This window comes from Martelella alba (assembly GCF_005217455.1).
Taxonomy (GTDB): Bacteria; Pseudomonadota; Gammaproteobacteria; order Enterobacterales; family Enterobacteriaceae; genus Acerihabitans.
This window is the reverse complement of the sequence record NZ_SZPQ01000019.1, coordinates 1-57,671: the sequence shown is the minus strand read 5'-3', so window position 1 is coordinate 57,671 and position 57,671 is coordinate 1. Positions and strand designations below refer to the sequence as shown.

Annotated in this window: 53 protein-coding genes and 7 tRNA genes (1 of these 60 running past the window's edge); 36 read left to right on the top strand and 24 right to left on the bottom strand. The window is 55.8% G+C overall.

Annotated features, from left to right (window positions below; all coding sequences use genetic code 11):
- On the top strand, positions 1-530 hold the 3' end of the coding sequence (gene ubiF, locus FCN80_RS13900) for a 3-demethoxyubiquinol 3-hydroxylase (RefSeq protein WP_136990754.1). The gene continues 652 nt to the left of window position 1, outside the view; the window shows 530 of its 1,182 coding nt (coding positions 653-1,182); its start codon lies off the left edge, out of view; it ends in the stop codon at positions 528-530.
- A gap of 23 nt (positions 531-553) precedes the next feature.
- Here the strand turns inward: ubiF and FCN80_RS13895 are convergent, their stop codons facing one another.
- The 11 genes from FCN80_RS13895 to nagB form a co-directional block, all read right to left on the bottom strand.
- Positions 554-1,123, bottom strand: coding sequence for a PH domain-containing protein (locus tag FCN80_RS13895; protein WP_136990753.1), 570 nt, complete (start codon positions 1,121-1,123; stop codon positions 554-556).
- Positions 1,124-1,616: 493 nt separating this feature from the next.
- Positions 1,617-1,691: transfer RNA gene (locus FCN80_RS13890), tRNA-Gln, on the bottom strand.
- A gap of 6 nt (positions 1,692-1,697) precedes the next feature.
- Positions 1,698-1,774, bottom strand: a tRNA-Met gene (locus FCN80_RS13885).
- Positions 1,775-1,838: 64 nt separating this feature from the next.
- Positions 1,839-1,913: transfer RNA gene (locus FCN80_RS13880), tRNA-Gln, on the bottom strand.
- A gap of 44 nt (positions 1,914-1,957) precedes the next feature.
- Positions 1,958-2,032 (bottom strand) — tRNA-Gln (locus tag FCN80_RS13875).
- A gap of 21 nt (positions 2,033-2,053) precedes the next feature.
- Positions 2,054-2,138 (bottom strand) — tRNA-Leu (locus tag FCN80_RS13870).
- Between the two features lie 3 nt (positions 2,139-2,141).
- Positions 2,142-2,218, bottom strand: a tRNA-Met gene (locus FCN80_RS13865).
- Between the two features lie 263 nt (positions 2,219-2,481).
- Positions 2,482-4,143 carry an asparagine synthase B gene (asnB, locus tag FCN80_RS13860; protein WP_136990752.1) on the bottom strand — a complete coding sequence of 554 codons (1,662 nt, stop codon included), beginning with the start codon at positions 4,141-4,143 and terminating at the stop codon, positions 2,482-2,484.
- Positions 4,144-4,464: 321 nt separating this feature from the next.
- Positions 4,465-5,688 carry a DNA-binding transcriptional regulator NagC gene (nagC, locus tag FCN80_RS13855; protein ID WP_136990751.1) on the bottom strand — a complete coding sequence of 408 codons (1,224 nt, stop codon included), beginning with the start codon at positions 5,686-5,688 and terminating at the stop codon, positions 4,465-4,467.
- Between the two features lie 21 nt (positions 5,689-5,709).
- Positions 5,710-6,858: an N-acetylglucosamine-6-phosphate deacetylase gene (nagA, locus tag FCN80_RS13850; protein ID WP_230492672.1), complete on the bottom strand. Its 1,149-nt coding sequence runs from the start codon at positions 6,856-6,858 to the stop codon at positions 5,710-5,712.
- Positions 6,859-6,875: 17 nt separating this feature from the next.
- On the bottom strand, positions 6,876-7,676 hold the full coding sequence (nagB, locus tag FCN80_RS13845; protein WP_136990749.1) for a glucosamine-6-phosphate deaminase: 801 nt from the start codon (positions 7,674-7,676) through the stop codon (positions 6,876-6,878).
- A gap of 339 nt (positions 7,677-8,015) precedes the next feature.
- Between nagB and nagE the strand changes: the two genes are divergently transcribed.
- Positions 8,016-10,076, top strand: a complete 2,061-nt coding sequence (gene nagE, locus FCN80_RS13840) for an N-acetylglucosamine-specific PTS transporter subunit IIBC (protein ID WP_136990748.1) — start codon at positions 8,016-8,018, stop codon at positions 10,074-10,076.
- Positions 10,077-10,326: 250 nt separating this feature from the next.
- Positions 10,327-11,994, top strand: coding sequence for a glutamine--tRNA ligase (glnS, locus tag FCN80_RS13835; RefSeq protein ID WP_136990747.1), 1,668 nt, complete (start codon positions 10,327-10,329; stop codon positions 11,992-11,994).
- A 65-nt stretch (positions 11,995-12,059) separates the two neighbouring features.
- Here glnS and alsK read toward each other — a convergent pair whose 3' ends face one another.
- From alsK to alsR, 6 genes are all read right to left on the bottom strand, one after another.
- A complete protein-coding gene (gene alsK, locus FCN80_RS13830; protein WP_136990746.1) occupies positions 12,060-12,968 on the bottom strand; it encodes an allose kinase in 909 nt (302 codons plus the stop codon).
- Entirely contained in the window at positions 12,961-13,647 is a 687-nt protein-coding gene (gene alsE / locus FCN80_RS13825) for a D-allulose 6-phosphate 3-epimerase (protein ID WP_136990745.1), read from the bottom strand. Before alsE ends, alsK begins: the two co-directional genes overlap by 8 nt.
- A 9-nt stretch (positions 13,648-13,656) precedes the next feature.
- Positions 13,657-14,604, bottom strand: coding sequence for a D-allose ABC transporter permease (alsC, locus tag FCN80_RS13820; RefSeq protein ID WP_230492671.1), 948 nt, complete (start codon positions 14,602-14,604; stop codon positions 13,657-13,659).
- Positions 14,605-14,615: 11 nt separating this feature from the next.
- The gene (gene alsA, locus FCN80_RS13815) at positions 14,616-16,163 is read right to left on the bottom strand and encodes a D-allose ABC transporter ATP-binding protein AlsA (RefSeq protein WP_230492670.1); all 1,548 of its coding nucleotides are present in this window, start codon (positions 16,161-16,163) and stop codon (positions 14,616-14,618) included.
- Positions 16,164-16,578: 415 nt separating this feature from the next.
- Entirely contained in the window at positions 16,579-17,517 is a 939-nt protein-coding gene (alsB, locus tag FCN80_RS13810) for a D-allose transporter substrate-binding protein (RefSeq protein ID WP_136990742.1), read from the bottom strand.
- A gap of 20 nt (positions 17,518-17,537) precedes the next feature.
- The gene (gene alsR, locus FCN80_RS13805) at positions 17,538-18,425 is read right to left on the bottom strand and encodes a transcriptional repressor AlsR (protein ID WP_136990741.1); all 888 of its coding nucleotides are present in this window, start codon (positions 18,423-18,425) and stop codon (positions 17,538-17,540) included.
- A gap of 468 nt (positions 18,426-18,893) precedes the next feature.
- On the opposite strand from alsR, the gene rpiB reads away from it, so the two are divergent.
- Positions 18,894-19,322 carry a ribose 5-phosphate isomerase B gene (gene rpiB / locus FCN80_RS13800; RefSeq protein ID WP_306767881.1) on the top strand — a complete coding sequence of 143 codons (429 nt, stop codon included), beginning with the start codon at positions 18,894-18,896 and terminating at the stop codon, positions 19,320-19,322.
- A gap of 211 nt (positions 19,323-19,533) precedes the next feature.
- Here rpiB and fur read toward each other — a convergent pair whose 3' ends face one another.
- From fur to FCN80_RS13780, 4 genes are all read right to left on the bottom strand, one after another.
- A complete protein-coding gene (fur, locus tag FCN80_RS13795; RefSeq protein ID WP_136990740.1) occupies positions 19,534-20,004 on the bottom strand; it encodes a ferric iron uptake transcriptional regulator in 471 nt (156 codons plus the stop codon).
- A gap of 313 nt (positions 20,005-20,317) precedes the next feature.
- The gene (gene fldA, locus FCN80_RS13790; RefSeq protein WP_136990739.1) at positions 20,318-20,833 is read right to left on the bottom strand and encodes a flavodoxin FldA; all 516 of its coding nucleotides are present in this window, start codon (positions 20,831-20,833) and stop codon (positions 20,318-20,320) included.
- 167 nt (positions 20,834-21,000) lie between these two features.
- Positions 21,001-21,297, bottom strand: coding sequence for a LexA regulated protein (gene ybfE / locus FCN80_RS13785; protein ID WP_136990738.1), 297 nt, complete (start codon positions 21,295-21,297; stop codon positions 21,001-21,003).
- Positions 21,298-21,498: 201 nt separating this feature from the next.
- Positions 21,499-22,266, bottom strand: a complete 768-nt coding sequence (locus FCN80_RS13780; RefSeq protein WP_136990737.1) for an alpha/beta fold hydrolase — start codon at positions 22,264-22,266, stop codon at positions 21,499-21,501.
- A gap of 203 nt (positions 22,267-22,469) precedes the next feature.
- Here FCN80_RS13780 and seqA point away from each other — a divergent pair, with 203 nt between their 5' ends.
- The 3 genes from seqA to FCN80_RS26830 all read left to right on the top strand — a co-directional run bounded on the left by seqA (position 22,470) and on the right by FCN80_RS26830 (position 26,005).
- Complete coding sequence (gene seqA / locus FCN80_RS13775; protein ID WP_136990736.1) at positions 22,470-23,000, top strand: replication initiation negative regulator SeqA; 531 nt, start codon at positions 22,470-22,472, stop codon at positions 22,998-23,000.
- A gap of 41 nt (positions 23,001-23,041) precedes the next feature.
- Positions 23,042-24,685 carry a phosphoglucomutase (alpha-D-glucose-1,6-bisphosphate-dependent) gene (pgm, locus tag FCN80_RS13770; protein ID WP_136990735.1) on the top strand — a complete coding sequence of 548 codons (1,644 nt, stop codon included), beginning with the start codon at positions 23,042-23,044 and terminating at the stop codon, positions 24,683-24,685.
- Between the two features lie 327 nt (positions 24,686-25,012).
- Positions 25,013-26,005 carry a PadR family transcriptional regulator gene (locus FCN80_RS26830; protein WP_230492669.1) on the top strand — a complete coding sequence of 331 codons (993 nt, stop codon included), beginning with the start codon at positions 25,013-25,015 and terminating at the stop codon, positions 26,003-26,005.
- Positions 26,006-26,122: 117 nt separating this feature from the next.
- On the opposite strand, the gene FCN80_RS13760 is transcribed toward FCN80_RS26830, so the two are convergent.
- Together FCN80_RS13760 and kdpE are read right to left on the bottom strand one after the other, a co-directional pair.
- Entirely contained in the window at positions 26,123-26,551 is a 429-nt protein-coding gene (locus FCN80_RS13760) for an EamA family transporter (RefSeq protein WP_136990734.1), read from the bottom strand.
- Between the two features lie 105 nt (positions 26,552-26,656).
- Entirely contained in the window at positions 26,657-27,346 is a 690-nt protein-coding gene (gene kdpE / locus FCN80_RS13755) for a two-component system response regulator KdpE (protein ID WP_170975393.1), read from the bottom strand.
- 295 nt (positions 27,347-27,641) lie between these two features.
- Between kdpE and FCN80_RS13750 the strand changes: the two genes are divergently transcribed.
- The 6 genes from FCN80_RS13750 to pxpA all read left to right on the top strand — a co-directional run bounded on the left by FCN80_RS13750 (position 27,642) and on the right by pxpA (position 33,311).
- The gene (locus tag FCN80_RS13750; protein WP_136990733.1) at positions 27,642-28,595 is read left to right on the top strand and encodes a YbgA family protein; all 954 of its coding nucleotides are present in this window, start codon (positions 27,642-27,644) and stop codon (positions 28,593-28,595) included.
- 15 nt (positions 28,596-28,610) lie between these two features.
- A complete protein-coding gene (phrB, locus tag FCN80_RS13745; RefSeq protein WP_136990732.1) occupies positions 28,611-30,038 on the top strand; it encodes a deoxyribodipyrimidine photo-lyase in 1,428 nt (475 codons plus the stop codon).
- A 38-nt stretch (positions 30,039-30,076) separates the two neighbouring features.
- Positions 30,077-30,820: a type 2 GTP cyclohydrolase I gene (locus FCN80_RS13740; protein WP_136990731.1), complete on the top strand. Its 744-nt coding sequence runs from the start codon at positions 30,077-30,079 to the stop codon at positions 30,818-30,820.
- 108 nt (positions 30,821-30,928) lie between these two features.
- A complete protein-coding gene (pxpB, locus tag FCN80_RS13735; RefSeq protein ID WP_136990730.1) occupies positions 30,929-31,585 on the top strand; it encodes a 5-oxoprolinase subunit PxpB in 657 nt (218 codons plus the stop codon).
- Positions 31,579-32,538 (top strand): 5-oxoprolinase subunit PxpC, encoded by a 960-nt coding sequence (pxpC, locus tag FCN80_RS13730; RefSeq protein WP_136990729.1) that lies wholly within the window; start codon positions 31,579-31,581, stop codon positions 32,536-32,538. Before pxpB ends, pxpC begins: the two co-directional genes overlap by 7 nt.
- Positions 32,539-32,561: 23 nt before the next feature.
- Complete coding sequence (gene pxpA, locus FCN80_RS13725) at positions 32,562-33,311, top strand: 5-oxoprolinase subunit PxpA (RefSeq protein WP_230492668.1); 750 nt, start codon at positions 32,562-32,564, stop codon at positions 33,309-33,311.
- 75 nt (positions 33,312-33,386) lie between these two features.
- On the opposite strand, the gene FCN80_RS13720 is transcribed toward pxpA, so the two are convergent.
- Positions 33,387-34,667 carry a citrate synthase gene (locus tag FCN80_RS13720; RefSeq protein ID WP_136990728.1) on the bottom strand — a complete coding sequence of 427 codons (1,281 nt, stop codon included), beginning with the start codon at positions 34,665-34,667 and terminating at the stop codon, positions 33,387-33,389.
- A 732-nt stretch (positions 34,668-35,399) separates the two neighbouring features.
- Between FCN80_RS13720 and sdhC the strand changes: the two genes are divergently transcribed.
- The 23 genes from sdhC (at position 35,400) to FCN80_RS27245 (ending at position 57,544) form a co-directional block, all read left to right on the top strand.
- Positions 35,400-35,789 (top strand): succinate dehydrogenase cytochrome b556 subunit, encoded by a 390-nt coding sequence (sdhC, locus tag FCN80_RS13715; RefSeq protein WP_136990727.1) that lies wholly within the window; start codon positions 35,400-35,402, stop codon positions 35,787-35,789.
- Complete coding sequence (gene sdhD, locus FCN80_RS13710) at positions 35,783-36,130, top strand: succinate dehydrogenase membrane anchor subunit (protein WP_136990726.1); 348 nt, start codon at positions 35,783-35,785, stop codon at positions 36,128-36,130. Before sdhC ends, sdhD begins: the two co-directional genes overlap by 7 nt.
- Complete coding sequence (gene sdhA / locus FCN80_RS13705) at positions 36,131-37,897, top strand: succinate dehydrogenase flavoprotein subunit (RefSeq protein WP_136990725.1); 1,767 nt, start codon at positions 36,131-36,133, stop codon at positions 37,895-37,897.
- Between the two features lie 19 nt (positions 37,898-37,916).
- Positions 37,917-38,633, top strand: a complete 717-nt coding sequence (locus tag FCN80_RS13700) for a succinate dehydrogenase iron-sulfur subunit (RefSeq protein WP_136990724.1) — start codon at positions 37,917-37,919, stop codon at positions 38,631-38,633.
- A 282-nt stretch (positions 38,634-38,915) separates the two neighbouring features.
- Entirely contained in the window at positions 38,916-41,732 is a 2,817-nt protein-coding gene (gene sucA / locus FCN80_RS13695) for a 2-oxoglutarate dehydrogenase E1 component (protein WP_230492667.1), read from the top strand.
- A 15-nt stretch (positions 41,733-41,747) separates the two neighbouring features.
- Positions 41,748-42,980, top strand: a complete 1,233-nt coding sequence (gene odhB / locus FCN80_RS13690) for a 2-oxoglutarate dehydrogenase complex dihydrolipoyllysine-residue succinyltransferase (protein WP_136990722.1) — start codon at positions 41,748-41,750, stop codon at positions 42,978-42,980.
- A gap of 114 nt (positions 42,981-43,094) precedes the next feature.
- The gene (gene sucC, locus FCN80_RS13685; RefSeq protein WP_136990721.1) at positions 43,095-44,261 is read left to right on the top strand and encodes an ADP-forming succinate--CoA ligase subunit beta; all 1,167 of its coding nucleotides are present in this window, start codon (positions 43,095-43,097) and stop codon (positions 44,259-44,261) included.
- On the top strand, positions 44,261-45,130 hold the full coding sequence (gene sucD / locus FCN80_RS13680) for a succinate--CoA ligase subunit alpha (protein WP_136990720.1): 870 nt from the start codon (positions 44,261-44,263) through the stop codon (positions 45,128-45,130). Before sucC ends, sucD begins: the two co-directional genes overlap by 1 nt.
- A gap of 856 nt (positions 45,131-45,986) precedes the next feature.
- A complete protein-coding gene (gene cydA, locus FCN80_RS13675) occupies positions 45,987-47,555 on the top strand; it encodes a cytochrome ubiquinol oxidase subunit I (protein ID WP_136990719.1) in 1,569 nt (522 codons plus the stop codon).
- A 16-nt stretch (positions 47,556-47,571) separates the two neighbouring features.
- Positions 47,572-48,711 carry a cytochrome d ubiquinol oxidase subunit II gene (gene cydB, locus FCN80_RS13670; protein ID WP_136990718.1) on the top strand — a complete coding sequence of 380 codons (1,140 nt, stop codon included), beginning with the start codon at positions 47,572-47,574 and terminating at the stop codon, positions 48,709-48,711.
- Between the two features lie 15 nt (positions 48,712-48,726).
- On the top strand, positions 48,727-48,840 hold the full coding sequence (gene cydX / locus FCN80_RS13665) for a cytochrome bd-I oxidase subunit CydX (RefSeq protein WP_136990717.1): 114 nt from the start codon (positions 48,727-48,729) through the stop codon (positions 48,838-48,840).
- The gene (gene ybgE, locus FCN80_RS13660) at positions 48,837-49,133 is read left to right on the top strand and encodes a cyd operon protein YbgE (RefSeq protein WP_170975392.1); all 297 of its coding nucleotides are present in this window, start codon (positions 48,837-48,839) and stop codon (positions 49,131-49,133) included. The genes cydX and ybgE overlap by 4 nt, the downstream gene beginning before the upstream one ends.
- A gap of 312 nt (positions 49,134-49,445) precedes the next feature.
- A complete protein-coding gene (gene ybgC, locus FCN80_RS13655) occupies positions 49,446-49,850 on the top strand; it encodes a tol-pal system-associated acyl-CoA thioesterase (protein ID WP_136990716.1) in 405 nt (134 codons plus the stop codon).
- A 5-nt stretch (positions 49,851-49,855) separates the two neighbouring features.
- Positions 49,856-50,533 (top strand): Tol-Pal system protein TolQ, encoded by a 678-nt coding sequence (tolQ, locus tag FCN80_RS13650; protein WP_230492666.1) that lies wholly within the window; start codon positions 49,856-49,858, stop codon positions 50,531-50,533.
- A gap of 14 nt (positions 50,534-50,547) precedes the next feature.
- A complete protein-coding gene (gene tolR / locus FCN80_RS13645; protein ID WP_136990714.1) occupies positions 50,548-50,970 on the top strand; it encodes a colicin uptake protein TolR in 423 nt (140 codons plus the stop codon).
- Positions 50,971-51,024: 54 nt separating this feature from the next.
- Positions 51,025-52,200: a cell envelope integrity protein TolA gene (tolA, locus tag FCN80_RS13640; protein ID WP_136990713.1), complete on the top strand. Its 1,176-nt coding sequence runs from the start codon at positions 51,025-51,027 to the stop codon at positions 52,198-52,200.
- Between the two features lie 140 nt (positions 52,201-52,340).
- Positions 52,341-53,636, top strand: a complete 1,296-nt coding sequence (gene tolB, locus FCN80_RS13635; RefSeq protein ID WP_136990712.1) for a Tol-Pal system beta propeller repeat protein TolB — start codon at positions 52,341-52,343, stop codon at positions 53,634-53,636.
- Between the two features lie 43 nt (positions 53,637-53,679).
- A complete protein-coding gene (gene pal / locus FCN80_RS13630; RefSeq protein WP_136990711.1) occupies positions 53,680-54,192 on the top strand; it encodes a peptidoglycan-associated lipoprotein Pal in 513 nt (170 codons plus the stop codon).
- A gap of 9 nt (positions 54,193-54,201) precedes the next feature.
- Complete coding sequence (cpoB, locus tag FCN80_RS13625; RefSeq protein WP_136990710.1) at positions 54,202-55,005, top strand: cell division protein CpoB; 804 nt, start codon at positions 54,202-54,204, stop codon at positions 55,003-55,005.
- A gap of 180 nt (positions 55,006-55,185) precedes the next feature.
- Positions 55,186-55,261 (top strand) — tRNA-Lys (locus FCN80_RS13620).
- A 265-nt stretch (positions 55,262-55,526) separates the two neighbouring features.
- Positions 55,527-56,738: an integrase domain-containing protein gene (locus FCN80_RS13615; protein ID WP_136990709.1), complete on the top strand. Its 1,212-nt coding sequence runs from the start codon at positions 55,527-55,529 to the stop codon at positions 56,736-56,738.
- Positions 56,739-56,900: 162 nt separating this feature from the next.
- Positions 56,901-57,065, top strand: coding sequence for an ArdC-like ssDNA-binding domain-containing protein (locus FCN80_RS27445; protein ID WP_373880336.1), 165 nt, complete (start codon positions 56,901-56,903; stop codon positions 57,063-57,065).
- A complete protein-coding gene (locus FCN80_RS27245) occupies positions 57,062-57,544 on the top strand; it encodes a zincin-like metallopeptidase domain-containing protein (RefSeq protein WP_306767880.1) in 483 nt (160 codons plus the stop codon). The genes FCN80_RS27445 and FCN80_RS27245 overlap by 4 nt, the downstream gene beginning before the upstream one ends.
- The last annotated feature ends 127 nt before the right edge of the window (positions 57,545-57,671 follow it).

Genomic DNA, 57,671 nt, shown 5'->3' with positions numbered 1-57,671 from the left:
TGCCCCTATACGGTCAGTGGGCCTCGCTGGTGTGGTACGACCACGCGGCGCGGATCCGGCAATTACAGGCGTTGCCGCTGCCGGCGCTGGAGCGGGAGGCGTTACGCGCTTTCCCGGCCAGGCTGGGAGATGTGCGCCTTTGCGCCGCCGGCGCCTTTGCCCTGACACGCTGTCATGCCGAACGGTATGTCGCCCCCGGTCTGGCGTTGGTAGGCGACGCGGCGCACACGATTAATCCGCTGGCGGGACAAGGGGCCAATCTGGGCTTTCGTGATGCCGAGGCTTTGGCCGATGTGTTGATAAGCGCCCGGGATCACGCCGAGCCCTGGGACGAGACGCGAATTCTCAAGCGCTACCAGCATCGCCGCCATACCGATAATCTGCTGATGCAAAGTGGTATGGACCTTTTTTACGGTGTTTTCAGCAATAGCCTGCCGCCCCTCAGGCTTGCGCGCAACCTCGGGCTGATGATGGCGCAACGCGCCGGCGCGCTGAAAACGCAGGCGCTGAAATATGCGCTCGGGCTATAGATACCGCAATAGGGCGCTTATCGTTACATCGCCAGGATTTTTGCCTTTTGCGTACTGAACTCTTCTTCGCTCAAAATCCCCCGCTCCTTGAGCGAAGCCAGCTTTTCCAACTGGATTATCATATCCACCACCGGTTCCGGGGCCGATTTGCCGATAGGACCCGTTCGCACGGACGATGGACGGAGCGCCTCACGGGCGGCATTTACCCGATTGGCGAAGGGAATGACGGCGCCTTTGATGATATTTTCAATGGTATAATCCTGTTCCAGGGTGTTTAGGGTGATACTGCCGGCCATCATCCGGATCCGGCTGCTCACCGAGAGAATACCGGCCAATTCAATATTGATCTGTTTGAGACCGAATACCGCGCTCCTGTCCAAAAACAAAATGCGCTGGCTGGTTAAGGTGATAAGCCAAATATTGCCGCCCATGGAACCGGCCGCAACGGCCAGCGGCAATTCCTGTTCCCGGAGTATGGCGGGCAGATGATAAAACTCTTTCCTGGTACCTAACGGCATGTCGCCCGCCAATTTGGACAAGCGTTTAAATTCGATTTTCAATTCATCATTGGTTGCGGTTTTATAGTCAATCATTGTTGATTCTCAATCTATGATTTACGTTTTCATTTATATCCATCCTGGATGTGGGGCAGTGTGCACGATAAGCCAACCCCGAAACCGTGATCTGAATTATTACCCACGGATTTGCTGTGAAAAAACGGGCGGCTTGCCACAATATACCCCTCCCGTTATCAGAGTACAAAAACCGAGCGAGAGTTCATTCGAGCGCCGGGAAAGAAGGGCAAAGGCCTGCCGGGGATGCGGCCTGGCGATATGACTGCGTCGGCGACGGTACCGCGGCAAAGTCATCAGGGAGTAATGGAAGGGGACTCGCCATACTTCACGTTGCCTGCGGGTTGGCAACGCTCGCTCACCACCGCCAGGCAACGGGTCGTATTCAGAGCACGGCAAAAAAAAACGGAACGCGCTGCGCTCCGTTTTTCGCCCGCGGATAAGTATGATATCTCGCGGTAGGCGGCCCCAGATTATCGGCTGTACATCACCGATGGGGGCGAGCCCTCAAAGCTGGCTGGGGTACCAGGATTCGAACCTGGGAATGGCGGAATCAGAATCCGCTGCCTTACCGCTTGGCGATACCCCAATAATATGGTGGCTACGACGGGAATCGAACCTGTGACCCCAGCATTATGAGTGCTGTGCTCTAACCAGCTGAGCTACGTAGCCAAATGGTACTTCTTGATTTATGGTTTGCAAACCGCAACATGCGCCACCCATGGCCAATAAGTTCTGGCTGGGATACCAGGATTCGAACCTGGGGATGGCGGAATCAGAATCCGCTGCCTTACCGCTTGGCGATATCCCAAAGGTTAAAGCCGTTGTACGATAGCGCCGGCCGCTGGAAGCGATTGGCTGGGGTACCAGGATTCGAACCTGGGAATGGCGGGATCAAAACCCGCTGCCTTACCGCTTGGCTATACCCCATCCGCTGCGTTAGCCGAAATCTGGTGCGGGAGGCGAGACTTGAACTCGCACACCTTTCGGCGCCAGAACCTAAATCTGGTGCGTCTACCAATTTCGCCACTCCCGCATATGGTGGCTACGACGGGAATCGAACCTGTGACCCCAGCATTATGAGTGCTGTGCTCTAACCAGCTGAGCTACGTAGCCGTCCTTCCGCGTGACCATCATTCGGCGTTGCGGGGCGCATTATGCGTAGTTGCAGAAATTCAGTCAACTCCTTTTTTCGGTAATACGCCTTTGCACATACTGTTTGTCTGGCTTATGACCAACCTGACGATAAAAAACGCATAAGCGCTGATTTTTACGAGAATAACACCTTGGCGCCATAGCCTTTTCCCGCGGGATGCAAGGTGCGCCAAACAGAAAAACCGGGCCGTCAAAGCCCGGTTCGCGCGCGGGGTCGAGAGGTCTTAATAGGCGGATTGATGCACGCCTACGGCGCGCCCCGACGGGTCATCCATCTTCTTGAAGGATTCATCCCATTCGATGGCCTTGGCGGACGAACAGGCCACTGAGGGACCACCGGGGACGCATTCCGCGGCGCTGGGCAACGGAAACAGCTCCTCGAAAATCTGCCGGTAAAAATAGGCTTCCTTGGACGTCGGCGTATTGTAAGGGAAACGGAAGTGCGCATTGGCCAATTGCTGATCGGTGATTTGCGTCGCCGCCACCTCCTTGAGGCTGTCTATCCAGCTATAGCCAACCCCGTCGGAAAACTGTTCTTTCTGACGCCAGGCGATGCTTTCCGGCAGATACGAGGCAAAACACTCGCGCAAGACGTGTTTTTCGATTTTGCCGTGGCCGCACATTTTATCCTGCGGATTGATGCGCATCGCCACATCCAGGAAATGCTTGTCCAGGAAAGGCACCCGGGCTTCCACGCCCCAGGCGGCCATGGCTTTATTGGCCCGGGCGCAGTCATACATATGCAGCGCTTGCAGCTTGCGGACCAACTCCTCATGGAATTCCCGCGCGTTGGGCGCCTTATGGAAATACAGATACCCGCCGAACACTTCATCCGAACCTTCGCCTGACAGCACCATCTTGATGCCCATGGCTTTGATTTTACGCGACATCAGGTACATGGGGGTAGAGGCGCGGATAGTGGTGACATCATAGGTTTCAATGTGATAGATAACGTCGCGAATCGCGTCCAGGCCCTCTTGAACGGTGAAATGGATTTCATGATGCACCGTGCCCAGGTAGTCGGCCACCGCCTTGGCGGCCTTCAGGTCCGGGGAACCTTCCAGTCCGACGGCAAAAGAGTGCAACTGCGGCCACCAGGCTTCGCTGCGGGCTTCATCCTCCACCCGCCGGGCGGCGTATTTCTTGGTGATGGCGGAGATAATCGACGAATCCAGGCCGCCGGACAGCAATACGCCGTAAGGCACATCGGACATCAGATGGCTTTTCACCGATTCTTCCAGCGCATCGCGCAAGGCGGCTTTATCGGTGACATTGTTTTTCACATTTTCGTAGGAAAACCAATCGCGAACATAATATTCGCGAATTTCCCCATCCCGGCTCCAAAGATAGCTTCCCGGAGGAAATTCCTTGATGCTGCGGCAGATTGGCACCAGCGCCTTCATTTCCGATGCGGCGAACAGCGTGCCGTTTTCATCGTAGCCGTAATACAGGGGAATGATGCCCATATGATCGCGGCCGATGAGATAAGCGTCTTTTTCGCAATCATAAAGGATAAAAGCGAACATACCCCGCAGACTGTCGAGAAAGTCGGGCCCCTTTTCCTGGTAGAGCGCCAGAATCACTTCGCAATCGGAACCGGTCTGGAACGCATAGCGTTCGCCCAGTTCATGGCGCAACGCCTGGTGGTTGTAAATTTCGCCGTTGACCGCCAGCACATGGGTGCGGGCGGCGTTATACAGTGGCTGGGCGCCGGTGTTGACGTCCACGATGGACAGCCGTTCGTGGGCCAATATCGCTTTGTCGCCGGCATAAACCCCAGACCAGTCGGGGCCGCGATGCCGCATCAGGCGCGACATCTCCAACGCTTTTTTACGCAGTTCGACCGGATCGGAGTGCAGGTCGAGGGCGCCAAAAATCGAACACATAGCTATTCCTTATTTTGTCTATCGACCCGCTTACGGGTCTCGTCTCGACGACTTCACGCCGCCTCTTGGCCGGCGGCGTTTGCTCGCGTGCCGCTGCAAGCCACCCCAAGCGCGTCGAGTCAGTTTGTTATCATGTTGACATTGATTTAGCATCAAAATGGCACTTCTATTCAAGATCCATCAACAAAAAAAGCGAACGGATTAATAATACGATAATTTTTTGGTATTTATTTTGATGAATCTTTAATAAAGACCGTCGAAAGCCGCCGTGGCTTATGGAACCGTCAATGCCGGTGGCGGGACGTCCGGAAGAAACCGGACTCAGTTTTCTTCCAGCAGGCGCTGTAGCAGGACGCCGTTGAGCATGGCCCGTTTGACCAGCGCAAAGGCGCCAATGGCCGAGCCGTGGTTGAGGAGGGAAATCACTACCGGCAGATTTTGTCGAAAACCGCTCAGCGCCTGGTTGTCGATGCAACGCTGCACCGCCGGCAACAGGATTTTATGCGCCTCGGTAATTTCGCCGGCCAGCACCACTTTTTGCGGATTGAACAGGTTGATGGCGATGGCGATGACTTTGCCCAGATGATGACCGACCTGCTCGATCACTTCGCCGGCCAGCGGATCGCCCCGGTTGGCGGCTTTACAGATGGCGTCGATCCGGCAGTTGTCCAGGGTCAGTCGGCTGGAATAACCCTGGTTGAGCAAATGCCTGACCCGTTGCTCGATGGCGCCGTTGGCGGCGATGGTTTCCAGGCAACCGAAATTGCCGCAATGGCAGCGCTCCCCCAACGGGTCCACCTGAATATGGCCGATTTCGCCCACATTGCCGTTGCTGCCAAGAAAGATCTGGCCGTTGACCAAAATGCCGGCCCCGGTTCCGCGATGCAAACGAACCAAAATGGAGTCATCGCAGTCCTGGGTTGCACCAAAATAGTGCTCCGCCAGCGCCAGACTACGGATATCATGACCGACGAACGCGGTCAGACGGAATTTTTTTTGCAGGTTTTCCACCAGCGGCCACTGATTGACGGTAATGTGCGGCATATACCGGACCACGCCGGAATAAGGATCCACCAGGCCGGGCAGGATGACGGAAATAGCGATCAGCTCGCGCAGTTTGCGCTGACAGTTCTCCAAGAAACAGGCAATGGCGCCGAACAGGGCGGTTTCCAGGGCTTCCTGGGTGCGCTCGGGCAGGGGGATGTATTCCTCGTAGAGGGATTTCCCGGTCAGGTCATAGAGCGTCAAGGTGGTATCGTGCCGGCCGAGTCGCACGCCGATGGCTTGAAACGCCCGGGTTTCGGCGACGATGGAAATGGCCCGCCGCCCGCCGGTGGAGGCTTGTTGATCCACCTCCCGAATCAGGCCCCGCTCCAGTAGCTGCCGGGTGATTTTGGTGATGCTGGCCGGGGCCAGTTGGCTTTGTTCCGCAATCTGGATGCGTGATATGGGACCTGATTGATCGATCAGGCGGTAGACCGCCGCGCTATTAAGTTGCTTGACAAGATCAACATTGCCTATCGGGGCCTGTCCGCCTGGGGTCATCAGTGTTCTACTCGCTCATCGTTAAACGTCGTCGCCATTGACGATGGTTTTGACAATCCGGAAATCGCGGGTGAAGACGGTGAGGTTGGCCGCCTTGCCGATTTGCAGCGAGCCCAACCGATCGGTCGCGCCCAGCGCCCGGGCCGGATAGAGCGTTGCCATTCGCAACGCCTCGTCCAATGGAATTCCTGCATGCTCCACGCAATTGCGCACAGCTTCGATCATCGTCAGGGACGAACCGCTCAAGACCCCGTTTTCGTCCAGACAAAAACCATCGCGATAATAAATGGTTTTGCCGGCGAAAATGAACTTGTCGATTTCAGGATCGCTGCCGGCCGGCGCGGTGGCATCGGTCACCAGCACCAGTTTGTCGCCCTTGATACGTTTGGCATTGCGGACATTGGCGAAGTCCACATGCAGGCCGTCGGCTATAATACCGCAATAAATTTCCGGCGCATCGAAAACCGCACCCACCAGGCCGGGTTCACGGCCGGTCACCGCCGGCATGGCGTTGAAAAGATGGGTGGCGAAGCCGATACCGGCGTTAAAACCGGCCCTGGCCTGGGCGCAGGTGGCGTTGGAATGGCCGGCCGAAACCAAAATGCCCGCCTGGCTCAGCCGGCGGATCACGTCTGAATCGACCTGTTCCGGCGCCAGAGTCATAATGGCGATGACATCGGCGTTGTCGCACAGGAAATCGATCATCGCCGGGTTGGGCGAGCGCATCAGGTCCGGATTATGCGTGCCTTTTTTGACGGGATTGAGGTAAGGGCCTTCCAGGTGCAACCCGAGCGCCTGATTTTTATTTTGCGCGAGAAATGCCCGCATCACTTCCACCGCACGCTGCATGAATTCATCGGTACTGGTGATAAGGGTTGGCAGAAAACTGGTGCAGCCGGACTTTTGATTGGCGCGCTGCATGGTTTCCAGGGTCGCCGCGGACAGGGCGTCAAGGGAATCATTGAATTGCACTCCGCCGCATCCGTTGAGTTGCAAATCAATAAAACCCGGCGCCAGGTTGGCGCCGGCCAGATCGCGACGTTCGATGCCGGCGGGCAACGCGTCTGCCGGACAAATGGCCTGGATGGCGCCGTTGTCGACGATCAACGCATGATCGTCCAGAATTTGGTGGCCGGTATACATCCGGCCGTTGGTTAGTGCGTACATCATTCGCTCCCGGTGTGGAATCACAGTGTTTTCAGGCTTTCCGCTTCCAATTCGCGGAAATATTTCACCGTTTTGACCTTAAGCTCCAATGTGGAGGGCTCGTCGCAGACCATTATCGCTCTGGCGTGCAGTTGCAGACAGCTTATTGTCCACATATGGTTGACATTGCCTTCCACCGCCGCTTGCAGGGCCATGGCCTTTTGATGGCCTATCACCAGTATCATCACTTCTTCGGCGTCCAGCAGGGTACCGACTCCCACCGTCAGCGCGAAGCGCGGCACCTGTTCGATATCATTGTCAAAGAAACGGGAATTCACCCGGCGGGTTTCCTGGGTAAGGGTCTTGATGCGGGTGCGGGACGCCAGAGAGGACGCCGGTTCATTGAAGGCGATGTGTCCGTCGTTGCCGACGCCGCCCATAAACAGATGAATTTTGCCGTAGGAGGCGATTTTTGCTTCATAGCGGCGGCATTCTTCATCGATATCGGCGGCGTTGCCGTTAAGCAGATTAATGTTGCCCGAGGGGATATCAACATGATTGAAAAAATTCTGGTGCATAAAGGTGTGGTAACTTTCCGGATGGGCGGCGGGCAGTCCGACATACTCGTCCATGTTGAAGGTGACCACGTTTTTGAAGCTTACCTGGCCCGCTTTATGCATTTCGATAAGGTATTTATAGGCTTCAAGGGGCGTACTGCCGGTGGGCAGGCCGAGAACGAAAGGGCGGTCGGCGGTGGGTTTGAACGCATTGATGCGATTGACGATATGGCGCGCCGCCCATTTGCCGACGTCGGCTGCGGTTTGTAAAGGAATCAGTCTCATTGGGAACCTCTTGGCGAGTGTGGCGTTTTTCCGGTCCGGCCTAAAGAGTATAATAAGCCCGAAGGTCCCGCAGTAGGGGGGGAGGGGGCAAACTCTCGCGTTACCGGCATAGTTGTATCTCGATTTTTCGTCTTGCAAAATAAGTTTGACATATTTACAAGAATAAGTCACAAATCCTGGTGCTTCAAGGTGATTATAATCACAAATCAGTAGTATTAATTTGCGTTGAAAATTAAAGTTCCTACACTGCGTGTATCGGGGAAACGCAATGCGAAATTCGCAGCAGGCAGGGGTTACAACCCGTGTGGGTTGAACGATAGGGTTAAAAGGGGAATCAAGGTGAATATACTCAGTTATGCACAAAAGATCGGCCGCGCGCTGATGGTGCCGGTGGCGACATTGCCCGCCGCCGCCATTCTCATGGGCGTCGGTTATTGGATAGACCCGGTGGGCTGGGGGAGCGACAGTTCGCTGGCCGCTTTCTTCATTACCGCCGGTTCGGCCATTATCAACAATATGTCTTTGCTGTTCGCGGTGGGCGTGGCGTACGGTATGTCCAAAGATAAGGACGGCGCGGCGGCCTTGTCCGGCCTGGTGGGGTTCCTGGTGGTCACCACGTTGTGCGCGCCGGCGGCCGTGGCGATGATACAGAAGATTCCGGTGGCCAGCGTTCCGGCGGCCTTCGGCAAAATCAACAATCAGTTTGTCGGTATACTGGTGGGCATCATTTCCGCCGAGCTGTATAACCGCTTTAGCCACGTGGAACTGCCCAAGGCCCTGTCGTTCTTCAGCGGGCGGCGCCTGGTGCCGATCCTGGTTTCTTTCGTGATGATCGTCGTGTCATTCATCCTGATGTATGTCTGGCCGGTCATCTTCAACGCGCTGGTTGGGTTCGGCATCTATATCCAGCACATGGGCGCGGTCGGCGCGGGCATCTATGCCTTCTTCAACCGTCTGCTCATCCCCGTCGGTCTGCACCATGCCCTGAACTCGGTATTCTGGTTCGACGTGGCCGGCATCAATGATATTCCTAAATTCCTCGGCGGCGCGCAATCTATCGCCAACGGCACCGGTATCCCCGGCATTACCGGCCGCTACCAGGCCGGTTTCTTCCCGATCATGATGTTCGGTCTGCCCGGCGCCGCCTTGGCCATCTATCATTGCGCCCGTCCGGAAAACAGAAGCAAAGTGGCGGGGATTATGTTGGCCGGCGCTTTCGCCTCGTTCTTTACCGGTATCACCGAACCACTGGAATTCTCCTTTATGTTCGTTGCGCCGGTATTGTATGTGATCCATGCGCTGTTGACCGGGATTTCGGTATTTATCGCCGCCAGCATGCATTGGATGGCCGGCTTCGGCTTTAGCGCCGGGCTGGTGGATATGGTGCTGTCGTCCCGCAATCCGCTGGCCGTACACTGGTATATGCTCATTCCGCAATGGATTGTATTCTTCATCATTTATTACATTGTGTTCCGTTTCACCATTAATCGCTTCAATTTGCTGACCCCGGGGCGTGAACTGGCCGTGGCCGGCGACGAGGCGGACGGTTATGATGTGGATGTGGACGAACAACCGGCGGCGGTCGGCAAAGCCGGCGAAACCGACTTGCTGGCTCGGCGCTTCATCAGCGCAGTGGGCGGCTCCGACAATCTGACCGGTATCGACGCCTGTATTACCCGCCTGCGCCTGAACGTTAAAAACTCGGCGGTGGTGAATGAGGCGCTTGCCAAGAATCTTGGCGCCCAAGGTGTTATCCGTCTGAATAAAGAAAGCGTGCAGATTATCGTCGGCACCCGCGCCGAGATCATTGCCGATGCCATGCGCAAGGTGCTGACTTCCGGTCCGGTGGCGGCGGCCAAATCGTCCTCCCAGTCTGCGCCGGCCGCCCAGGCCGCTGAAATAACGAACGCCCCCCGAACCTCCTCGGCGCCGCGCCCGGTGGCGGTCAGCCTGGTTTCGCCGCTGACCGGCGAAATTGTCCCGCTGGAACAAGTGCCGGATGAGGGATTTGCCAGTAAGGCCGTCGGCGAGGGCGTCGCCGTTCGTCCCACCGACAAACTGGTGGTGGCGCCGGGCAGCGGCACAGTGGTGAAAATGTTTGGCACCCATCATGCGTTCTGTCTGGAAACCGACAACGGCGCCGAAGTTGTGGTGCATATCGGCATTGATACCGTCAACCTGCAAGGCCAAGGGTTCACCTGCCTGGTGGACGAAGGCGCCCGGGTGGCGCAGGGCCAGCCGATTTTGGAGCTGGATCTGGACTTTCTTAACGCCAATGCCCGTTCCCTTATCAGTCCGGTGGTCATCACCAATATGGAACAGTTCGGCGGCATTTCCGCCGCCGCCGGCGGTCTGGTGATCGCGGGTGAAAGTAAGTTGCTGGATATCACGGCAAAATAAGTCTCATACCGTTCCGGCGCGCGCGGCGTGCCGGAACACGCTATCAAAACGTCTTTCCCGCTGTTCCGTTTGTCCCGTCCTGACTCCGCTTATGGTAATATTGTCTTACCGGCAAAATTTCATGCTCAACCACTGAGCGGTTATACAACCGGCTCGGTCCGGGATTCTGCGCAACTAACGGTTGTAACGCGCCTGGGCTTGTTGGAACATTAGAGAAATGAATGTCGCGTTTTCATAGAGGAATACGTATATGAGTGAGGCTGAAGCCCGCCCAACAAATTTTATTCGTCAAATTATCGACGAAGATCTGGCTACGGGTAAACATACGTCGGTTCATACCCGCTTCCCGCCGGAACCCAATGGCTATCTGCACATCGGCCATGCCAAGTCCATTTGCTTGAATTTCGGCATTGCCAAAGACTATCAGGGCAAATGCAACCTGCGGTTCGACGATACCAATCCGGTCAAGGAAGATATCGAATATGTCGATTCCATCAAGCAGGATGTCAAGTGGCTGGGGTTTGAATGGAGCGGTAATATTCACTATTCCTCTGATTATTTCGACCAATTGCACGCCTTCGCCATTGAGCTTATCAATAAGGGCCTGGCGTATGTGGACGAACTGTCGTCGGACGCCATCCGCGAATATCGCGGCAATCTGACCACGCCGGGCAAAAACAGCCCATACCGCGATCGGCCGGTGGAGGAGAACCTCAAACTGTTCGCCATTATGCGCAGCGGCGGCTTCCCGGAGGGTTCCGCCTGCCTGCGGGCCAAAATCGATATGGCCTCGCCGTTCATGGTGATGCGCGACCCGGTGCTCTACCGGATTAAGTTCGCCGAACATCATCAGACTGGCAGCAAATGGTGCATTTATCCGATGTACGATTTTACCCACTGCATCTCGGACGCCCTGGAAGGGATAACCCATTCGCTGTGTACCCTGGAATTCCAGGACAACCGGCGCCTGTACGATTGGGTACTGGATAACATCACCATCGATTGCCATCCGCGGCAATACGAATTTTCCCGGCTAAATCTCGAATACGCCGTCATGTCCAAGCGCAAGCTCAATCAATTGGTGGTCGAGCACATTGTCGAAGGCTGGGATGATCCGCGTATGCCGACCATTTCCGGTTTGCGCCGCCGCGGCTATACCGCCGCCTCTATCCGGGAATTTTGCCGACGCATCGGGGTGACCAAACAGGAAAACAATGTGGAGATGGCGGCGCTGGAGGCGTGTATTCGTGAAGATCTCAACGAATCCGCGCCTCGCGCCATGTCGGTGATCGACCCGGTCAAAGTGGTTATTGAAAATCTGCCGGCGGGTTATGAAGAAGACATTGTCATGCCCAACCATCCCAATAAACCCGAGATGGGCAGTCGTCAGGTGGCCTTTAGCCGGGAAATCTATATCGATCGGGCGGATTTTCGCGAAGAGGCCAATAAACAGTACAAGCGCCTGGTGCTGGGCAAGGAAGTGCGTCTGCGCAATGCGTATGTGATCAAGGCCGAAAGGGTCGATAAAGACGCGCAGGGCGTTATCACCGTCATTTATTGCCGTTACGATGCCGATACCCTGAGCAAAGACCCGGCTGACGGCCGTAAGGTGAAAGGCGTGATCCATTGGGTGTCAGCCACGCGCAATCTGCCCGCCGAGTTCCGCTTGTACGACCGGCTGTTTAGCGACGCCAATCCTGGCGCGGCGGAAGATTTCCACGCCACCCTCAATCCACAATCGCTGGTGGTCAAGCACGGGTTCGCCGAATCGGGACTGGCGGACGCGCGGCCTGAGCGGCCCTATCAATTTGAGCGCGAAGGCTACTTTTGTGCCGACAGCCGGTCTTTCAGCCGGGAGCGTCCTGTATTCAACAAAACGGTGGGCTTGCGCGACACCTGGGCGAAAATCGCGGTTTGACGCAGCGGCCCGTTCGCTCTGTCTGTTGGGGCGGTCGCCGCGGCCGCCCGCGTGGCGGTAATCCGTTAAAGAGGGCGGGTTTTGCCGGCCATACGGGCGGCGCCGATAGCGCCGTTGAAGGACGAGGAGGAGGCTTTGGCGAAAGCCAGGATTTCCGCGGGCAGTGGTTTGCGCAGGTGCCGGCGGGTTTGGGCCACCAGCCGTTCGTAGGGAAATCCGGCCATGTCCATCACGCCGCCGCCCAACAGGATACAGTCGGGGTCGAACAAATTGGCGCTGGTGGCGATGGCTTTGGCCCCCAGTCGGATAAATTCGTCCAGAACGGGTTCCCGCCTGTTTTCCACGAATACGTCGGACAAAGCGTAACCTCTGGGCTCCCGGCCGTACCAGCGCGCCAGGGCCGCGCCGGAGCACAGGGTTTCCAGACAGCCGTCATTGCCGCAGCCGCAGCGGATATCCGGATCCCCTAAGGGAATATGCCCCAATTCGCCGGCCACGCCGTGAGCGCCGACAAACAGTGCGCCATTGAGCCAGACGGCGAAGCCAAAGCCGGTACCCAGATAGCATCCCAGGACCAGCTTATCGGCCAATCGTTGTTCAGTGACATCGTAGTACAATTGCAAATTCACATCGCGCTCGAACGCCACCGGACAGTGAAATTGCTGCATCAGTCTATCCGCCAGATACGAGAATTCGCCGGTATCGCAAGGAAGGTTGGGCACCGAAATGATGGTCTTCCTGTCGCGGGCGACGGCGGCGGGAAAGCCTATCATTAACGCGGTCATCTCGGTCGCGTAACCGGCGAGTCTGTCCTGAATAAACTGGCTCAGGCCGCGGGCCAGACCTTTGGCGATGACCGTGTCGGTACGATTTTTATCAGTCGCCACTAGTTGTCCGTCGTCGCCAAGCAGGCAGATACGGATATGGGTGGCGCCCATATCGACGCCGACCACCACCTTTTGTCGGTTATGCATGGCCGTCAACCTCTTGCTGCGCCTTGGCGATATTGCCTTGCATAATGCGCCAGGCTTGCCGGATATCGTCGTGATGATTGAATAAACCGGATGAACCGACAATAAGCACATCAGCGCCGGCTTCAATCAGCGATGTGAAGGTCCGCTCATTGCAAGAGCCGTCGATTTCAATTTCGTACCTCAGGCCATGTTGTTGCCGGTATGCTTTTAGCTGACGGATTTTCGCCAGCATTTCGCCGATAAACGGTTGCCCGGCAAAACCGGGGTCCACGGTCAGCACGGTGACTTTATCCGCCAGATGGATATAGTATTTCATCATTTCCAGCGAACTCTCCGGATTAAGAATAAAACCGACTTTCAGTCCCAGTTTGCGGATTTTATCGACGATTCTGAACGCCTGACCACTCAGGGTTTCCGGGTGCAGGGTGATCATGCCGGCACCGGCCTCGGCCAGCGTGTCGATGTAATATTCGGGATTGGTCACCATCAAATGGCAGTCCATGGGCTTACTGGCCAGGCGTCTGACCTGGCTGACGAAATAAGGCGACAATGTCAGATTAGGGACGAAATGGCCGTCCATGATATCTACATGCAGATAATCGGCATGCTGATCGATAAATTCGATCTGTTCTTTAAAACGGATAAGATCCATGCACATTAGGGAAGGTGAAATCTTCATGGCGAACACCTATTTACTGATCAGTCGATCCAGGGCCACGGCGGCAATAATTAATCCCCCCATGACCACGAGTTGATAATATGTTTGTACTTGTAGAATATTGAGTCCGTTATTGATGGTGCCGATGATAAGACCGCCAATGACCACGGAGAATATCCGTCCCTTGCCGCCGAAAAAGCTGGTACCGCCGATGATGGCGCTGGCGATGGCGTAGGTCTCAAAGCCGATACCGGCCAACGGTTCCGCCGCGCCTAGCCGGGCGGTGGAGACCACGCCGGCCAAGCCGGCGCATATCCCGGAGATGATGAACACGATCAACATATGAAATTTGACATCGATGCCGGAAAAGAACGCCGAATTTTTATTACCCCCCAAAGCATAGATATTTCGTCCCAAACGGGTATGGGACGTGATAAACCATAGAATCAGCGCGATACAGAGCGCAAAAATCACCGGTACGGGCACTCCCAACGGGCTGGCGGCAAAGAAATTAACGAATCCGAATGAAAAACCGTAGACTGAATTCGCGTTGGAAATAACCAACGTCGCGCCGCGGAAAATCGCGTTGGTGCCCAATGTGATGATAAAAGGATGTAAGCCGGTCCAGTTCACCAGGCAGCCGTTAATCGCCCCCAACAGGCCACCGACCAACACGCCGCCTATCAACGCCGCCGAGAGCGGATCCAGTCCGGCCAGCATCAGTTTAGCGGTGACCATGCCGGATAAGGCCAATACCGCCCCCACCGACAAATCGATACCCGCCACCAAAATGGCGAAAAATTCCCCCATGCCGATGAGCACGGTCACCGAGCTTTGCACCAGAATCTGGGTGATATTATTGGCTTTCAGAAAATACTCGCTGGATAACGAGCCGAAGATGGCAATAATAATGGCCAATATGAAAAAGGTACCATATTGATCCCAAAATTTCTGGAAGTTAAAACTGGATTTATCCATACGGATTTCCCTCAATTTTGTGGTAGCGCCCATTTCATAATGTCCTCTTCGCTAAGACTTTCATTATTCTCAAGAATGCGGGTGAGTTTGCCTTCGCAAAAAATTGCAATGCGATCGCAGACTGACATGATCTCCGGTAATTCGGATGACACCATCAGTATGGTTTTTCCGGCGTCGGCCAAGCCGCGCATAACTTTATAAATCTCCGCTTTTGCCCCGACATCAATACCCCTGGTGGGTTCGTCAAAAATAATGACTTCCGGCTCACAGCACAGCCATTTTGAAATCAAGACCTTTTGCTGATTACCACCGGAAAGTTCAGTGATATTTTGATCCACTGAACTGCACTTCAGGGACAGTAATTGCCGTTGCTGCTCGGCCAGTTTACGTTCTTTATTTTGGTTGAATAGACCTATGGCGCCTTTATAGCCACCGTCTTTCAAACTTTTACTGATAGCGATGTTCTGTGCAATGGAGAAATTGTCGAAAAAGCCATTCTCACGACGACTTTCGGTAATATAGCCCATGCCTTTTTTAAGCGCATCCAGAGGCGATTTAGGGGTAATGTCCGCGCCATGCAACATAATCCTGCCGGAACTGACCGGTTCGACGCCGAAGATGCAATTCATGAATTCGGTGCGGCCCGAACCCACCAAACCGGCGAAGCCCATGATTTCTCCTCTATTGACTGTAAAAGAGATATCACGTACTCGCCGTTTATCCTTGCTGGTGATATGGCTCACCTCGAAAATGGTTTCGCAGTTTTCCCCGCCGATACTTTCCTTCATCGTCCGGAAGCGGTTTTGTAACTCACGGCCCACCATCAACCGAACGATATCGTCATTGGATACGTCGGCGATTTTACCGGTGGCCACGCTACTGCCGTCTTTCATTACCGTATAACGGTCGCAAATACGTCGAATCTCGTTTAATTTGTGCGAGATATAGATGATGGCCGTGCCGTCCTGGCGTAACTGATTCATAATCAAAAAGAGGTAGTCCACCTCTTTATAGGTCAGCGAAGAGGTTGGTTCGTCCATGATAATGACCTTGGCTTCCTGCATCAGGGTTTTGGCTATCTCGAGCATTTGTTTCTGACTGATGGAAAGATTGCGGACTTTTTCGTCAAGCCTGACTTTCAAACCCACCCGTAACAACATAATGGCGGCTTTTGTGCGCATATCCCGCCAATCAACCCGTTTAATGCCAAAACGACGTCTAACCGGCAATCGTCCGATGAAAAGATTCTCCAGAACAGTTAGCTCATCAATAACGCTTAACTCCTGATAAATGATACCAATCCCTAATTTAGCCGCGATTTTATGATCCAATTTGGAATATTCGGTATTATCGATAACTATTTTACCGGCGGTGGGTTCATAAATGCCGGAGAGTATTTTCATTAAGGTTGATTTGCCCGCGCCGTTTTCTCCCAAAAGAGCATGGATTTCATGGGCGCAGATCGCTAGGTCCACTGACTTTAATGCCTGGACGGGACCGAAGCCTTTGGCGATACCTTCCATTTTGATATAGGGAACGTTCATCATATTCTCCAGCATTTATACCCATCATACTTTATGTTGCCACGTTGTCGGCGTTATCCGCGCACCCGATCACAGGGGGCGTTTTGCCCCTGGAGATAAATCAGAGACATCCTGTCTCTCACCAAAGGCCAGCCATGGACGGTTTAGATTCGTTTCCGACGAATTTGTCATTCATTTACTGCGGCGATACGATTCAACGTATTAAGGGTGTGCCACATAAATTATGTTGGTAGATGCCTGTTATATACATTACCGGCAGAGCTTTTCATAATAGTGACTCATCATTTTTCACGTTGCCGCTTGATGGACCGCGATGCCATTCACACTATTCAGATTAAAGTTATCTAAATTCACTCTCCGCAACGTTATTTAGATGATGCTACAAATAGTCCACCTCCAGTGGCGAAAATACTGTCATGGTTGGCGCGACCTATTTGGTAACGAGAATAGAATCGACCGTGACGACACGCGGCTGGGCGTTCAGGGGAATTTGTTTTCCCGATTTTACCGAGTCCACCAGAATAGCCAGGCTATCAGCGCCGATTTTGGCCGGGTCCTGCGCCACGGTGGCGGTCATCATGCCGTCAGCCACCATTTTCCTCGCCTCAGGTACGCCATCGGTGCCCACCACCAGAATCTTACCGGTTTTACCCGCGTTGGCCACCGCTTGGGCGACGCCCATCGCCATGGTGTCGTTGGCGCAGTAAAAAGCCTTCAAATCCGGGTTGCGTTGCAGCACATTGGTCGCCACATCCAGCGCTTTAATCCGATCCCAATCCGCCGGCTGGCTTGAGACCAGTTTGATTTGGCTTGCGGCCTTGAACGCATTGGTGGCGCCCATGCGCCGCGCTTCACCGGACTCATTGCCGGCTTTGCCTTCGATGATGGCCACCTGACCGCCGCTGGCGCCGAGTTTGTTGATGATGAACCGGGCCCCGGTTGCGCCCACCTTGACATTGTCGGTGGTGACAAAGGCTTCGACATTGCCTTTGGCTTTAGCCAGGCTGGCCATGTCGATCTTCTCGTCAATATTCACCAAATGGATGCCTTGCTGGTAGGCTTTTGCCACCGGGATCACCAGATTGACCGCCGACAGCGGCGCGAACGCGATGCCTTTATAGTTTTTATTGGTTAGGTCTTCAAATAATTGCAATTGCGATTGGAAATCCCCCTCGGACGGCGAGGCGAAGATATCCACTGTCACGCCGAGCGTCTTGGCCTTTTGCTCGACGCCCTGCTTCATGGCCACCCAAAAGGGATTGGATAGGGTTTTCAATACCACGGCGTAATCGGCCGCCGCGCGGGCGGCGACGGTTGTCAACATCAAACCGCACATGGCGCCGCCGATGACTTTGATAAACGTATTCATGTTCTATCTCCAAAAGGGAATTATTTGTAATCACGTTTCAGGGATTGAGTAATTGAACTGGTTTTTTCCAGATTTCTATTGGCCAGATCGATATCCTGTCTGGCGACTGAGACGAAAAACGCATCCAGCAATGTCAGTTGTAGAATGCGAGCCGAGGCATTTCTGCCTAACAGCGGCGTTTCCGGCGCCGGCGAACAGATACTGAAATCCGCCAGCCGGGCGATCGGCGAATTACTGCTATGGGTGATGCAAATGATCTTGGCGCCATTGTCCTTGGCGATGGAAACCACCCGTTTAAGATCGGTGGTCCGTCCTGAGTGCGATACCACCAGCGCCGCGTCGCCGGGGGCCAACAGGGACGCCGACATCATCATGAGATGCGCATCCTGGTAGGCATTGCACCGCAAGCCGATTTTCAGAAACTTGTGCTGTACATCGCCGCAAATGGCGTTCGAGCCGCCAACGCCGTAAAGTTCGCGTTGTCTGGCATGGAAAAAGCAGCGAGCCGCCTGCTCGATCACCTCCGGATCGACGATGGCCTGTCCTTCGGCGATGGTGCGCAGGGTCAAGTTGAAGACTTTATTGACCGCGTCGGCCGGACTGTCTTCGGGGGACAACTCCGCGCTGATATCGTGATCGGCATACTCGAAGTATTCCACTATCGCGCTACGCAATTGCCGAAAGCCGCTGAAGCCGAGAATCTTCGAAACCTTGACGATCATCGCCTCCGACATGCCCAGACTCAAGGCCACATCCTTGATGCCGGAAATATCGCTGAGATTGCCGGGCGTCAAAAACCACTCGACGATTCTGCTTTCATTTTCAGTCATCCCTTCCTGCTTGATGCGCAGATAAGGCGCAATCCCGATACCCCGCGGCATATCGCCGTTCAGTTCCGACTCGGTCATCTTCCGTTCTCTGGTTTCTGGGTGGTCCGCCATTATATCAACACAAGACGGGCATTAAAGATGCATGTGACTTCACATTTTTTATAATTTTATAAAGTATTAACTATTCGTAAAATTAGAGATCAACAGGAAATCATTGGCGGACTCGATTCCGCTATGGCGGTGATTTTTAAAATACATTATAAAACAATGAATTAAAAAATTATAAACTTTTAGTTTAGCCAATGAAATCACTGATATTCTACAAAATAGCGATTTTCAGTGATAGAGGAGTAAATGCCAAAAAAAGAGATGTATAAAAAATTATCTAATTGTTTTAATTGAATTAAATTTAAGTTTCTTGGAAGTCTTGCCTATGGGTGGGGAAATTGTTTTTTCATAGAAAAATTTTTTTTGTGAAATTTAATTGTTGCGGTCAAGATTGTGCTTTACACTCGCCCTTATCGGAAGACAGGAGGACTTAATATCATGCGTATCGCTATCGGGTGTGATCACGTGGGATTTTTACTGAAAAAAGATATCATGGACTATCTTATCGCCGCGGGATGTGAGGTGATCGATAAAGGCACCTATTCCACCGAACGGACCGATTATCCGGTGTATGGTAAGGCCGTGGCGCGAGCGGTGCTCAATAAAGAAGCGGATCTGGGGATAGTGATGTGCGGCACGGGAGTCGGAATTTCCATTGCGGCCAACAAGCTACCGGGAATCCGGGCGGTGGTGTGCAGCGAACCTTATTCAGCGAAATTGTCCCGGCAGCATAACGATACGAATATCTTGGCCTTTGGATCGCGTGTGGTGGGTAGCGATTTGGCGAAAATGATTGTTGATAGCTGGTTAACGGCGGAATTTGAAGGCGGGCGGCATCAGCGCCGGATCGATAGCCTTGAAGAATAGCGGGTGAACGGCGCGTTAACTGTAACCGGACAGAAAACGACCCGGCTAAAATCAAACACACAAAAACGTCTATTCTGACCGGATGGCGCTGAGGCGGGAGGGGCCGGTTCAAGCGGGACGTAAGTTAACGTCCTCCCCGCCCTGAAAGACGGAACGTTACGGCGCATCTGTTAGGGAGCGGGGTTTCGGCGCGTCCTCCGTCATAGGACGGCTATTCCTTGACGCTGTCCAGGGTATCGCCGATGTCATGTATGTTTTCGTCATCGCGGCAATCGCCGGTTTCACAATGTCCATACAGATACAAGCTGTGATTGGTCAGCTTGATGTTGTATTTTTTGGCAATATCGCGCTGACGGGACTCGATAAATTCGTCGCGAAACTCAATAACCTTGCCGCAATCCAGACAAATCAAATGATCGTGGTGATGCTGCTGGGTCAGCTCGAACACCGATTTGCCGCCTTCGAAGTTGTGGCGGGTGACGATGCCGGCGTCATCGAACTGATTCAACACCCGGTAGACGGTCGCCAAACCAATCTCTTCGCCCATATCGATCAGCTTTTTGTACAGATCTTCCGCGCTGACGTGATGACATTCCGGGTCTTGCAACACTTCCAGGATCTTGAGTCTGGGAAGCGTCACTTTCAGGCCGGCCTTCTTCAATGCAATATTATTGTCAGTCATGCGGGTTTAGTCCTATCACTTGGTAATCTGGTTGTAGGCTCTGATAGCCTATAACAATGGTCGGCCCGAAAATTCCAACGTCGTCTCATTATAGGACTGCCCTTGAAAAATGAAAACTGCGGACAGTTCATTATGATAGCCCGTTTAGGGTGGGGCAAGCTCTGTGGATGACGGGCAACGCGGTCTTTTCACCGGGCTATTGTACCGCGTTGCCACAGAAAGTTAAAAATTTGTATCTATCGATTCAAGAGGAAGCGCAAATCAGCAAAGCGGCATGGCGCCGTTTTGCTTGGCAAGCGCCCCGCCCGGGCGATCAGGCGAGTTTCAGTTCGCCCTTGATCTGCTTGACCCAGGTCGCCACACGTTCGGCGGTCAGTTCCGGCTGCCTGTCCTCATCAATGGCCAGTCCGATGAAATGGTCATCGTCCGCCAGGCCTTTGGACGCTTCGAAATGATAACCGGCGGTGGGCCAGCGGCCTACCAGGGTCGCGCCGTTGGGTTCGATGATGTCGCGCAGTGTACCCATGGCGTCGCAGAAGTACTCGGCGTAGTCCTCCTGATCGCCGCAACCAAACAAGGCGACCGTTTTGCCGGTGAAATCAATTTCCTCCAGGGTGGGGAAAAAATCGTCCCAGTCGCATTGCGCCTCACCATAATACCAGGTGGGGATGCCCAGCAACAGTTTGTCGAACTGTTGCAGATCTTCCTTGCTGCTTTTGGCAATGTCATGCACTTCGGCGATGTCGGCGCCCAGTTGCTTTTGAATCATCTTGGCAATATTTTCGGTATTGCCGGTGTCACTGCCAAAAAAAATGCCTACACTTGCCATGGAATTGAAAACCTCTTAAATATTAAGGATATGGTTTACCATACATTTAACCGGCTCAGGGGGCAATCATAGCAGACCCTAACAGCGGGATAAACTCGTAACGCGGGAGATTCGTCGCAAATTACCGGCAAGGCGCCGGAAACCGGCAGCCCCCGGCCGCGGCGCGATCAATCACGGGTATCCCGGCGCTGGTGACGCGCCAGTTCGGCCAGCAGGATCTGTTCTATCAGCTCGCTGCGCGAGAGATCACGCTGATAGGCTAATTCGTTGAGGGCGGCCACCGCCTGTTCATTGATTTTCAGTTCGACACGACGCAGGCCGCGGACTTTATCCCGGCGCAACTGGTTGCGTTTATTGACGCGCAGTTGTTCGTCGCGGGACAGCGGGCTGGTCTTCGGGCGTCCCGGACGGCGTTCGTTGATAAACAAATCCAGGGTTGTGCGATCCGTTTGTTCTTTTGCCATAATTCATGAAGGGAATAGCGCATCGGTATGCGGGCAGGTAAGACCGTGCCGGTAAGGGGGTTTCTCCGCAAGGCGGTTTCGTCATCCGACGTCCGCCGGCGTTTCGGCGCCGCCGGTAAATAGGGTTCGTCATAATACTCCACCTCGGCAAAAAACGGCAATCCTTACAGGGTCGTTTGACGTCCGGCGAAGCGCCGCCGTTCAATTTTTACCCAAAAATCGTTTCACCGCCCGGATCACCGCATCGGGTTTTTCCGCGTGTACCCAATGGCCTGCTCCGGCCACCACATAGGCGCGGGCATGGGGAAACTGTCGGCGAATGGCGTCGCCATAGCTTTCATCCAGATAAGGCGATTGTCCGCCGCGGATAAACAGTATCGGCCCCGGCCAGGGCGGGACTTCCCGCCAATGGATAAGCGTCGGATAATTCTCCCACAATACGTCGAGATTAAACCGCCAGCGGCCGTCGACGAAAGATTTAAGCAAGAATGCGAGGGTGCCCTCGTCGGCGATGTCCCCGCGCATCAACCGTGCGGCGTCGCTGCGCCGGACGACGCCCGCGGCGCGGACCCGCCGCAGGGCATGGAATATCGCGTCATGATGGCGGGTGGGGTACGCGACCGGCGCCATATCCACCACAACCAGCGCGGCCAGGCGGTGGGGGATCAGCGTGGTAAGCGCCATGGCCACCTTGCCCCCCATGGAATGGCCGATGACAATACATTTTTCCAGCCCGAGTTCATCAAGCAGTTCGACGATATCGGCGCTCATGGCATCATAACCGGCGTCGTCGTTATGGGGCGAGAGCCCGTGATTGCGCAAATCGACCTGCACGGTGGCGTGCCGTTCGTTCAGGGCGCGCGCCAGTACCCCGAGGTTGTCCAGGCTGCCGAACAGACCGTGCAGTAGAATCACCGGCAAATCCTCTCCCGGGCGCCGGGCCGGTTGCAGACGGTAATGCAATTTCATCGCGATCCTCATGGCGAGAATAAAAGTCATTAGCGTATCATGGTACGCAGGTAACGGCGCCGCAAATCATGTCCTGTTCCGCGGGCGCCGCCGGGTGGAATTCCGACTTTTTCCCCAGGCCGGAATACGGCGCTGTTCCCGGCGACAGTTTAGCTTGTATAATCCTTCGGATTGATTTGAGAGAAGAAAGCTCCCGGACAAAAATGAAAACTATCGAACTCGACGAAGATCTTTACCGTTACATCGCCAGTCATACACAGCACATCGGCGAAAGCGCCTCGGATATCCTGCGCCGTATGCTGAATGTCAAGGCGCCGGCCGAGGCCGGACCGGAGCGGGCCGCGCCCGCCGCCAAGCCCGCGGATACGGTTTCCGCGCCGCCGCGCGATCGGGTCCGCGCCATGCGTGAATTATTGCTTTCGGACGACTATGCTGAACAACGTAAGGCGGTGGATCGTTTCATGCTGGTGCTGTCCACGCTCTATACTCTGTCTCCGTCGGAATTCGCCGAGGCGGCGGAACTTCTGCACGGCCGCACCCGCACTTATTTCGCCGGCGATGAGCGCACGCTTTTGCAAAACGGCAGCCATACCAAACCCAAGCAGGTTCCGGGGACCCCCTATTGGGTCATTACCAATACCAATACCGGGCGCAAACGGGGCATGGTGGAACACATTATGCTGGCGATGCAGTTTCCGGCGGAACTGACGGACAAAGTGTGCGGCACCATTTAATGAATGACATTTGATGAATAACAGCCAAGGGAGAAGCACCGATGGCGAATAGCCCCCGTGCCGGACAACCTGCCCGGCCCAGTGATTTGATTAACGTAGCCCAGCTCGCCGCACAGTATTATGTGTTACGGCCTGAGCCGGGCAATCCCGCCCATGCGGTGAAATTCGGGACTTCAGGGCATCGCGGCAGCGCGGGACGCCACAGTTTCAACGAAGATCATATCCTGGCCATCAGCCAGGCCATTGCTGAAGAACGCCGCAAACAGGGGATTACCGGCCCCTGTTATGTGGGCAAGGATACCCACGCCCTCTCGGAGCCGGCATTTATTTCGGTGCTTGAGGTCCTGAGCGCCAACGGCGTGGATATCATTGTCCAGCAGGATAACGGTTTTACACCGACGCCGGCGATTTCCAACGCCATCCTGACCCATAACCGTCGCGGCGGACCCCAGGCCGACGGTATTGTCATTACCCCCTCGCACAATCCGCCGGAAGACGGCGGCATCAAATACAACCCGCCCAACGGCGGCCCGGCCGATACCGGGTTGACCAAAGTGATCGAGGAGCGCGCCAATGCGTTGCTGGCCGAGGACTTGCGCGGCGTGGTGCGCCAATCCTTTGACGCGGCCTGGCGCGGCGGCCTGGTGCATGAGCAGGATCTGGTCCAGGCCTATGTGGAAGGCCTTGCCGGCGTCGTGGATATGGCGGCTATCCAACGGGCCGGACTCAAGCTGGGCGTCGACCCGCTTGGCGGCTCGGGCATCGCCTATTGGCAGCGGATAGCCAGCCACTATCACTTGGATTTGACCCTGGTTAACGAAGAAGTCGATCAGACTTTCCGGTTTATGCACCTCGATCATGACGGCATTATCCGCATGGACTGCTCGTCCCGCTGGGCCATGGCGGGTTTGCTGGCCCTTCGCGATAAGTTCGATTTGGCGATGGCCAATGATCCGGACTACGATCGGCATGGTATCGTGACGCCCGCCGGTCTGATGAATCCCAACCATTATCTGGCGGTGGCCATTGACTATTTGTTCCGCCATCGGCCGCAATGGGGCGCTGACGTGGCGGTGGGCAAGACACTGGTGTCCAGCGCCATGATCGACCGGGTGGTGGACGCGCTTGGCCGCAAATTGGTGGAAGTGCCGGTGGGCTTTAAATGGTTTGTCGACGGCTTGTTCGACGGCAGCCTGGGCTTTGGCGGAGAGGAAAGCGCCGGCGCGTCGTTCCTGCGTTTCGATTGCCAGCCCTGGTCCACTGATAAAGACGGAATCATCATGTGCCTGCTGGCGGCCGAAATTACCGCGGTGACCGGCAAAAACCCCCAACAGCACTATGATGAACTGGCCAAGCATTTCGGCGCGCCAAGTTACAACCGGATCCAGGCGCCGGCTACCCATGCGCAAAAAGCCATATTGTCCAAATTGTCGCCGGAACAGGTCGGCGCCAGCACGCTGGCCGGCGATCCTATCACCGCCCGCCTGACCGCGGCGCCCGGTAACGGCGCCCCCATAGGGGGCCTGAAAGTGATGACCGAACATGGTTGGTTTGCCGCGCGGCCTTCCGGTACCGAAGACGCCTACAAAATTTATTGCGAAAGTTTCCTGGGCGCCGAGCACCGGGAACGTATTGAGAAAGAAGCGGTGGAAATTGTCAGCGATGTCCTGGCCGGCGCCAAATAACCGGTCTTAAGCGGTAGGTTCACAGATTCCATGGCCCTTGTGAAAGGGCCTTTTTTTTTGTGTGTCGACGGAGCACCCTTCATCGCACAAACGCCTTTCCCCCGCGTGCCGAGGTACGCCTTCCTTGTTGGCTAACGGTTTATCCGCCAGGTAAAAAGATCGTCTGTTGCAGGGCGCTCCATAGCTTCACTTTCGATATGCCGGCGGGCGAGGCGCTAACTGGCAATTCGCCCGTGGCGACAAAATTGCATTTAGATATATCTTTTTCTTGCATCCCGCAAAACCCCCATGTAAATTAGATATATCTAAATAACAGGAGGCACTATTATGTTTTTCCGTTTACATCAACATTCACATTTGGACGGCGGAGAGTGTCATCGCCATCAGGATGCGCGTTTTCCCCGCCGCGAGGCGCATTTCGAAAACCGGCGGGGCGGCGGGTTTCGGGATGGCGGTTTCGGCGATGAACGCCGTCACGGCGACGGCCCGCACGGCCGTGGTATGGCCGGCGGCTGCCGGCGGGGCGGCGGGTTTCGGGATGGCGGTTTCGGCGATGAACGCCGTCACGGCGACGGCCCGCGCGGCCGTGGTATGGCCGGCGGTTGCCGGCAGGGCGGCGGGTTTCGGGATGGCGGTTTCGGCGATGAACGCCGTCACGGCGACGGCCCGCGCGGCCGTGGTATGGCCGGCGGTTGCCGGCAGGGCGGCGGATTCCGGGATGGCGGTTTCGGCGATGAATGCTGTGGCGGCGACGGCTCGCGCGGCCGTGGAGGTCGCCACGGATTCCAGGGGGGACATCGCCGTGATCCGCGAGACGGGAACCGGGGACGGCGGCCGTTGGGACATGGCGATTTGCGTCTGGTATTGTTGGCGCTGGTGGCGCGCAAAGCCAGCCATGGCTACGAACTGATCAAGGCCATTGAGCAAGCATCTTCCGGTCTCTATATTCCTAGCCCTGGCGTGGTTTACCCGACGTTAAGCCTTTTGGTGGACCAAGATTTCCTGACCACTGAAAGCGAAGAGGGGCAGAGCCGCAAAAGTTACGCGATTACCGCCGCCGGACAAGCGGAGCTGGCCAATAATCAAACGGCGGTAGCGGCGATTTTGGCTCGATTATCCCAGTTAAGCCAGCAGGGGGAAGGGGAGTTGATGCCCGGTATTCACGAAAATCTGACGCAATTGCGGGGCTTGCTGCGCGGCAATATGATGCGTGCCGATTTGTCCCCGGAGCAAATCAAGCATATCAACGGTGCATTGAGCGATGCGGTGGCGCGTATCGAGGCCGCGCTGCGCGCTGCGCCGGATGAACCAGAAGAATGATATAATGGGCGTGCGCCGACCGGGCCGCGTTATTCCCGCCACGGCGACCCGCGCTAAACAGGGCGCGCCAGGGGTGGTCAGGGGGAAGATATCCCGCCCGTCAGGGCAGATAAACCGTTATCCCCAGGCCACCATCAGCGCGCCGGCAGTGATAAGCGCCACGCCGGCGCCGGCCAGCCAAGAGACTTTCTCCCCGAACAGCACGACGGCCAAAATGACGGCGAACACCACGCTCAGCTTATCAATGGGCGCCACTTGGGAAACCCGGCCGGCCTTGATGGCCATAAAATAAAACAGCCAGGACAGAGCGCCGGCCACGCCGCTTAACACGATAAAAACCAGGGCCTTTTTATCAGCCAGAATGGCGTTTACCAGGCCGATTTTACCTTGAACAACCACCACGCCGGTTAAAAAGAGCGCCATGACCACCGCCCGAACGGCGGTAGCGCTATTGGCATCCAGATGCTGGAGGCCGATTTTGCCGAATATGGCCACCAGCGACGCGGTGAAAGCGGATAGCAACGCATAAAGAAGCCAGGCATTCATGATGTTTTCCTGCAATGTCGAAAAGTCGGACGTACCGGTCCCCGTCGGTCGGCAAGCCGCTCTGGCGGAAGACGCACGGCAAACCTGCAGCGCAAGGGGCCGCGCTCAGGGTACAAAACGGTAACCGATACCTGTTTCGGTAAGTAAATGACAGGGCCTGGCCGGGTCGGTTTCGAGTTTTTGCCGCAAGTGGCCCATGTAAATTCGCAGATAATGGCTATGTTCCACCGCGTTGGGCCCCCAGACTTCGCGAAGCAGTTGCCGCTGGGTCACCACTTTGCCTTGATAGGAGAGCAACGTCGCCAGCAGGCGGAATTCGATGGGCGTCAAATGCAGATTTTCCCCGTCCCGTGTGACCTGGTGATTGACCAAATCGACGCTAATGGCGGAAAAATTCACGGTCGACGGTTTATCCTCGCCTCGTTGCGGGCGGCGCAGGGCAACCCGCACCCGGGCCAATAGTTCACCGATACCGAAAGGCTTGGTCAGATAATCGTCCGCACCGGCGTCCAGCGCATCGATTTTATCTTGTTCGTCGCTGCGCGCCGATAACACCAAAATCGCCACGGCGCTCCATTGGCGCAGATCACGAATGAAATCGACGCCATTGCCGTCCGGCAGCCCTAAATCCAGAATCACCAGGTCCGGTTTGCGGGTGGCCGACTCCAGCAGGCCGCGCGCTACCGTTTCGGACTCGAAAACCCGATAGCCTTCGCGCTCCAGCGACTGTCGGACAAAGCGACGAATAGCCTCTTCATCCTCAATGATAAGAATGTTGGCAGCCACGGTGCTCATACTTCCTCCCTTTCGGCAAAAACCGGCGCGTACCCGCATCCGGTAATGGCAAAAAATGCCGGACGACGCATTATCCCCCGAATCGCTATCCCGGTGAATACTTTTGCGGCCCGTGAACGTCCAAAGCAGTCGGCTCTCCCGGCTGGTCTTGACAAATTGGCTCCGCCCGACGCGGCGCGCAAGGCCTCAGACCCTATGACGCCGCGAATAAACCTGAAAGACTTTTATTATAAAGCCGGACGTCCGCCGCCATATCGACTACGCTTTGCAGGTGGAACATGCGCGGAAAGAAAGTATGCAGGATAAAATTGCCATTGGCATTAGCGGTTGCCTGACGGGAGCGCCCGTCCGCTTCGACGGCGGCCATAAGCGCCTGTCCTTCGCCATGGATGATTTGGCTCCCTACGTCCGTTTCGTGCCGATCTGCCCTGAGACGGCCATCGGCCTGCCGACGCCACGAGCCGCATTACGCAGGGTGCAAGACCCGGAAGGGCGTATTATTCTGCGTGTCAATAACGATTCGCGGGGCGATGACCTGGCGCCGGCGGTGGAAAGGCTGGCTTTGCGGCAAAGCCAGGGCCTTAAGCATGCCTGCGGTTTCATCGTTTGCGGCAAGTCGCCCAGTTGCGGAATGGAACGGGTACGGCTTTACGATCGGTCCGGCGTGCGCAAGGAAGGCGCCGGTATCTTCACCGCCGCCTTGATGCGGCGGATGCCCTGGCTGCCGGTAGAGGAGGATGGACGATTACAGGATCCTTTGCTGCGTGAAAATTTCGTCGCCCGGGTATTCACATTATTCGAATTCAACCATCTGCTGCGACAGCCCCTCACCCCCGAAGCCTTGCTGGCATTCCACCGACGCTATAAATTACTGATGCTGGCGCACTCCCAACCGGGTTATCGCAGCATCGGCCCATTTATCGCCGGCCTGGGACGGTGGTCGTCCTTGGAGGCGTTCGCGCTGGAATACCGCAACCGGCTGATGGCGCTGTTGGCCCAGCGGGCGACGCGGCCCAATCACACCAATGTTCTCATGCATGCACAGGGCTATTTTCGTCGCCATCTCACCGACCGACAACGGCGGGAACTGACCTCGCTTATCGACAGCTATCGCCGGGGCGTCCAGCCGCTACTGGCGCCCATCACCCTGCTAAAGCATTACTTGGCCGAATACCCTGACGCCTGGCTGGCGCAGCAGCGTTATTTCGAACCTTATCCCGACGCGCTACGGCTACGATACGGATATTGATGCAAGGAAGACGACATGAAAACCCATCTCGTATGGTTGCGCAACGATTTGCGCATCCGCGACAATCCGGCCTTGCACGCCGCCTGCCGGGACCCTTCGGCGCGGGTGTCGGCGCTATTTATCGCCACGCCGGAACAATGGCGGCGCCATGATATGTCCCCGCGCCAAGCGGCTTTTCTGCGCGACAATCTCCAGGCGGTACAGGCCGCCCTGGCGGAGCGCGGTATACCGCTAGGCTATCATCAATGCGCCGATTATGACGGGGCGGTGGATTGGTTGGCGGATTATTGCCGGCGGGAACGGGTGGATGCGCTATTTTACAATTACCAGTACGAATACAACGAGCGGCAGCGAGATCGGGCGGTGGAACGTCGTCTGGAGGGTAAGGTGGTTTGCCAGGGATTCGACGACGGCGTGCTTCTCCCCCCTGGGGTCATCACTACCGGCGACAAAGAGATGTATAAAGTCTTTACGCCTTTTCGCAACGCGGTAATCCGACGATTGAATACCGATGAACCGCCTTGTCTGCCCGCGCCCAACAGCCGGGGAGCGCCGCCGGCCATCGCGGCGCTCGAACCTTATGATTATCCCCGCCAGGCGCCGGGTGAAGACTATCCGGCCGGCGAAAAGGCGGCTTTGGCGCGCCTACGCCATTTCTGCGCGCATTCATTACGTGACTATCGCCGGGGGAGGGATATCCCGTCCGCGGACGCCACCAGCCGTCTGTCGGCTTACCTGGCGTTGGGCGTGCTGTCGCCCGGACAGTGTTATCATCGCTTGCGCGCCGTCGAACCGGAAGTCTTGACGCAAACCGACGGCGGCGCCGTCTGGTTGGGGGAGCTTATCTGGCGTGATTTCTACCGCCATTTGCTGGTGTATTTCCCTCGTCTAAGCCGGCATCAGCCTTTTATTACCTGGACCCGGCATGTGGCCTGGCGCCAGGATAAGCGGCTTTTCACCGCCTGGTGCGAGGGTCGGACCGGTTTCCCCATTATTGATGCCGCTATGCGTCAGTTGAATGACAGTGGTTGGATGCATAACCGACTGCGTATGATTTGCGCCAGCTTTCTGGCCAAGGATCTGCTGATTGATTGGCGTGAGGGTGAGCGTTATTTCATGTCGCGGCTCATTGATGGCGATTTGGCGGCGAACAACGGCGGCTGGCAATGGGCGGCGTCCACGGGCACCGATGCCGCGCCCTATTTCCGCATCTTTAATCCCCTCAGCCAGGGAAAAAAATTCGATGCCGACGGACTTTTTATCCGGCGCTGGCTGCCGGAACTGGCGGCGGTGCCGGATGATTATCTTCATGAACCGCACTGCTGGCCGCAGGCCGCAGAAAACGGACTGGATTATCCTTTGCCGATCGTCGATCATAAGCAAGCACGACAAACCGCCCTGGCGGCCTATCAAACGGCCAAGGCCAACGCGCCGGGCCGTTGACCGGGACCGCCGGTGAACCGCAACAGGGAATCGACGACATGCTTAACACAGAACTCGAACATCTGATCAATCAGTATCTGGACGCCGGCGCGTTCGAGGATTACGGCCCAAACGGAATGCAGGTGGAGGGGCGGCCCGAAATCCGGCGCATCGTCACCGGGGTCACCGCTTGCCAGGCTTTGCTGGATGCCGCGGTGGCCCAGCGGGCCGACGCGGTACTGGTACATCACGGCTATTTCTGGAAAAATGAATCGCCGGTGGTGACCGGGATGAAACAACGCCGCCTCAAGACCCTATTAAGCCACGACATCAACCTCTTCGCCTGGCATTTACCCCTCGATGCCCATCCTGAATTAGGTAATAATGCGCAATTGGCGGCATTATTGGATATTGAAATCAAAGGTCGGCTAGAGCCGTTGCTGCCCTGGGGGGAGTTGCCGGCAACGGCGACTTGGCAGGATGTCCTGAGCAGACTCGAGACGCGTCTGGGGCGGGATGTATTGCATTGCGGCGATAACGCGCCGGCGCAAGTCAAACGCCTGGCATGGTGCACCGGCGGTGGGCAGGGGTTTATCGAAATGGCGGCCCGGGCCGGAATGGATGCGTTTATCACCGGCGAGGTCTCCGAACAGACCATCCACATCGCCCGCGAATACGGGATACATTTTTTCGCGGCTGGTCATCATGCCACCGAACGCGGCGGAATCAAAGCGCTGGGCGACTGGCTGGCGCGGCAATACCGGCTTGATGTGACCTTTATCGATATCGACAATCCGGCCTAGTGCCGGCCGCCGCCGTTAACCCGCCTGTTTGTACCACAGCGACGAATGTCATCCGGCTATTTCCGGACAACGCCAGATGGGACCGGAACCGGTTCCCAGGAGGAGGATATGCAACGGGCCCGATGTTATCTCTTGGGGGAGAGCGCGGTAGTGCTGGAGCTGGAGCCGCCCATTACGCTGGAAAGCCAGTATAGGATTTGGGGACTGGCCGCGCGGTTGGCGCATCATGAGGATGTCAGTGAAGCGATTCCCGGTATGAACAACCTGACCCTGTTGCTGGCCCACCCGCGAAAGCAGGCCCTGGATGCCCTGGAGCGCTTACAGCGCTGGTGGGAGGAAAGCGATACGGTATTGCCCGATGCGCGCGATATCGAGATTCCGGTGGTTTACGGCGGCGAGCAGGGGCCAGACCTGGAGATCGTGGCGGAATTGGCCGGCATGACGACCGGCCAGGTGGTGGCCTGTCATGCCGAGGCCCGCTATGATGTGTATTTTCTCGGCTTCCAGCCGGGGTTTCCTTACCTCGGCGGTCTTCCCGACGCCATCGCCGCGCCGCGCCGCGCCGAACCGCGCCTTCGGGTGCCGGCGGGATCGGTGGGAATAGGCGGACGGCAGACCGGCATATACCCCCGCGCCACGCCGGGAGGTTGGCAGATTATCGGACGTACCTCTCGGCGGTTATTCGATCCCGCCCGGAATCCGCCCACGTTGTTGCTACCGGGCGACCGGGTTCGCTTTGTCCCGCAAAAGGAGGGCATATGCTGAAAGTGCTGCATGCCGGCATGATGACCTCGGTACAGGACGGCGGACGGACCGGCTATCGGAATCTGGGGGTGGGTGTTGGCGGCGTTCTGGATAAACCGGCCATGCAACTGGCAAATCTGCTGGTAGGCAATCGGCCGGATGCCGCGGTATTGGAAATCACGCTCGGTCGGTTTTGCGCGGAAATTACCGCCCCCGGCTGGCTGGCGCTGACCGGGGCGGATTGTCATGCCCGACTGGACGGCATGCCGCTTTGGACCGGCTGGCGTTTTCCGGTGCGCCCTGGGCAGGTTGTGAAACTGGCGACGCCCAAACATGGCATGCGCAGCTACCTGGCGGTCAGCGGCGGTATTGAGGTACCGGAAATTCTTGGCTCCCGCAGCACGGATCTCAATAACGGCTTCGGCGGCTATCAAGGGCGTCTTATTCAGGACAATGACCTGTTACCGGCCGGCGAGCCGGAAAATCTCCCCGTCAGACAAATCGGTATTCGCCAACTGCTGTTTGGCAACCGGGTGCGCGCGCTGCCCGGTCCCGAGTACCGCGAATTCAGCGCCGAATCCCAGGAGGCCTTCTGGCGCACCGGCTGGCAACTCAGCGCGCAAAGTAACCGTATGGGCTACCGCTTGCAGGGCGCCAGCCTGAAACGCGACGGCGGACGGGAATTGTATTCCCACGGCCTCTTGCCGGGCGTGGTACAGGTGCCCCCCAATGGGCAGCCGATAATTTTGATGGCCGATGCGCAGACCACCGGCGGCTATCCGCGAATTGCCTGCGTCATTGGCGCGGATATGTTCCATTTGGCGCAACTCAGACTGGGCGAGCCGATTCATTTCGTGCGCTGTACCCTGGAAGAGGCGCATGCCGCCTGGCGTGAGCAAATGCACTACCTTGAACAGATAGCCTGGCAACTGACGGCTCTTGAGCGGCAGACATCGGCCGTGACGGCGCGTTGACCGCCTGATGAAGGGGAACGGACATGGCCGATGCCATTGTGATTGATTTGAACGCGGATCTGGGTGAGGGCGAAGCAAACGATGAAGCCTTACTGCAATGTGTCAGCTCGGCCAATATCGCCTGTGGATTTCACGCCGGCGATGCCGTGGGTATGCGCCGCTCAGTCCAATGGGCGTTGCGTTACGGCGTCGCCATTGGCGCTCATCCGAGTTTTCCCGACCGGGTGAATTTTGGCCGCAGCGCCATGCGGCTGCCCCCAGAAACGGTGTATGCGCAGACGGTTTATCAGCTAGGCGCGCTGGGCGCGCTGGCGCAGGCGGAAGGCGGGCGAATGGTTCATGTCAAGCCCCACGGTATGCTTTATAACCAGGCCGCGAGGGAACCGGTCTTGGCCGACGCCATTGCCCGCGCCGTTAAAGCGGTGGATCCGTCTCTGAGACTGGTGGGACTGGCGGACAGTGAACTGATCCGGGCCGGCGCGTTTCACGGATTGGCGGTGCGGCATGAAGTGTTCGCCGACCGGAACTATCGCCGGGACGGCAGCCTGGTGCCGCGCACTGAAGCGGACGCGCTTATTGAGGATGAACAACAGGCGTTCGACCGAACGCTCATTATGGCGCAGCGCGGAGAAGTGCGAACCCGCGAAGGGGAGTGGATAAAAGTGCGCGCGGATACCGTCTGCCTGCATGGCGACGGCGCCCATGCGCTGGCATTTGCCCGGCGGATCGCTGCGGGTTTGCGAGACAACGGCATCGTCATCGCCGCGCGCTGAACCACGGGAATGGGAAAACATTGAGAAGGAATCGACGAGAAACAAGGCGGGAAATCCCCGCCTTGCCAAAGAGGATTACTTGATTCTCGAGACGAAATCGCGCTGATCGTAGCCGGTATAAAGCTGGCGGGGGCGCGCTATCTTAACGCCGTCGTCATGCATTTCCTTCCAATGGGCTATCCAGCCCACGGTGCGCGACATGGCGAAGATCACAGTGAACATGGAGGCGGGAATGCCCATGGCCTTAAGAATGATACCGGAATAGAAATCCACATTCGGGTACAGTTTTTTCTCGATAAAATACTCGTCGTGCAGGGCGATGTGTTCCAGTTCCATGGCTACGGCCAGCAGGTTATCGGACAGTTGCAGTTCTTTCAGGACTTCGTGGCAGGTTTCGCGCATAACGGTGGCGCGCGGATCGTAGTTCTTATAGACCCGATGCCCGAAGCCCATCAGGCGGAAGGAATCATTTTTGTCCTTGGCGCGCTTAATGAACGACGGGATATGCTCCACGCTATTGATTTCTTCCAGCATGCGCAGGCAGGCTTCATTGGCGCCGCCATGGGCCGGCCCCCACAGAGAGGCGATGCCCGCCGCGATACAGGCGAAAGGATTGGCGCCCGAAGAGCCGGCGGTGCGCACGGTGGACGTCGAGGCGTTCTGTTCATGGTCGGCATGCAGAATCATGATGCGATCCATGGCGCGTTCCAGTATCGGATTCACTTCGTAATCTTCGCACGGCGTCGCAAACATCATATGCAGGAAATTGCCGGCATAGGACAAGTCGTTGCGGGGATAGATAAATGGCTGGCCGATGGAATATTTATAGCACATCGCGGCTACGGTCGGCATTTTGGACAGCAGGCGGAAAGCCGCTATTTCACGGTGGCGCTCGATATTCACATCCAGCGAATCATGATAGAACGCCGCCAGCGCGCCGGTCACGCCGCACAGTACCGCCATGGGATGGGAATCGCGGCGAAAGCCGTTAAAGAGGCGGGTAATCTGCTCGTGAACCATGGTGTGGCGGGTCACGATGGTCCGGAATTCTTCATATTGTTCCTTGGTGGGCGACTCGCCGTTGAGCAGAATGTAGCAGACTTCCAGGAAAGTGGAATTCAAGGCCAACTGATCGATGGGGTAGCCGCGATGCAGCAATATACCCTCGTCGCCATCAATGAAGGTGATTTTCGATTCACAGGATGCGGTGGATGTGTAGCCGGGATCGTAAGTGAAGTAGCCTTTACCGCCCAGGCTGCGGATATCGATTTCCTTTTCACCCAGTGTTCCTTGTAGCACATCCAGTTCTATTGGCGCTTCACCAGGTAGGTTCAACGTCGCTTTATTGTCAGCCATTATAATCTCCTTAGCGCTTATAGGATAAATCTTCGCCGTAGGGTACCAGCAGACCTGAGGGGACCTTGCGCTTGTTATCACTCCATAGCTCGGACGACTTGGCATAGCGCAGGGTACAGAGCTTAAGGATGTGCAAGTTATTCCCGTCCAGGATAAAAAGCGGCGGCTCCCGGCATTAAAGATTTATACTCGTCATACTAAACGTTGCCTCTTGGTTGGCGGCGCTCGCTCTTCGCCGCGATGCAACTCGACGTATTTAGAGTACATTGGTTTTAAAATACAGTGGTAATTGAATAAAGTTGAGTGCGGATGACGCCCCCATTACCCGAACGGTCAAGGCATCTTCACACTGTTGCATAAACTTGGACAAGGCGAAAGTCTCAACGTATCGCGTATTGTGTTTATAGCATATTTCTACCGCGCTTTGTAATTGAGTTGTTGCTTTTTTGTCAACATGATTATACATAAATAAGCCAAATGTAAAAATCGTGATCTGGGTCACTAATTGACCCAAATGTTACCAAACAAATTGTAGGGGAATTGTAATCATAATGTGAAAGCCCTATACTCTGACTAGGTCTCCGGAGTCCTTGTAGTAGGAGCACCCAGCGTTATTTAACGCGTCATTTAAGCACAAGGGATCGGGTTTTGAGCACATGACGTGTCTTGGTAATCTTTTAACGCTGTCTGACCCAGCCAGGACCGGAGGAAGGAAAAAATTATAATAGCTGTGTGGGCAAAACCGTGAAAAAACAAAGACCTGTCAACTTGGATCTGCAAACGATCCGGTTTCCCGTAACTGCCATAGCCTCTATTCTCCACCGTGTCACCGGTGTCATCATGTTCGTGTCCGTCGGCATACTGCTATGGATTCTCGGCCTATCCCTCTCCTCCGCCGAAGGCTTCAGTCAGGCGGCCGCGCTGATGGACAGTGCCGTCATCAAATTCGTCCTATGGGGAATCCTGACCGCTCTCGCCTATCATGCGGTGGGCGGCATACGTCACATGCTAATGGATTTCGGCTATTTGGATGAGACGTTTGCCATGGGTAAATTGACGGCAAATGTTACATTTGTGATCACTGTCGTCCTTTCTATTCTGGCGGGAGTACTCGTATGGTAAGCAATGCTTCGGCACTGGGACGCAATGGCGTTCATGAGTGGCTATTGGTTCGGGCTTCCGCCATCGTCATCTGCCTTTATATCATTTACATGCTGGGTTTCGTGCTGTTTGCCGATACCTTGACCTATGCGGTATGGCGTGGATTTTTCACTTTACCCATGACCAAAGTCTTCACTCTGCTGACCCTGTTTTCGGTGCTGGTGCATACCTGGATCGGCATGTGGCAGGTATTGACGGATTACATCAAGTCGCTGTCGCTGCGCCTGCTATTGCAGCTGGCCGTTGTGGTTGTGCTTATGGTGTATTTACTTTATGGAACAGTCGTGGTGTGGGGTGCCTAAATGAAATTGCCGGTGAGAGAATTCGATGCCGTGGTTATCGGCGCGGGGGGCGCGGGTATGCGCGCCGCGTTGCAGATTTCCCAGATGGGCTTGTCCTGCGCCCTGGTTTCCAAAGTATTTCCGACCCGTTCCCATACCGTATCAGCCCAGGGCGGCATTACCGTCGCGCTGGGCAACTCCCATGAGGACGATTGGCAATGGCATATGTACGATACCGTGAAAGGATCGGATTATATTGGTGATCAGAATGCCATTGAATACATGTGCAAAACCGGTCCGGAGGCCATCTTGGAACTGGAGCACATGGGTTTGCCGTTTTCCCGGCTGGACGACGGACGCATTTATCAGCGGCCCTTCGGCGGCCAGTCCAAGAATTACGGCGGCGAGCAGGCGGCGCGTACCGCCGCCGCCGCCGACCGTACGGGGCATGCTTTGCTGCATACCCTGTATCAGCAAAACCTGAAAAATCACACCACCGTCTTTTCCGAATGGTATTCGTTGGATCTGGTTAAAAACCAGGACGGCGCCATTGTGGGATGCACCGCGCTGTGCATCGAAACCGGCGAAGTGGTTTATTTCAAGGCCAAAGCCACCATCCTGGCCACCGGCGGCGCCGGGCGCATCTACCAGTCCACCACCAACGCCCATATCAATACCGGGGACGGCGTCGGCATGGCTCTGCGGGCCGGCGTTCCCGTGCAGGATATGGAGATGTGGCAGTTTCATCCCACCGGCATCGCCGGCGCCGGCGTGCTGGTCACCGAGGGGTGCCGGGGAGAAGGGGGCTATCTGCTGAACAAGCATGGCGAGCGGTTTATGGAGCGCTACGCCCCCAACGCCAAGGACCTCGCCGGCCGCGATGTGGTGGCGCGCTCTATCATGATTGAAATCCGCGAGGGGCGCGGCTGCGACGGCCCCCTTGGGCCGCATGTGAAACTGAAGCTGGATCATCTTGGCAAAGACGTGCTGGAATCCCGTTTGCCGGGTATTCTGGAATTGTCGCGCACATTCGCTCATGCCGACCCGATCAAGGAGCCGATTCCGGTCATCCCCACCTGCCATTACATGATGGGCGGTATTCCCACCAAAGTTACCGGCCAGGCGCTGACCCTTGATGCGCAAGGGCGTGACACCGTGGTTCCCGGCCTGTTCGCCGTCGGTGAAATCGCCTGCGTATCGGTGCACGGCGCCAATCGCCTTGGCGGCAATTCGTTGCTGGATCTGGTGGTCTTCGGCCGTTCCGCCGGGGTGCATCTGCAAGAGTCCCTGGCTGAACAGGGGGCGTTGCGCGACGCCGTCCAGGATGATATCGACGCCGCCCTGGCGCGTTACCATCGCTGGAACGATAATCGCAGCGGCGAGGATCCGGTCGTCATCCGCAAGGCGCTGCAAGCCTGTATGCAGAACAATTTTTCAGTGTTCCGGGAGGGCGACGCCATGGCCAAGGGGCTGGCCGAGCTAAAGGAAATCCGTGAACGGCTGCGCCATGCCCGCCTGGATGATACGTCCGCCGAGTTCAATACCCAGCGGGTGGAGTGTCTCGAATTGGACAACCTGATGGAAACCGCCTACGCCACCGCCATGGCCGCCAATTACCGTACCGAAAGCCGCGGCGCCCACAGCCGATTCGATTTTCCCGATCGCGACGATGCCCATTGGCTGTGCCATTCCCTGTATATGCCTACCAGCGACACCATGACCCGGCGCGAGGTGAACATGCAGCCGACATTGCGCCCGGCATTTCCGCCGAAAGTGCGGACCTACTGAGGGCGGAGGACATTACGTAATGAAAGTCGAATTTTCTGTTTATCGCTATAATCCCGATGTGGATGATAAGCCGCGCATGCAGGATTACCAACTGGCGCTTGAAGAAGGCCACGACATGATGCTGCTGGACGCCCTCATCCAACTAAAGGAGCAGGATCCGACGCTCTCCTTCCGGCGCTCCTGCCGCGAGGGCGTGTGCGGCTCCGATGGTATGAATATCAACGGCAAGAATGGCTTGGCGTGCATAACGCCGCTGTCCGCCTTGCGCAAGGGCAACAATAAAATCGTCATTCGGCCGTTGCCCGGCTTGCCGGTAGTGCGCGATCTGGTGGTGGATATGGGGCAATTCTATGCCCAATACGAAAAAATCAAGCCCTATCTATTAAACAACGGACGCAATCCGCCGGCGCGAGAGCATTTGCAGAGCCCGGCCGAACGGGCCAAACTGGACGGCCTGTATGAATGTATTCTGTGCGCCTGCTGTTCCACCTCATGCCCGTCTTTCTGGTGGAATCCGGATAAATTCATCGGTCCGGCCGGATTGCTGGCGTCTTATCGCTTCCTTATCGACAGTCGCGATACCGAACGGGCCGCGCGGCTGGATGATTTAAACGATGCGTTCAGCGTATTTCGCTGCCATAGCATCATGAACTGTGTCAACGTTTGCCCCAAGGGTTTGAACCCGACCAAAGCGATAGGACATATCAAGAGCATGCTCGTTCAGCGCGGCGCCTGAAAAACGGTCGATTGGCGGCGGGATTCCCTGCCGTCGCCAATTCGCCGCGCCGGCGGGCCGGAATTCCGGCCGGTCCATCCCCGGGGTGGTGTGTTGGACAGGACAGGAAGCCTTTGAAAAGCGGTTATCGGATAAACATCCCGACCGCCGTTTTTCAAAGGTTCCTTCGGTAGGATTATTTACCCGACAGAGGCTAAGTGATTCACCGGTTGAACCGCAAAGACGTTATCCGGAATTGACGATAACCACGGCGAAAACTGAAGCGAAATAGCTTAAGGGATCATGATGCAGAACGGCGCAATGAAGGCCTGGCTGGATTCCTCCTACCTGGCGGGGGCGAACCAGTCCTACATAGAGCAGCTCTATGAAGATTTTTTAACGGATCCTGACTCGGTTGACGATAGCTGGGGCAAAATATTCAAACAGCTACCTACCGCGGGAGTCAGTCCCGACCAACTTCACTCCAAAACCCGGGAATATTTTCGACGCCTGGCGAAAGACGCCCGATATTTCGCCCCTTCGGTGAACGACCCGGACATGGATTCCAAGCAGGTGAAAGTCCTGCAATTGATCAACGCATTCCGTTTCCGCGGCCATCAGCATGCCAATCTGGACCCTCTGGGCCTGTGGAAACAAGAAACCGTGCCTGATCTGAATCCGGCCTTCCATAATCTGACGGAAGCGGATTTCCAGGAAACCTTTAACGTGGGTTCCTTCGCCATTGGCAGGGAAACCATGAAACTGGGCGATCTGTACGAAGCGCTTAAACAGACTTACTGCGGCTCCATCGGCGCCGAGTACATGCATATCACCAGCACCGAGGAAAAGCGCTGGATTCAGCAACGCATCGAATCGGTAATGGGCCAGCCCAGTTTCAGCGCGACGGAGAAAAAACGGTTTCTCAGCGAACTGACCGCCGCCGAGGGCATCGAACGCTACCTGGGCGCCAAGTTCCCCGGCGCCAAACGGTTCTCCCTGGAAGGGGGCGATGCGTTGATCCCCATGCTCAAGGAGATGGTGCGGTATTCGGGACGCAACGGCACTCGAGAAGTGGTGCTGGGCATGGCCCACCGCGGTCGCCTGAATGTGCTTATCAATGTGCTTGGCAAGAAACCGCAGGATTTGTTCGACGAATTTTCCGGCAAGCACAAAGAGCACCTTGGCACCGGCGATGTCAAATACCACCAGGGTTTCTCCTCCGATGTCGACACTGAAGGCGGCGTGGTCCATCTGGCGCTGGCTTTCAACCCTTCCCATCTGGAAATCGTTTCTCCGGTCGTGGCCGGCTCGGTTCGCGCCCGCATCGACAGGCTTGGCGAACAAAACAGCAACAGCAATCTGGTCTTGCCGATCACGTTGCACGGCGACGCGGCCATCAGCGGACAAGGGGTGGTGCAGGAAACCCTGAATATGTCCAAGGCGCGTGGTTACGATGTGGGCGGTACGGTGCGGGTCGTGGTCAACAACCAGGTGGGGTTTACCACCTCCAATCCCCGCGACGCCCGCTCCACGCAATATTGCACCGATATCGCCAAAATGGTCCAGTCGCCGATATTCCACGTCAACGCCGACGATCCGGAAGCGGTGGCTTTTGTGACCCGGGTGGCCCTGGATTTTCGCAATACTTTCAAGCGCGATGTCATGATCGATCTGGTGTGTTATCGCCGGCACGGTCATAATGAAGCCGATGAGCCCAGTGCGACACAGCCGCTGATGTATCAGAAAATCAAAAAACACCCGACCCCTCGCAAAATTTACGCCGACCGCCTGGAGCATGACGGTCTCGCCACGTTGGAAGACGCCACGGAAATGGTCAACCTTTATCGTGACGCCCTGGACCGCGGCGAGTGCGTGGTCGCCGAATGGCGACCGATGAATATGCATTCTTTTACCTGGTCGCCTTATCTCAATCATGACTGGGACGAACCCTATCCCGGCAAGGTGGATATTAAACGGTTGCAGGAATTGGCCCGGCGAATCAGCGAAATTCCCGAAGGGCTGGAAATGCAGCCCCGGGTAGCCAAAATCTATGCCGATCGCGCCGCCATGGCCGCCGGTGAAAAAGCCTTTGATTGGGGCGGCGCCGAAACGCTGGCGTATGCCACGCTGGTGGACAACGGCATTCCCATCCGGCTATCCGGCGAAGATACCGCGCGCGGCACGTTCTTCCATCGCCATGCGGTGGTGCATAACCAGAAAAACGGTTCCAGCTACACCCCCCTGGCGCATGTCCATAACGGCCAGGGCACGTTCCGGGTATGGGATTCGGTGTTGTCCGAGGAAGCGGTGCTGGCGTTCGAATACGGTTACGCCACCGCCGAACCCCGCACGCTAACCATCTGGGAAGCCCAGTTTGGCGATTTCGCCAACGGCGCCCAGGTGGTCATCGATCAGTTCATCAGCTCCGGCGAGCAGAAATGGGGCCGGATGTGCGGCCTGGTGATGCTGTTGCCCCACGGCTACGAAGGCCAGGGGCCGGAGCATTCATCGGCGCGGCTGGAGCGTTACCTGCAACTGTGCGCCGAGCAGAATATGCAGGTCTGCATTCCCTCCACGCCGGCGCAGGTTTACCATATGCTGCGCCGTCAGGCGCTACGCGGCATGCGCCGGCCGCTGATTGTCATGTCGCCCAAATCGTTATTGCGCCACCCGTTGGCGGTTTCCTCGCTGGAAGAGTTGGCGGAGGGCGTTTTCCAGCCGGCCATCGGCGAAGTGGATACATTGGATCCCCAGCATGTCAAACGCGTCGTGATGTGCTCCGGCAAGGTTTACTATGATTTACTGGAACAACGGCGCAAAAACGGCCAGCAGGATGTGGCCATCGTGCGGATTGAACAGTTGTATCCGTTCCCGCACCAGGCGGTACAGGATGTGCTAAAACCTTTTTCCCATGTGCGGGATTTTGTCTGGTGCCAGGAAGAACCGCTCAATCAGGGCGCCTGGTATTGCAGCCAGCATCATTTCCGGGAAGTCATCGCTTTCGGGGCATCGCTACGTTACGCGGGACGCCCGGCTTCGGCATCGCCGGCCGTCGGGTATTTGTCCGTGCACCAGGCTCAGCAGAAACAACTGGTGAATGACGCGCTGAACGTTAATTGAAAATAAGGATAGATAATGAGTAGCGTAGATATTTTGGTTCCTGATCTTCCCGAGTCGGTTGCCGATGCCACAGTCGCCGCCTGGCACAAAAAACCCGGCGACAGCGTCCAGCGTGACGAGGTATTGGTGGAAATCGAAACCGATAAAGTGGTGTTGGAAGTGCCCGCGCCCGAGGCGGGGGTGCTCGATTCCCTGCTGGAGGACGAGGGCGCCACCGTCACCGCGCGGCAGGTGCTGGGCCGCTTGCGTCCCGGCGACAGCACCGGCGAGGAAACCACGGAAAAAAACCGCAGCAAGGAATCCACGCCGGCGCAGCGTTATACCGCCGGACTGGAGGATGAAAGCAACGAAGCGCTAAGTCCCGCCATCCGCCGCCTGATCGCCGAGCATGACCTTAACGCCGATGAAATCAAAGGCAGCGGCGTGGGCGGTCGCATCACCCGTGAAGACGTGGAAAAACATCTGGCGCGAAAGACAGCCGCGCCGAAGAGCGAACCGGCGCCGGCCGAGACCGCCGCCGCGCCGGCCGTCTTGTCGTCCCCCGGGCTGCGCGGCGAAAAACGCGTGCCGATGACCCGGCTGCGCAAGCGGGTCGCCGAACGGTTGCTTGAGGCCAAAAACAGTACCGCCATGCTGACTACCTTTAATGAGGTCAACATGCAACCGATCATGGATCTGCGCAAACAGTATGGCGAAGCGTTTGAAAAACGCCATGGCGTTCGCCTCGGGTTTATGTCGTTTTACTTAAAAGCCGTGGTGGAAGCCCTTAAACGCTTTCCGGAAGTTAACGCCTCCATCGACGGCGATGACGTGGTTTATCATAATTATTTCGATATCAGCATCGCGGTTTCCACTCCGCGGGGGCTGGTTACGCCGGTGATGCATGATGTCGACGCCCTGGGCATGGCCGACATAGAAAAAAGCATCAAGGAACTGGCGGTCAAAGGTCGCGATGGCAAGCTCAAGGTGGAAGAACTCACCGGCGGCAATTTCACCATCACCAATGGCGGGGTGTTCGGTTCGCTGATGTCGACGCCTATCATTAATCCGCCGCAGAGCGCCATTCTGGGCATGCATGCCATCAAAGATCGGCCGATGGCGATAAACGGCCAGGTGGTGATTTTGCCAATGATGTATCTGGCCTTGTCCTATGATCACCGTTTGATTGACGGCAAGGAATCGGTCAGCTTCCTGGTGACCATCAAAGACATGCTCGAAGATCCGGCCCGTTTGCTGCTGGATGTTTAGTCGCCGACGGATACGGCGTGACACCGTATCCGTTTTTGCCCCCGGGCAGTACGCTTTCATGGTGGCTGGTCGTACCCTGCCGCTGACATTCCCAGACAAAGATGGATTAACATCATGAATTTACACGAATATCAGGCAAAACAGCTGTTTGCTCGGTATGGTCTGCCTGCCCCCACGGGGTATGCCTGCACGACGCCGAGAGAGGCCGAGGAATCCGCCTCGAAAATCGGCGCCGGTCCCTGGGTGGTGAAATGCCAGGTCCACGCGGGCGGTCGCGGTAAATCAGGCGGCGTGAAAGTGGTTAACAGCAAAGAAGACATCCGCGCTTTCGCCGAAAACTGGCTGGGCAAACGCCTGGTAACCTACCAGACCGATGCCACTGGGCAACCGGTCAACCAAATTTTGGTGGAATCCGCCACGGATATCGGCAAGGAACTTTATCTGGGCGCGGTGGTGGATCGTGGTTCGCGCCGCGTGGTGTTCATGGCGTCCACCGAGGGTGGTGTGGAAATAGAGAAAGTCGCCGCCGAAACTCCCCATCTTATCCACAAAGTCGCGCTGGATCCGTTAACCGGACCGCAACCGTTCCAGGGCCGGGAACTGGCCTTTAAATTGGGTTTGTCCGGTAAGCAAATCAGCCAGTTCACCAAAATTTTCATGGGCCTGGCCACATTGTTCCTGGAGCGTGACCTGGCGCTGGTGGAAATCAATCCGCTGGTGGTGACCAAAGCCGGTGATCTGGTGTGCCTGGACGGCAAGCTGGCGGCGGATGGCAATGCCTTGTTCCGTCAACCGGAATTGCGCGAAATGCGCGATCCGAGCCAGGAAGACCCCCGCGAAGCGCATGCCGCGCAATGGGAATTAAACTATGTGGCCCTGGATGGCAATATCGGCTGCATGGTGAACGGCGCCGGTTTGGCGATGGGTACCATGGATATCGTCAAGTTGCATGGCGGCGCGCCGGCCAACTTTCTCGATGTCGGCGGCGGCGCGACCAAAGAGCGGGTTACGGAAGCGTTTAAAATTATTTTGTCCGATGAAAACGTCAAAGCGGTATTGGTGAATATTTTCGGCGGTATCGTCCGCTGCGATTTAATTGCCGAGGGGATTATCGGCGCGGTGGCGGAAGTCGGCGTCAATGTACCGGTTGTCGTGCGTCTTGAAGGCAATAATGCCGAGCTGGGCACCAAAACCCTGGCCGACAGCGGCCTGAACATCATCGCCGCCGCCAGTCTGACAGATGCGGCTCAACAGGCCGTCGCCGCCGCGGAGGGAAAATAATGTCCATTTTGATTGATAAAAACACCAAAGTCATCTGCCAGGGCTTCACCGGTAGCCAGGGAACCTTCCATTCCGAACAAGCGCTGGCCTACGGCACCAAACTGGTGGGGGGCGTAACGCCGGGCAAGGGCGGGACCGAGCATTTGGGGCTGCCGGTGTTTAATACCGTGCGCGAAGCGGTGGAGAAAACCGGCGCCACCGCGTCGGTCATCTACGTACCGGCGCCATTTTGCAAAGATTCCATTCTGGAGGCCGTCGACGCCGGCATCGAACTGGTCATCTGCATCACCGAGGGTATTCCAACCTTGGATATGCTGGTGGTCAAGGCCAAATTGGAACAGAGCGGCACGCGTATGATAGGCCCGAACTGTCCAGGCGTTATCACGCCGGGGGAATGCAAAATCGGCATTATGCCGGGTCATATCCACAAGCCCGGCCGGGTCGGCATCGTTTCCCGCTCCGGCACCTTAACCTATGAAGCGGTAAAACAAACCACCGATACCGGCCTGGGCCAGTCCAGTTGCGTCGGTATCGGCGGCGATCCCATTCCGGGATCCAGTTTCATCGATATTCTGAAACTTTTTGAACAAGACCCGCAAACCGAAGCCATTGTCATGATAGGTGAAATCGGCGGCAGCGCCGAGGAAGAGGCGGCGGCCTATATCAAGGATCACGTGACCAAGCCCATGGTGGGCTATATCGCCGGAGTTACCGCGCCTAAAGGTAAACGGATGGGCCATGCCGGGGCGATCATCGCCGGCGGCAAAGGCACCGCTGATGAGAAATTCGCGGCGCTTGAGGCGGCGGGGGTGAAAACCGTCCGCAGTCTGGCCGAGATAGGCGAGGCGCTGAAAACATTGCTGCCGTGAATATCCGCCGTTGTCCCAGGCGAAATCGGTCATCACTACTCTAAATACGCCAAGTTGCAGCGCGGCGGCAAGGGAGCGGGCGCCGCCAACCAAGAGGCAACATGAGGTATGACGAGGAAAAAACCACCTGCGGGTGGTTTTTTTGTCTATAATAATATTTCTGTAACATTTAGAGTAAATTGATACTACATTTAATACATCTGCCGACAACCTGGATAGACAATAACAATGGTGCGATAACCTTTATAAATAATACCGGGTGGAAAGGGAAACGTACCAAAGGTATTTTTCAAATGTTAGTGCGTTAGGTGATTATTAATTACAGATTTTTAACATCACGTTCATTATTGGTTAATTAGAAAAGAAAATTTAACACCACTCGCAAAATATTGCTTTAAATCAATGAATTTTGATTGGCGTCTGGTAATGATATCGCCATAATTTGCGCTATCTCAATATTCCGGCGTGGCCCGCGCCAAGCGGGTTTTGATCGGGATGTCATTTCCCGAGCGGGGTCACGAAAAAAGTTATTTATCCTGAGGAAATTGAGGGGTACTATGTGGATTGTAAAAATCTTGAGCGTCCCGTTTTAATAAAACCGTTCCCGATTTCCCGTTTTGATGCTCTGGCGCGGGTGTTATGCCGGGTAAACCGAGGGTCGGGAAAATTACATACTCTAAATAATTCAAGTTGCATCGCGGCGAAAAGCGAGCGAACGCCGCCAACCAAGAAGCAACGTGAAGTATGACGAGTATCAACTTGTCATTATTCACTGCGGATTGTTGCGTGGCCTCGATATGCCGAAGCACCTGATTACCGCACGTGGGAGCCATTCCGCGATGAGCAAGGAGTCAATATGTTTGATGTCGTCGAACTGTCACGGTTGCAGTTTGCCTTAACAGCCATGTACCACTTCCTGTTTGTGCCGCTAACGCTGGGATTGTCGTTTTTGCTGGCCATCATGGAAACGGTATATGTCCTGAGCGGTAAACAAGTTTACAAAGACATGACCAAATTCTGGGGCAAATTGTTCGGTATCAATTTTGCTCTGGGCGTAGCTACTGGTCTGACCATGGAATTCCAATTCGGAACCAACTGGTCCTATTTTTCCCATTATGTAGGCGACATTTTTGGCGCCCCCCTGGCCATTGAGGGGCTCATGGCCTTCTTCCTCGAATCCACCTTTGTCGGCCTGTTTTTCTTCGGCTGGGATCGTCTCGGCAGGAGCCAGCATTTGGCGGTCACATGGATGGTTGCCCTGGGTTCCAATCTTTCCGCGCTATGGATACTGGTGGCGAATGGCTGGATGCAAAATCCCGTCGCTTCGGCTTTCAATTACCAGACCATGCGTATGGAAATGGTCAGTTTCGCCGATCTGGTACTCAATCCCGTGGCGCAGGTGAAATTCGTGCATACCGTGGCCGCGGGCTATTGCACCGGCGCGATGTTCGTTCTGGGCATCAGTTCCTACTACTTGCTGAAAAAGCGCGACTTCGCCTTCGCCAAGCGTTCCTACGCCATCGCGGCGGCATTCGGCATGGCGGCGGTGCTGTCGGTCATCGTGCTGGGCGACGAATCCGGTTATGAAATGGGCGATGTGCAGAAAACCAAACTGGCCGCTATTGAAGCGGAATGGGAAACCCAACCGCCGCCGGCCGCATTCACGCTGTTCGGCATCCCCGATCAGGCCAATGAGCGGAATAATTTCTCCATCCAGATCCCTTATGCGCTCGGCATTATCGCGACCCGCTCCATAGACCGCCCGGTGACCGGTATCAAAGAACTCATGGCGCAGCATCAGATCCGTATCCGCAACGGCATGAAGGCTTATGCGTTACTGCAGGAGTTGCGTCAGGGCAATGCCGCTCCGTCAGTGCTCAGCCAGTTTAATCAGGTCAAACAAGACCTGGGCTACGGTCTTCTGCTCAAACGTTATACCGACAACCCGGCCAACGCCACTGAAGAACAGATCCAGAGCGCGACCCGCGATTCCATACCCCGCGTGGCGCCGCTGTATTTCTCGTTCCGTATTATGGTGCTTTGCGGCGTGCTTATGCTGGTCATCATCGCGTTGTCCTTCTGGTCCGTCATTCGCAATCGCATAGGCCAGAAACGCTGGCTGCACCGGGCGGCGCTGTATGGCATTCCCTTACCCTGGATAGCGGTGGAGGCCGGCTGGTTCGTCGCCGAATATGGCCGTCAGCCTTGGGCCATCGGGGAAATATTGCCCACCGCCGCCGCCAATTCCACGCTGACGTCGGGTGATATCCTCTTGTCCATGGGGCTTATTTGCGGGTTGTATACCTTGTTCCTGGTGGCGGAAATGTATCTGATGTTCAAGTATGCGCGTCTGGGACCGAGCAGTCTGAAAACCGGTCGCTATCATTTTGAACAGCCGGCGCTGGCCGTGCAGCAGGCACATTGAGACGGGAGCCTATACCATGTTTGACTATGAAGTATTACGCGTAATCTGGTGGGTGCTGATCGGCGTGCTGCTGATAGGCTTCGCCGTCGCCGACGGTTTTGATATGGGCGTCGGCATGCTGGTGCGTTTTCTTGGCCGCAACGAGATCGAGCGGCGGATTATGATTAATTCGTTCGCTCCGCACTGGGAAGGCAATCAAGTGTGGCTCATCACCGCCGGCGGCGCGTTGTTCGCCGCCTGGCCCATGGTGTATGCCGCCGCGTTTTCCGGTTTTTACATCGCCATGATTCTGGTGTTGGCCTCGCTGTTTTTCCGGCCGGTCGGTCTGGAATACCGTGCCAAAATCGAAGATCCCCGCTGGCGCAATGTCTGGGATTGGGGCCTGTTTGCCGGCAGTTTTATTCCGCCGGTGGTCATCGGCGTCGCATTCGGCAATTTATTGCAAGGGGTGCCCTTTGAAGTGGACGAATATTTGCGCCTGAACTACACCGGCACATTCTTCGGGCTGCTTAACCCCTTCGGCCTGTTGGCGGGTATCGTCAGCCTGTGCATGTTCCTGACCGTGGGCGGCGCCTATTTGCAAATGCGCACCAACGGCGATTTGCTGGTGCGTTCGCGCGGCCTGACCAAACTGACCAGTCTGCTGACGCTCGTGACGTTTTTGCTGGCCGGCATCTGGCTGGTATATGGCATTGACGGCTACGCCATTACATCGGCTATCGACACCAACGCCGTGTCTAATCCGCTTAATAAGGAAGTGGCGCGTCAGGCGGGAGCCTGGATGGTGAAGTATCATCAACACCCGCTGTTGTGGATTGTGCCGGCGCTGGGCGTCGTGTTGCCACTGCTGACGTTCGTTTGCAGTCGCATAAATAAGAGCGCCTGGGCATTCGTTTTCGCGTCGCTGACCAGCGCCTGCGTCATCCTGACTGCCGGCATCACGCTGTTTCCGTTCATTATGCCGTCGGAAACCATGCCCAACGCCAGCCTGACCATCTGGGATGCCACCTCAAGCCTGTTGACCCTCCGGGTCATGACGCTGGTGGCCGTGGTGTTCGTGCCTATCGTGCTGTTGTATACCGCCTGGTGTTACTACAAAATGTTCGGCCGCATCACCAAAGAACATATTGAACAGAACACTCATAGCCTGTATTAAGTAAGGAGCTGAAACATGTGGTATTTTGCTTGGATCCTCGGTACGCTTCTTGCCTGTTCCTTCGGGATCATTACCGCGCTGGCGCTGGAACAATATGAAAACAGCCAGGCGGAGAAAACATCTCAGTGATAAAAATCGTTATCGACCGGCTATACCAGTTGACCGACAAGAGCCCGCTGCGGGCTCTTTCACTTATTCTGGCGCTGGTACTGGCCGGCTGCGTTTTATGGCAGCCGGCGCGGTTTAATGTCATTGCCGGCCCGGCCAATGGCTGGTTCGCGATACTTATCGTTTGGTCGGTTTGCGCCGGGGTCATTCATGGCAGCGGTTTTCGTCCCCGCACAGCAATCTGGCGATTATTGTTTTTACCGTCTTTGGCGTTGCTGGTAATGGCGGCGGCGCTTATCCACGCGTTTCGATAAATAAGCCTAGCGGGCGGGCCCAGCCTGCCCGTTCTGCCTCTTTCACGTCCAAGCGCTGTTTGGGTTCCGCCGGGCAGGCGCCTTGGTCAATGCCCTTAACCCCGCCCAATCGGACGAGGGAAAAGCAGTGATCCGCGTTCTGTCGCAACGACAAGCGACAGCGGCTTTGCCGTCCGGATACGATATTAAAGAGACGATGGGCCGTATGACGGGTAAAACATAAATATTTTCATCTGGCAAAGGGATTTTATTCCAAACGTGATCGGTCTTGCGTATAGTAAGCACCGTCGTATTGCGTTGCCGGGATTTACCGTGAATAACTCGTTATTCCAATGGCCGGTGCGGGTCTATTATGAGGACACCGACGCCGGAGGCGTGGTTTATCACGCCCGTTACGTGGTTTTTTATGAAAGGGCCCGTACCGAGATGCTGCGCCAGCATAATTTTCACCAGCACGCCTTGCTTAGCGAAAATATCGCATTCGTGGTAAGGCGGATGACGGTGGACTATCTCGCTTCAGCGCGTCTGGACGATTTGTTGCTCGTGGAAAGCGAGATCGTTTCAATGCGCGGCGCTTCCTTGACTTTTGCACAACGCATCCTTAATGCCGATGGACAGGCGCTCAGCCGAGCGGATGTCCTGATTGCCTGCATCGATCCTTATCAAATGAAGCCCATCGCGCTTCCCAAGTCTATTGTCGCGGAGTTCAAGCAGTGACTGACATGAACATAGTTGATCTGTTCCTGAAAGCGAGCTTTCTGGTTAAACTGATCATGTTGATTTTGATATGCTTTTCCATAGCATCCTGGGCAATCATCATCCAGCGGACGCGCATTCTCAACTCGGCGAGCCGTGAAGCCGAAGCATTTGAGGACAAGTTCTGGTCCGGTATTGAATTGTCCCGGCTGTATCAGGAAAGCCAGACCCGTCGCGACGCCCTGACCGGTACCGAACAGATTTTCTACTCCGGATTCAAGGAGTTCGCCCGTCTGCACCGGGCCAACAGCCATGCGCCGGAAGCCGTGGTCGAAGGCGCGTCGCGCGCTATGCGCATCTCCATGAACCGCGAACTGGAAGCGTTGGAAACCCATATCCCTTTTCTTGGCACCGTCGGGTCGATCAGTCCCTATATTGGCTTGTTCGGTACCGTATGGGGCATTATGCACGCCTTCATCGGCCTGGGTGCGGTGAAACAGGCCACGCTGCAGATGGTGGCGCCCGGCATCGCGGAGGCGTTAATCGCGACCGCCATTGGCCTGTTCGCCGCCATTCCCGCGGTCATGGCCTTCAACCGGCTGAGTCAGCGGGTCAATAAACTGGAACAGAATTACGACAACTTTACCGAAGAGTTCATCGCCATCCTGCATCGCCAAGCTTTCGCCAGCGATAGCGCCAAGTAGGAGGGAGGTAGAATATGGCCCGTAGACGTGGTCGCAGAGAACTGAAGTCGGAAATCAACATTGTCCCGCTGCTGGACGTCCTGCTGGTGCTGGTGTTGATTTTCATGGCCACGGCGCCGATTATCACGCAAAGCGTCGAGGTGGATCTGCCGGATGCGACGGATTCAAAAACGGTCAGCAGCGACGATAATCCGCCGGTCATCATTGAAGTGTCGGGCGTCGGCCAGTACAGTCTGGTGGTGGATCACAACCGTATGGAGCAACTGCCGCCGGAGCAGGTGGTTGCCGAGGCGCAGGCCCGTTTAACGGCCAATCCCAAAACGATATTTCTGATAGGCGGCGCCAAAGACGTGCCTTATGACGAAATTATCAAGGCGTTGAATCTCCTGCATCAGGCCGGCGTGAAGTCGGTGGGCCTGATGACGCAGCCTATCTGACGGTCTGCGGATGAAACGCGATCTCACTGGCAAATCTGTTTTTGGGAATCGACTGTGTTAAAGGCAACCGAACAGAACGACAAGCTCAAACGCGCCATTATTATTTCGATTGTCCTGCATATTATCCTGGTCGGCTTACTGATCTGGAGTTCGTATCATGAGGATTTCGATAGCAGCGGCGGCGGAGGCGGCGGCTCGTCCATCGACGCGGTCATGGTCGATCCCGGTGCCGTGGTGCAGCAGTACAATCGACAACAGCAGCAGCAAACCGATGCGCGGCGCGCGGCCCAATTGCGTGATAAACAGGCGCAGCAACAGGCAGAGGAGTTGCAGCAAAAGCAGGCTGCGGAACAGCAGCGCTTAAAGGATTTGGAAAAAGAACGTCTGGCCGCGCAGCAAGCGGCGGAGCAACAGAAAGAACAGCAGACCGAGCAGCAAAAACAAGCGGAACTGCAAAAGCAGCAGGCTGAGGCCGCCATTAAGCAGGCCCAGGAGCAGCAGAAGCAGGCGGAGGCGGCGGCGGCACAGGCCAAGGCGGAAGCCGCGGCGCAGGCGAAAGCCGCCGCAGAGGCCAAAAAACAGGCGCAGGCGGAGGCGGCCAAGCAAGCCGCCGCCGCGGCAGCGGCCAAGAAACAGGCTGAAGCCGCCGCCGCCCAGGCCAAGGCGGAGCAAGCCGCGAAAGAAAAAGCCGCTCAGGAGGCCAAGGCAGCGGCTGAACAAGCCGCGGCGGAGAAAGCGGCCCAGCAGAAGGCCGCCGCCCAGGCGGCCAAAGAGGCCAAGGAAAAAGCCGCCGCCGCCAAGAAAGCCGCGGCGGCGGCAGCGGCCAAGCAGACGAGTGAGGTCGATAATCTGTTAGGCGGCCTTACTGACGCCAAAAATGCGCCGAAGACAGGCGGTGGCCCGACTCACAGCGGCAGCAGGCCGGCCGGCGTCGGCAGTAGTAAGCAGAGCGGGGCCACCGGCGCTGAAATCAATAATTATTTAGGGCAGGTGAAAGCGGCCATTGAGCAGAAATTTTATACCGATCCGTCCTACGCGGGCAAAACCTGTACATTACGCTTGAAACTGGCCCCAGACGGCATGGTGATTTCCGTTAGCTCCGAGGGCGGCGATCCGGCGTTGTGCCAGGCGGCGGTATCGGCGGCGAGGTCCGCCAAGATACCCAAACCGCCCAGCGAGGCGATATATGAAATATTCAAAAATGCACCACTTGATTTTAAACCGGACTGATGGGTAAAGAAGTCTAAATGAAGGAGTAATCCTTTAAGATTTAGACTATGTTGACTACCGGGCTTCTGTAGTTATGTTTAAACGATTTGGTTAAAATTCTGCTAAATTATCGAGGCGTATGCGTCGGTATGGGAGATAAAATGAAGCAGGCATTGCGAGTAGCGCTAAGTTTACTGTTTTTATGGGCAACCATACTTCATGCGGAAGTCAGAATAGAAATTACCCAGGGCGTGGATTCGGCAAAACCCATCGGCGTGGTGCCGTTCAAGTGGGTTGGGCCTGGCGAGGCCCCGGCCGATATCGGCGCCATCGTCGCGGCGGATTTGCGTAACAGCGGTAAATTCAATCCTATCGACGTGGCCCGCATGCCACAGCAGCCCACAACCGCGTCTGAAGTCACGCCGGCGGCCTGGACCGCGCTCGGCATCGACTCGGTGGTGGTCGGTCAGATTCAGCCTTCCGCGGACGGCAGTTATGTCGTCAGCTACCAACTGGTGGATACCTCGGGTAATCCCGGCGCGGTGCTGGCCCAAAACCAGTATAAAATCACCAAACAATGGCTGCGTTACGCCGCCCATACCGTCAGCGACGAAACGTTCCAGAAACTGACCGGCATCAAGGGCGCCTTCCGTACCCGTATCGCCTATGTGGTGCAGCAGAACGGCGGGCAATATCCGTATGAGTTGCGCGTGGCGGATTATGACGGTTATAACCAATTCGTGGTCCATCGCTCGCAGGAGCCGCTGATGTCGCCGGCCTGGTCGCCGGACGGCAGCAAGCTGGCCTATGTGACCTTTGAAAGCGGCCGCTCCGCCTTGGTGATGCAGACCCTGGCCAACAGCAACATCCGGCCGATCGCCAGCTTCCCAAGACATAATGGCGCGCCGGCGTTTTCCCCCGACGGCACCAAACTGGCCTTCGCTCTGTCGAAGACCGGCAGCCTGAATCTGTATTATATGGATTTGGCTTCCGGCCAGATTCACCAGGTGACCGACAGCCGCAGCAATAACACGGAACCCACCTGGTATCCCGACAGTCAAACCCTGGCGTACACTTCCGACCAGGGCGGCCGTCCGCAGTTGTACAAAATCAATATTAACGGCGGTAGCCCGCAGCGTCTGACCTGGGAAGGCGCCCAGAATCAGGATGCGGACATGAGCGCTGACGGGAAATTCCTGGTCATGGTCAGCACCGACGGCAGCGGCGCTCAGCATATCGCGAAACAGGATCTGACGACGGGGGCGGTGCAGGTATTGACGTCCTCGTTGCTGGACGAGACGCCAAGCCTGGCTCCCAACGGTACGATGGTTATCTACAGTTCCACCCAGGGACTGGGGTCCGTGTTACAGCTGGTCTCGACTGATGGGCGTTTCAAAGCGCGTCTTCCGGCGACCGATGGACAGGTGAAATTCCCTGCCTGGTCGCCGTATCTGTGATGCATGTGTAAATGTGTATGGCAAACTATAAAAGGAAAATGAGATGCAACTGAACAAAGTGCTAAAAGGGCTGATGTTGGCTTTGCCAGTGCTGGCTGTCGCCGCGTGTAGTTCCCACAAAAGCGCTAACAATGGTGCTGATACCTCCATGGGCGCTGGCACTGGTATGGAAAATGGCGCCGCTAACGGCTCTTCGCCTGAACAGGCTCGCCTGCAAATGCAGGAACTGCAACGGAACAATATCGTCTATTTCGATCTGGATAAATACGATATCCGTCCTGAATTCGCTCAGATGCTGGATGCGCATGCCAACTTCCTGCGCAACAATCCGTCTTATAAAGTGACTGTTGAAGGTCATGCGGACGAACGCGGTACGCCGGAATACAACATCGCCTTGGGTGAACGCCGTGCCAATGCCGTGAAGATGTATCTCCAGGGCCGCGGCGTTTCCGCCGATCAGATCTCTATCGTATCTTACGGTAAAGAAAAACCGGCGGTTCTGGGCCATAACGAAGCAGCATGGGCCAAGAACCGTCGCGCCGTGCTGGTATACTAAGAGAATTGCATGAGCGGTAACTTCAGACGCAAACTCCTCGGTCTGTCGTTGCTGGTTGGCGTAGCGGCCCCCTGGGCCGCTACCGCCCAGGCGCCAATCAGTAATGTCGGTTCCGGCTCGGTGGAAGACCGGGTCACGCAGCTTGAGCGCATCACCAACGCTCACGCCCAACTATTAACCCAGCTACAGCAGCAGATGGCGGATAATCAGCGCGATATCGATTCCCTGCGTGGGCAAATCCAGGAAAATCAATATCAATTATCGCAGGTTGTCGAACGCCAGAAACAACTTTATCAACAGATGGATAGCCTGAGCAGCCAGGGACAAAATTCGGCGAGCCAGCAGCAGGGCGGCCAGCAGCAAGGCGCGGCGCCGGTTGGCGGAGCCTCCGCAGGTAATGATAATGCCGGGCAGACAGCGGGGGTCGGTGCCGCCACAGGCGACGCCAATACCGATTATAACGCCGCAGTTTCGTTGGTGCTCGAAAAGAAACAATACGATCAGGCCATTGTCGCTTTTCAAAACTTTGTCAAACGTTATCCGGACTCGACGTACCAGCCCAACGCCAACTATTGGCTGGGGCAGTTGAATTACAACAAGGGTAAGAAGGATGATGCGGCATATTACTTCGCCTATGTTGTGAAAAATTATCCTAAATCGCCGAAGAGTTCCGAAGCGCTGTACAAAGTCGGGGTGATAATGCAGGAAAAAGGGCAAAGCGATAAAGCCAAAGCCGTTTACCAGCAGGTGATTAAGCTTTACCCCAGTACCGATGCCGCCAAGCAATCCCAAAAACGTCTGGCTTCTCTTTAAATAACTTAGGCCTTATCGCGCGCCAATGGTGTTGGATAAGGCCTGAGTGCTCGAAGAACAGGCAGTCGCACCGCCTGACCGGAAATTTTGGTTGCGTAGACGAAATTAATTAGTAATATATGCCGCCGTTGCCAAGGGAAAGCATTGTCCTCCCGTGGCAGGCAACAGCCGGAATAGGATGGGTCGTTAGCTCAGTCGGTAGAGCAGTTGACTTTTAATCAATTGGTCGCAGGTTCGAATCCTGCACGACCCACCAACATACATTCCTGGGGCATCTTATGAAGTCCGGGGAAGTAAGAAAACCGTATCACTGTCAACAGGATACGGTTTTTTTTCGTCTGTATGCGCCCTTCCGGGTACCGGGGGAGCCGGAGCAAATGGGCCTATGAATGGGCCTATGTCTCCGAAGGTGGAAATCTTGTAGGCCCATTTTGAGTTTTGGGCTGAAATACGTTTCAGAAAATAGAATATTGCACCGCTCCATCACTGTCATTTTCCCCTGATATATAAGGAGTGATTTTATGGCTGTGCTTACCCGCCCTTTGTCTGCCTCCGAAGTCCAGAAGGCAAAACCCGCTGATAAAGATTACGAACTGTTCGATGGACAGGGGTTAACCCTGTTTGTCAGAGTCAACGGTAAAAAAATCTGGCGTTTTCGCTACAAACGTCCCGGTTCGACTGCCCGAACCACTATTACCCTCGGACACTACCCTGCCATGTCGCTTGCCAGAGCCCGGACGCTGCATGCCGAACACCTTACCCTGCTGGTAAAAGGCATTGACCCGAAAAAACAGGAGCAGGAAGAGACAGAGCGTGAAAAGCTGGCGGTGGATAGTCTGTTTATCAACGTGGCGACAAGATGGTTCGCCGTGAAGAAAACAAAAATCTCCGCCGACTATGCAGATGATATATGGAAATCACTGGAGCGTGACGTGTTTCCGACTATCGGACAGACGCCGGTAACTGCGCTGAAAGCCCATACGCTTATTGCCGCTCTGGAACCAGTAAGACTGCGTGGCGCACTGGAAACATTGCACCGCCTGACGCAGAGGATTAACGAAGTGATGAAATTCGCCATTAATACCGGCCTGCTGGATGCCAACCCGGCATCAACCATTGATGAGGCGTTTGTTAAGCCCAGAAAGAAGCATATGCCAACCATTCGCCCGGAACGTTTGCCGGAACTGATGCTGCGGGTTTATACGAGTAACTTGTCTCCGATGACGTGCCTGCTGCTGCTATGGCAGCTTCTGACGCTTGTACGCCCTGCTGAGGCCGCCGGAGCCATGTGGTGTGAGATTGATACAGAGAAACGGCTCTGGACGCTCCCGGCAGCCCGTATGAAGATGAAACGTGAACATCAGGTACCGTTGTCTCCTCAGGCGATGGCCGTTCTGGAACAACTTAAGCCCCTGAGTAAGCATTCGCCATTTGTGTTTCCCGGCAGGGTAAAGCGCTGCCAGCCTATGCATAGTGAAACGGTCAACAAGGCGCTGTGGCGCATGGGATATGGTGGTGAACTGGTATCACATGGGTTCCGGGCGTTGGGCAGCACCACGCTGAACGAGGCCGGATTCCCACCGGATGTAGTGGAAGCGGCGCTGGCGCATGTTGATGCTAACCCCACCCGTGCCGCATATAACCGCTCAACCTACATGGCGCAGCGTATTGAACTGATGGACTGGTGGGGACGGAAAGTCAGCGATACATCTATGGAGATAAAAAGAGTGTAAGAAGGAAAACTATTTTCTCTTCGCCAGTCAAGACATATGCATTGCTGAATGGGTTACATCGCGGTCAGGAAATAATGAAATATCCGTTGCGGGGAACGGGTCCCTGCAACGGCTTATGTGTTTTATGGTTGGGGCATGGGCTGAGCTATTATTTAATGTGTAATGATTAAAGCGGATGTAAAACCGTGGCCCTGCCCGTGGCAGCGCGTATCGGGTGTGTCTGGTCTGCCATCCAATTACGCTACCGGCGTGGCCTACAGCGGGATGAATATCATGCTGCTGTGGTGCAGTGCCTCACCACTGGGATTCAGTAATTCACGGGGATGACATATAAACAAAGTCAGACCGCTGGCGGTCTGGTACGTAAGGGAGAACGCGGGACAAAAGCCATTTTCTACACCACGCTGGAGAAAGAAAACGACGAAGGTGAAACAGAACATATTCCGATGCTGAAAACCTTCACGGTATTTAATCTTGACCAGATTGACGGTCTGGCCACAGAGGGGGTAACCGGAGAAGAAGCACCTGTTGCCTCCTTTGACATGTTATCGCAGGCAGAAGCGCTTTTCCGCCGCAGAGGTGCGAAAATCATCGAGAAGGGGCAGAATGCGTTCTTCATGTCCGCCACGGATGAAATCTGGCTGTTGGAACGCCATCTGTTTAACGATGTGGCTAATTTCTATGCTACTGGCCTGCATGAGCTGGTCCACTGGAGCGGTGCAAAAGACCGCCTTAACCGCGAAATGAAAGGCAGATTTGGCAGTGAAAGTTACGCTTTTGAGGAACTTTGCGTACGGGTTATATAAACCATGTCACTCAGATATGTACATATCGAACATATATGGACACCTATCTAGAGCCTGTTCACCATTTTGTGTAAGTGCCTTTTCTCAGAAGTGACCGTCCAGGCGGTCACCGAATTCGATAATAAAG

What these genes read in the sequence shown, in the direction of transcription:
- FCN80_RS13895 (WP_136990753.1), bottom strand. Translation starts at nt 1,123, where the DNA reads ATGATTGACTATAAAACCGCAACCAATGATGAATTGAAAATCGAATTT.
- asnB (WP_136990752.1), bottom strand. Translation starts at nt 4,143, where the DNA reads ATGTGTTCGATTTTTGGCGCCCTCGACCTGCACTCCGATCCGGTCGAA.
- nagC (WP_136990751.1), bottom strand. Translation starts at nt 5,688, where the DNA reads ATGACCCCAGGCGGACAGGCCCCGATAGGCAATGTTGATCTTGTCAAG.
- nagA (WP_230492672.1), bottom strand. Translation starts at nt 6,858, where the DNA reads ATGATGTACGCACTAACCAACGGCCGGATGTATACCGGCCACCAAATT.
- nagB (WP_136990749.1), bottom strand. Translation starts at nt 7,676, where the DNA reads ATGAGACTGATTCCTTTACAAACCGCAGCCGACGTCGGCAAATGGGCG.
- glnS (WP_136990747.1), top strand. Translation starts at nt 10,327, where the DNA reads ATGAGTGAGGCTGAAGCCCGCCCAACAAATTTTATTCGTCAAATTATC.
- alsK (WP_136990746.1), bottom strand. Translation starts at nt 12,968, where the DNA reads ATGCATAACCGACAAAAGGTGGTGGTCGGCGTCGATATGGGCGCCACC.
- alsE (WP_136990745.1), bottom strand. Translation starts at nt 13,647, where the DNA reads ATGAAGATTTCACCTTCCCTAATGTGCATGGATCTTATCCGTTTTAAA.
- alsC (WP_230492671.1), bottom strand. Translation starts at nt 14,604, where the DNA reads ATGGATAAATCCAGTTTTAACTTCCAGAAATTTTGGGATCAATATGGT.
- alsA (WP_230492670.1), bottom strand. Translation starts at nt 16,163, where the DNA reads ATGCTGGAGAATATGATGAACGTTCCCTATATCAAAATGGAAGGTATC.
- alsB (WP_136990742.1), bottom strand. Translation starts at nt 17,517, where the DNA reads ATGAATACGTTTATCAAAGTCATCGGCGGCGCCATGTGCGGTTTGATG.
- alsR (WP_136990741.1), bottom strand. Translation starts at nt 18,425, where the DNA reads ATGACCGAGTCGGAACTGAACGGCGATATGCCGCGGGGTATCGGGATT.
- rpiB (WP_306767881.1), top strand. Translation starts at nt 18,894, where the DNA reads ATGCGTATCGCTATCGGGTGTGATCACGTGGGATTTTTACTGAAAAAA.
- fur (WP_136990740.1), bottom strand. Translation starts at nt 20,004, where the DNA reads ATGACTGACAATAATATTGCATTGAAGAAGGCCGGCCTGAAAGTGACG.
- fldA (WP_136990739.1), bottom strand. Translation starts at nt 20,833, where the DNA reads ATGGCAAGTGTAGGCATTTTTTTTGGCAGTGACACCGGCAATACCGAA.
- ybfE (WP_136990738.1), bottom strand. Translation starts at nt 21,297, where the DNA reads ATGGCAAAAGAACAAACGGATCGCACAACCCTGGATTTGTTTATCAAC.
- FCN80_RS13780 (WP_136990737.1), bottom strand. Translation starts at nt 22,266, where the DNA reads ATGAAATTGCATTACCGTCTGCAACCGGCCCGGCGCCCGGGAGAGGAT.
- seqA (WP_136990736.1), top strand. Translation starts at nt 22,470, where the DNA reads ATGAAAACTATCGAACTCGACGAAGATCTTTACCGTTACATCGCCAGT.
- pgm (WP_136990735.1), top strand. Translation starts at nt 23,042, where the DNA reads ATGGCGAATAGCCCCCGTGCCGGACAACCTGCCCGGCCCAGTGATTTG.
- FCN80_RS26830 (WP_230492669.1), top strand. Translation starts at nt 25,013, where the DNA reads ATGTTTTTCCGTTTACATCAACATTCACATTTGGACGGCGGAGAGTGT.
- FCN80_RS13760 (WP_136990734.1), bottom strand. Translation starts at nt 26,551, where the DNA reads ATGAATGCCTGGCTTCTTTATGCGTTGCTATCCGCTTTCACCGCGTCG.
- kdpE (WP_170975393.1), bottom strand. Translation starts at nt 27,346, where the DNA reads ATGAGCACCGTGGCTGCCAACATTCTTATCATTGAGGATGAAGAGGCT.
- FCN80_RS13750 (WP_136990733.1), top strand. Translation starts at nt 27,642, where the DNA reads ATGCAGGATAAAATTGCCATTGGCATTAGCGGTTGCCTGACGGGAGCG.
- phrB (WP_136990732.1), top strand. Translation starts at nt 28,611, where the DNA reads ATGAAAACCCATCTCGTATGGTTGCGCAACGATTTGCGCATCCGCGAC.
- FCN80_RS13740 (WP_136990731.1), top strand. Translation starts at nt 30,077, where the DNA reads ATGCTTAACACAGAACTCGAACATCTGATCAATCAGTATCTGGACGCC.
- pxpB (WP_136990730.1), top strand. Translation starts at nt 30,929, where the DNA reads ATGCAACGGGCCCGATGTTATCTCTTGGGGGAGAGCGCGGTAGTGCTG.
- pxpC (WP_136990729.1), top strand. Translation starts at nt 31,579, where the DNA reads ATGCTGAAAGTGCTGCATGCCGGCATGATGACCTCGGTACAGGACGGC.
- pxpA (WP_230492668.1), top strand. Translation starts at nt 32,562, where the DNA reads ATGGCCGATGCCATTGTGATTGATTTGAACGCGGATCTGGGTGAGGGC.
- FCN80_RS13720 (WP_136990728.1), bottom strand. Translation starts at nt 34,667, where the DNA reads ATGGCTGACAATAAAGCGACGTTGAACCTACCTGGTGAAGCGCCAATA.
- sdhD (WP_136990726.1), top strand. Translation starts at nt 35,783, where the DNA reads ATGGTAAGCAATGCTTCGGCACTGGGACGCAATGGCGTTCATGAGTGG.
- sdhA (WP_136990725.1), top strand. Translation starts at nt 36,131, where the DNA reads ATGAAATTGCCGGTGAGAGAATTCGATGCCGTGGTTATCGGCGCGGGG.
- FCN80_RS13700 (WP_136990724.1), top strand. Translation starts at nt 37,917, where the DNA reads ATGAAAGTCGAATTTTCTGTTTATCGCTATAATCCCGATGTGGATGAT.
- sucA (WP_230492667.1), top strand. Translation starts at nt 38,916, where the DNA reads ATGATGCAGAACGGCGCAATGAAGGCCTGGCTGGATTCCTCCTACCTG.
- odhB (WP_136990722.1), top strand. Translation starts at nt 41,748, where the DNA reads ATGAGTAGCGTAGATATTTTGGTTCCTGATCTTCCCGAGTCGGTTGCC.
- sucC (WP_136990721.1), top strand. Translation starts at nt 43,095, where the DNA reads ATGAATTTACACGAATATCAGGCAAAACAGCTGTTTGCTCGGTATGGT.
- sucD (WP_136990720.1), top strand. Translation starts at nt 44,261, where the DNA reads ATGTCCATTTTGATTGATAAAAACACCAAAGTCATCTGCCAGGGCTTC.
- cydA (WP_136990719.1), top strand. Translation starts at nt 45,987, where the DNA reads ATGTTTGATGTCGTCGAACTGTCACGGTTGCAGTTTGCCTTAACAGCC.
- cydB (WP_136990718.1), top strand. Translation starts at nt 47,572, where the DNA reads ATGTTTGACTATGAAGTATTACGCGTAATCTGGTGGGTGCTGATCGGC.
- cydX (WP_136990717.1), top strand. Translation starts at nt 48,727, where the DNA reads ATGTGGTATTTTGCTTGGATCCTCGGTACGCTTCTTGCCTGTTCCTTC.
- tolQ (WP_230492666.1), top strand. Translation starts at nt 49,856, where the DNA reads ATGAACATAGTTGATCTGTTCCTGAAAGCGAGCTTTCTGGTTAAACTG.
- tolR (WP_136990714.1), top strand. Translation starts at nt 50,548, where the DNA reads ATGGCCCGTAGACGTGGTCGCAGAGAACTGAAGTCGGAAATCAACATT.
- tolB (WP_136990712.1), top strand. Translation starts at nt 52,341, where the DNA reads ATGAAGCAGGCATTGCGAGTAGCGCTAAGTTTACTGTTTTTATGGGCA.
- pal (WP_136990711.1), top strand. Translation starts at nt 53,680, where the DNA reads ATGCAACTGAACAAAGTGCTAAAAGGGCTGATGTTGGCTTTGCCAGTG.
- cpoB (WP_136990710.1), top strand. Translation starts at nt 54,202, where the DNA reads ATGAGCGGTAACTTCAGACGCAAACTCCTCGGTCTGTCGTTGCTGGTT.
- FCN80_RS13615 (WP_136990709.1), top strand. Translation starts at nt 55,527, where the DNA reads ATGGCTGTGCTTACCCGCCCTTTGTCTGCCTCCGAAGTCCAGAAGGCA.
- FCN80_RS27445 (WP_373880336.1), top strand. Translation starts at nt 56,901, where the DNA reads ATGATTAAAGCGGATGTAAAACCGTGGCCCTGCCCGTGGCAGCGCGTA.
- FCN80_RS27245 (WP_306767880.1), top strand. Translation starts at nt 57,062, where the DNA reads ATGACATATAAACAAAGTCAGACCGCTGGCGGTCTGGTACGTAAGGGA.